This is a genomic window from Streptomyces sp. NPDC002324 (assembly GCF_053593335.1).
In genome coordinates this window covers 57,672-115,342 of the sequence record NZ_JBSFCF010000005.1, presented here as the reverse complement: position 1 = coordinate 115,342, position 57,671 = coordinate 57,672, and the positions used below count along the sequence as shown (strand labels likewise).

At 67.1% G+C, this 57,671-nt stretch carries 42 protein-coding genes and 1 tRNA gene (1 of these 43 only partly in view); 18 read left to right on the top strand and 25 right to left on the bottom strand.

From position 1 onward, the window contains the following. The first annotated feature begins 392 nt into the window (after positions 1 to 392). Genes ACWCRJ_RS09590 through dbpB (ACWCRJ_RS09575) form a run of 4 tightly spaced genes read left to right on the top strand, consistent with a single transcriptional unit; the run spans position 393 to position 4,408 of the window. Complete coding sequence (locus tag ACWCRJ_RS09590; protein WP_450938746.1) at positions 393 to 884, top strand: hypothetical protein; 492 nt, start codon at positions 393 to 395, stop codon at positions 882 to 884. Then, on the top strand, positions 881 to 2,023 hold the full coding sequence (gene dbpB, locus ACWCRJ_RS09585; protein WP_450938745.1) for a DGQHR domain-containing protein DpdB: 1,143 nt from the start codon (positions 881 to 883) through the stop codon (positions 2,021 to 2,023). Before ACWCRJ_RS09590 ends, dbpB (ACWCRJ_RS09585) begins: the two co-directional genes overlap by 4 nt. Beyond that, positions 2,020 to 3,261: a tRNA-guanine transglycosylase DpdA gene (gene dpdA / locus ACWCRJ_RS09580; protein ID WP_450938744.1), complete on the top strand. Its 1,242-nt coding sequence runs from the start codon at positions 2,020 to 2,022 to the stop codon at positions 3,259 to 3,261. The genes dbpB (ACWCRJ_RS09585) and dpdA overlap by 4 nt, the downstream gene beginning before the upstream one ends. Positions 3,262 to 3,310: 49 nt before the next feature. Next, complete coding sequence (dbpB, locus tag ACWCRJ_RS09575) at positions 3,311 to 4,408, top strand: DGQHR domain-containing protein DpdB (RefSeq protein WP_450938743.1); 1,098 nt, start codon at positions 3,311 to 3,313, stop codon at positions 4,406 to 4,408. Between the two features lie 58 nt (positions 4,409 to 4,466). Here dbpB (ACWCRJ_RS09575) and dpdD read toward each other — a convergent pair whose 3' ends face one another. The 8 genes from dpdD to dpdE are packed head-to-tail and all read right to left on the bottom strand — an operon-like array spanning position 4,467 to position 22,178. Further along, positions 4,467 to 6,503 (bottom strand): protein DpdD, encoded by a 2,037-nt coding sequence (gene dpdD, locus ACWCRJ_RS09570; protein ID WP_450938742.1) that lies wholly within the window; start codon positions 6,501 to 6,503, stop codon positions 4,467 to 4,469. Further along, complete coding sequence (gene dpdK / locus ACWCRJ_RS09565) at positions 6,500 to 7,021, bottom strand: phospholipase D-like domain-containing protein DpdK (protein ID WP_450938741.1); 522 nt, start codon at positions 7,019 to 7,021, stop codon at positions 6,500 to 6,502. The genes dpdD and dpdK overlap by 4 nt, the downstream gene beginning before the upstream one ends. Further along, a complete protein-coding gene (gene dpdJ, locus ACWCRJ_RS09560) occupies positions 7,018 to 11,520 on the bottom strand; it encodes a protein DpdJ (RefSeq protein ID WP_450938740.1) in 4,503 nt (1,500 codons plus the stop codon). Before dpdJ ends, dpdK begins: the two co-directional genes overlap by 4 nt. Next, positions 11,517 to 12,203, bottom strand: a complete 687-nt coding sequence (locus tag ACWCRJ_RS09555) for a hypothetical protein (protein ID WP_450938739.1) — start codon at positions 12,201 to 12,203, stop codon at positions 11,517 to 11,519. Before ACWCRJ_RS09555 ends, dpdJ begins: the two co-directional genes overlap by 4 nt. Beyond that, positions 12,200 to 15,337, bottom strand: coding sequence for a protein DpdH (gene dpdH, locus ACWCRJ_RS09550; protein WP_450938738.1), 3,138 nt, complete (start codon positions 15,335 to 15,337; stop codon positions 12,200 to 12,202). The genes ACWCRJ_RS09555 and dpdH overlap by 4 nt, the downstream gene beginning before the upstream one ends. Continuing rightward, positions 15,330 to 16,238, bottom strand: a complete 909-nt coding sequence (gene dpdG / locus ACWCRJ_RS09545) for a protein DpdG (protein WP_334560862.1) — start codon at positions 16,236 to 16,238, stop codon at positions 15,330 to 15,332. Before dpdG ends, dpdH begins: the two co-directional genes overlap by 8 nt. After that, entirely contained in the window at positions 16,238 to 18,877 is a 2,640-nt protein-coding gene (gene dpdF, locus ACWCRJ_RS09540) for a protein DpdF (protein ID WP_450938737.1), read from the bottom strand. Before dpdF ends, dpdG begins: the two co-directional genes overlap by 1 nt. Further along, on the bottom strand, positions 18,867 to 22,178 hold the full coding sequence (gene dpdE, locus ACWCRJ_RS09535) for a protein DpdE (RefSeq protein ID WP_450938736.1): 3,312 nt from the start codon (positions 22,176 to 22,178) through the stop codon (positions 18,867 to 18,869). Before dpdE ends, dpdF begins: the two co-directional genes overlap by 11 nt. Before the next feature lie 554 nt (positions 22,179 to 22,732). Between dpdE and ACWCRJ_RS09530 the strand changes: the two genes are divergently transcribed. The 6 genes from ACWCRJ_RS09530 (at position 22,733) to cas3 (ending at position 30,917) form a co-directional block, all read left to right on the top strand. Next, on the top strand, positions 22,733 to 23,248 hold the full coding sequence (locus ACWCRJ_RS09530; protein WP_362713103.1) for a VUT family protein: 516 nt from the start codon (positions 22,733 to 22,735) through the stop codon (positions 23,246 to 23,248). Between the two features lie 1,354 nt (positions 23,249 to 24,602). Next, the gene (locus ACWCRJ_RS09525) at positions 24,603 to 25,349 is read left to right on the top strand and encodes a CRISPR-associated endoribonuclease Cas6 (protein WP_450938735.1); all 747 of its coding nucleotides are present in this window, start codon (positions 24,603 to 24,605) and stop codon (positions 25,347 to 25,349) included. A gap of 80 nt (positions 25,350 to 25,429) precedes the next feature. Next, positions 25,430 to 26,815, top strand: coding sequence for a hypothetical protein (locus ACWCRJ_RS09520; protein ID WP_450938734.1), 1,386 nt, complete (start codon positions 25,430 to 25,432; stop codon positions 26,813 to 26,815). Next, positions 26,812 to 27,843: a type I-B CRISPR-associated protein Cas7/Cst2/DevR gene (gene cas7i / locus ACWCRJ_RS09515; protein ID WP_450938733.1), complete on the top strand. Its 1,032-nt coding sequence runs from the start codon at positions 26,812 to 26,814 to the stop codon at positions 27,841 to 27,843. Before ACWCRJ_RS09520 ends, cas7i begins: the two co-directional genes overlap by 4 nt. Then, entirely contained in the window at positions 27,840 to 28,499 is a 660-nt protein-coding gene (gene cas5 / locus ACWCRJ_RS09510; protein WP_450938732.1) for a CRISPR-associated protein Cas5, read from the top strand. The genes cas7i and cas5 overlap by 4 nt, the downstream gene beginning before the upstream one ends. Positions 28,500 to 28,607: 108 nt before the next feature. Next, on the top strand, positions 28,608 to 30,917 hold the full coding sequence (gene cas3, locus ACWCRJ_RS09505) for a CRISPR-associated helicase Cas3' (RefSeq protein WP_450938731.1): 2,310 nt from the start codon (positions 28,608 to 28,610) through the stop codon (positions 30,915 to 30,917). Positions 30,918 to 31,989: 1,072 nt separating this feature from the next. Here the strand turns inward: cas3 and ACWCRJ_RS09500 are convergent. After that, entirely contained in the window at positions 31,990 to 32,880 is an 891-nt protein-coding gene (locus tag ACWCRJ_RS09500) for a DUF5655 domain-containing protein (protein ID WP_450938730.1), read from the bottom strand. A gap of 208 nt (positions 32,881 to 33,088) precedes the next feature. On the opposite strand from ACWCRJ_RS09500, the gene ACWCRJ_RS09495 reads away from it, so the two are divergent. Then, positions 33,089 to 33,163: transfer RNA gene (locus ACWCRJ_RS09495), tRNA-Arg, on the top strand. Between the two features lie 509 nt (positions 33,164 to 33,672). Here the strand turns inward: ACWCRJ_RS09495 and ACWCRJ_RS09490 are convergent. Both ACWCRJ_RS09490 and ACWCRJ_RS09485 read right to left on the bottom strand, forming a co-directional pair. Continuing rightward, positions 33,673 to 35,001, bottom strand: a complete 1,329-nt coding sequence (locus ACWCRJ_RS09490; protein ID WP_450938729.1) for a class I SAM-dependent RNA methyltransferase — start codon at positions 34,999 to 35,001, stop codon at positions 33,673 to 33,675. 125 nt (positions 35,002 to 35,126) lie between these two features. Further along, entirely contained in the window at positions 35,127 to 37,226 is a 2,100-nt protein-coding gene (locus ACWCRJ_RS09485; RefSeq protein WP_450938728.1) for an APC family permease, read from the bottom strand. 495 nt (positions 37,227 to 37,721) lie between these two features. On the opposite strand from ACWCRJ_RS09485, the gene ACWCRJ_RS09480 reads away from it, so the two are divergent. Together ACWCRJ_RS09480 and ACWCRJ_RS09475 are read left to right on the top strand one after the other, a co-directional pair. After that, the gene (locus tag ACWCRJ_RS09480; RefSeq protein WP_046916039.1) at positions 37,722 to 38,393 is read left to right on the top strand and encodes a potassium channel family protein; all 672 of its coding nucleotides are present in this window, start codon (positions 37,722 to 37,724) and stop codon (positions 38,391 to 38,393) included. Continuing rightward, entirely contained in the window at positions 38,393 to 39,070 is a 678-nt protein-coding gene (locus tag ACWCRJ_RS09475; protein ID WP_028796566.1) for a potassium channel family protein, read from the top strand. Before ACWCRJ_RS09480 ends, ACWCRJ_RS09475 begins: the two co-directional genes overlap by 1 nt. A 569-nt stretch (positions 39,071 to 39,639) precedes the next feature. Here ACWCRJ_RS09475 and ACWCRJ_RS09470 read toward each other — a convergent pair. The 7 genes from ACWCRJ_RS09470 to ACWCRJ_RS09440 form a co-directional block, all read right to left on the bottom strand. Next, a complete protein-coding gene (locus ACWCRJ_RS09470) occupies positions 39,640 to 40,398 on the bottom strand; it encodes a DUF3159 domain-containing protein (RefSeq protein WP_450938727.1) in 759 nt (252 codons plus the stop codon). 3 nt (positions 40,399 to 40,401) lie between these two features. Beyond that, on the bottom strand, positions 40,402 to 40,800 hold the full coding sequence (locus tag ACWCRJ_RS09465) for an OB-fold nucleic acid binding domain-containing protein (protein ID WP_005481623.1): 399 nt from the start codon (positions 40,798 to 40,800) through the stop codon (positions 40,402 to 40,404). Positions 40,801 to 40,843: 43 nt separating this feature from the next. Beyond that, positions 40,844 to 41,527 carry a response regulator gene (locus ACWCRJ_RS09460; RefSeq protein ID WP_450938726.1) on the bottom strand — a complete coding sequence of 228 codons (684 nt, stop codon included), beginning with the start codon at positions 41,525 to 41,527 and terminating at the stop codon, positions 40,844 to 40,846. Beyond that, positions 41,524 to 44,199 (bottom strand): ATP-binding protein, encoded by a 2,676-nt coding sequence (locus ACWCRJ_RS09455; RefSeq protein ID WP_450938725.1) that lies wholly within the window; start codon positions 44,197 to 44,199, stop codon positions 41,524 to 41,526. Before ACWCRJ_RS09455 ends, ACWCRJ_RS09460 begins: the two co-directional genes overlap by 4 nt. A gap of 242 nt (positions 44,200 to 44,441) precedes the next feature. After that, positions 44,442 to 45,221 (bottom strand): DUF3710 domain-containing protein, encoded by a 780-nt coding sequence (locus ACWCRJ_RS09450; protein ID WP_020114140.1) that lies wholly within the window; start codon positions 45,219 to 45,221, stop codon positions 44,442 to 44,444. Position 45,222: 1 nt separating this feature from the next. Further along, positions 45,223 to 45,753: a dUTP diphosphatase gene (gene dut / locus ACWCRJ_RS09445; RefSeq protein WP_450938724.1), complete on the bottom strand. Its 531-nt coding sequence runs from the start codon at positions 45,751 to 45,753 to the stop codon at positions 45,223 to 45,225. Next, positions 45,750 to 46,334 (bottom strand): PaaI family thioesterase, encoded by a 585-nt coding sequence (locus ACWCRJ_RS09440; RefSeq protein ID WP_046917972.1) that lies wholly within the window; start codon positions 46,332 to 46,334, stop codon positions 45,750 to 45,752. The genes dut and ACWCRJ_RS09440 overlap by 4 nt, the downstream gene beginning before the upstream one ends. Positions 46,335 to 46,446: 112 nt before the next feature. Here ACWCRJ_RS09440 and ACWCRJ_RS09435 point away from each other — a divergent pair, with 112 nt between their 5' ends. After that, positions 46,447 to 46,908 (top strand): DUF3093 domain-containing protein, encoded by a 462-nt coding sequence (locus ACWCRJ_RS09435; RefSeq protein ID WP_005481604.1) that lies wholly within the window; start codon positions 46,447 to 46,449, stop codon positions 46,906 to 46,908. A gap of 67 nt (positions 46,909 to 46,975) precedes the next feature. Here ACWCRJ_RS09435 and ACWCRJ_RS09430 read toward each other — a convergent pair whose 3' ends face one another. The 4 genes from ACWCRJ_RS09430 to ACWCRJ_RS09415 all read right to left on the bottom strand — a co-directional run bounded on the left by ACWCRJ_RS09430 (position 46,976) and on the right by ACWCRJ_RS09415 (position 50,564). After that, entirely contained in the window at positions 46,976 to 47,926 is a 951-nt protein-coding gene (locus ACWCRJ_RS09430; RefSeq protein ID WP_450938723.1) for a hypothetical protein, read from the bottom strand. Between the two features lie 13 nt (positions 47,927 to 47,939). Then, entirely contained in the window at positions 47,940 to 48,236 is a 297-nt protein-coding gene (locus ACWCRJ_RS09425) for a DUF4193 domain-containing protein (protein ID WP_005481602.1), read from the bottom strand. Between the two features lie 405 nt (positions 48,237 to 48,641). Then, the gene (locus ACWCRJ_RS09420; RefSeq protein ID WP_450938722.1) at positions 48,642 to 49,904 is read right to left on the bottom strand and encodes a sensor histidine kinase; all 1,263 of its coding nucleotides are present in this window, start codon (positions 49,902 to 49,904) and stop codon (positions 48,642 to 48,644) included. A gap of 6 nt (positions 49,905 to 49,910) precedes the next feature. After that, positions 49,911 to 50,564: a response regulator transcription factor gene (locus tag ACWCRJ_RS09415; RefSeq protein ID WP_005481597.1), complete on the bottom strand. Its 654-nt coding sequence runs from the start codon at positions 50,562 to 50,564 to the stop codon at positions 49,911 to 49,913. A gap of 416 nt (positions 50,565 to 50,980) precedes the next feature. Here ACWCRJ_RS09415 and ACWCRJ_RS09410 point away from each other — a divergent pair, with 416 nt between their 5' ends. Beyond that, positions 50,981 to 51,145: a hypothetical protein gene (locus tag ACWCRJ_RS09410; protein WP_005481595.1), complete on the top strand. Its 165-nt coding sequence runs from the start codon at positions 50,981 to 50,983 to the stop codon at positions 51,143 to 51,145. Between the two features lie 95 nt (positions 51,146 to 51,240). Here ACWCRJ_RS09410 and ACWCRJ_RS09405 read toward each other — a convergent pair whose 3' ends face one another. Beyond that, entirely contained in the window at positions 51,241 to 52,059 is an 819-nt protein-coding gene (locus ACWCRJ_RS09405; protein ID WP_450938721.1) for an inositol monophosphatase family protein, read from the bottom strand. Between the two features lie 8 nt (positions 52,060 to 52,067). Beyond that, positions 52,068 to 53,195, bottom strand: a complete 1,128-nt coding sequence (locus ACWCRJ_RS09400; protein WP_450938720.1) for a ferrochelatase — start codon at positions 53,193 to 53,195, stop codon at positions 52,068 to 52,070. Positions 53,196 to 53,345: 150 nt separating this feature from the next. Between ACWCRJ_RS09400 and ACWCRJ_RS09395 the strand changes: the two genes are divergently transcribed. From ACWCRJ_RS09395 to sepH, 3 genes are all read left to right on the top strand, one after another. Next, positions 53,346 to 54,587 carry an MFS transporter gene (locus ACWCRJ_RS09395; RefSeq protein ID WP_450938719.1) on the top strand — a complete coding sequence of 414 codons (1,242 nt, stop codon included), beginning with the start codon at positions 53,346 to 53,348 and terminating at the stop codon, positions 54,585 to 54,587. After that, positions 54,547 to 55,866 (top strand): D-arabinono-1,4-lactone oxidase, encoded by a 1,320-nt coding sequence (locus tag ACWCRJ_RS09390; RefSeq protein ID WP_450938718.1) that lies wholly within the window; start codon positions 54,547 to 54,549, stop codon positions 55,864 to 55,866. The genes ACWCRJ_RS09395 and ACWCRJ_RS09390 overlap by 41 nt, the downstream gene beginning before the upstream one ends. 402 nt (positions 55,867 to 56,268) lie before the next feature. Further along, on the top strand, positions 56,269 to 57,309 hold the full coding sequence (gene sepH / locus ACWCRJ_RS09385; protein ID WP_450938717.1) for a septation protein SepH: 1,041 nt from the start codon (positions 56,269 to 56,271) through the stop codon (positions 57,307 to 57,309). Positions 57,310 to 57,532: 223 nt separating this feature from the next. Here the strand turns inward: sepH and ACWCRJ_RS09380 are convergent, their stop codons facing one another. Beyond that, positions 57,533 to 57,671: the end of a sulfurtransferase gene (locus tag ACWCRJ_RS09380; protein ID WP_450938716.1), read on the bottom strand. The gene runs 689 nt beyond the window's last position; the window shows 139 of its 828 coding nt (coding positions 690-828); its start codon lies beyond the right edge, outside the window — the gene reads right to left on this strand; the stop codon is at positions 57,533 to 57,535.

Here is a 57,671-nt window from a genome sequence, read left to right as displayed (position 1 = left end):
AACTTTCACTGGTCGTCACGTGCACGGACCGCAAGGCAGCTGCACCAGAGGCCTCACTGCACGCAAGGTCGCTCCCGGCCGGGACAGTGAAAGAACGCTCGGCCCTCTGGAAGGAGCGTGTCGAGAACGCCGCCCGCACGCACTCCCTCACCGAGCTCTACCGCGGCGATCACTGGACACAGTCGCGTCGGCTAACTGCAGCAGCTGCAAAGGCGGGATTCGACGCGCAACTGTGGGTGGCGTCCGCCGGCCTCGGCCTGCAGCCGGTATCTGCAATGGCGCCTTCCTACGCGGCGACCTTCAGCACCCGACACGCCGACTCGGTCGCTTCCTCAGCGGCAGACAGTGGTCAGTGGTGGCGGCACCTCCAAGAAGGAGCTGGGCGCGCAACCTTGCAGGGACTCGGCCAGGGCGGCCCGGTGCTGCTGGTGCTGTCCGAGGTCTACGCGAAGGCGATGGAAGCAGAGCTGCGAGCCCTCGGTGAAGTTGCGAGCGAGGCTCTGATGGTCGGCGGCGTCGAGGAGATCCCCGGCATCCAACGAGTCCCCTCCGATGCAGGGTTGCGCCACGCGCTCGGCGGAACCCTGACGAGTCTGAACGTGCGCATGGCCGCGTCCTGGCTCCAGTACTGCGAACACAGACGACTGACCTCTCCGACGACCAACGACTCCTGGCGCAAGTGGGCGGCGAGCACGTCTAAGCCGGAGCAGCACAACCGCGAGCCCATGTCGGATGAAGAGGTCATCACCTTCATCAAGGAGCAGATCACCTGCTCACCCGGCATCTCACGGACGCGACTCCTGCGTGCACTGCGAGACAGCGGCCGAGCATGCGAGCAGAGCAGATTTGCCGGGTTGTTCATCCGCACCATGGGGGAACAGTGACAGAGAACCTGATCAGACGCAGGGCCCTGCGCATCGAGCAGAACCCCAAGATCCCCCTGTACCTGTTTGCACTCGAAGCAGGGGAAGTCGACCTCGTCGCCGATGTCGCGCGGATCTCGCGTGACGAGGCCGGCAAGCTGTTTGGCTATCAGCGCCCCGAGAAGAAGCACCACGTCAAGCAGATCTTGGAATACCTAGATGGTGACGACGTGCTCTTTCCGAACGGCCTCATTCTCGCGCTGCCCCCCGCAGTGCGCTTCAAGGGAAGTCGCGGCCCTAACCCAAGCGACGGGCTCGCAACCATTGGCACCCTGGAAATTCCCCTCCCGGAATCACGGGAAGCGCCACGCCCAGCCCTCATTGTCGACGGTCAGCAGCGGAGTCTGGCGCTTGCTCGCACCCGGAACTCCAAGATGCCAATCACCATCGCGGGATTTGTAGCCGAGGATCTGGACATTCAACGCGACCAGTTCCTGCGCGTCAATACAGTGTCACCTCTTCCCGGGAACTTGGTCTCAGAACTCCTGCCAGAGGTGAACACCCAACTGCCTACGCGGCTCTCGGCCCGCAAGCTTCCAGCAACTCTAGTAAATGCACTAAACCAGGATGGCGACTCACCCTTTAAAGGTCTGATCAAGCAGGCGTCAACCGTCGCCAGCAAGAAGCCAGAGACCGTCGTTAAAGACAATAGCCTTCTTCAGGCAATCACGGAATCCTTGTCGGCTTCCGGGGTTCTCTTCCCTTACAAAAACTTGTCCAGTGGAACGACCGACACGGCAACTATCCGCAACATTCTCGTTGTTTACTGGACTGCAGTGAGGGACACGTTTCCTGACGCATGGGGAATCTCCCCGACCAAGAGTCGACTGATGCATGGCGTCGGTATTCGCTCCATGGGGCGCCTCATGGATCGCGTCATGGAGCGGGTGTTGTTTGAAGCAGACATCAACTCTAACGACGTCTACGACAGGGTTATGGCGGAACTGGCGCTTGTTGGGCCCCACTGCCACTGGACCAAGGGGCGCTGGTCCGAGATCAACTTCTCCTGGAATGAGCTAGAGAACGTCACGAAGCACATCAACATCCTTTCAAACTATCTGATCCGTGTTTACCGTGAGTCAAGGATGAGCGCATCGTGAAGTTCTACTTTCCAGACAGTCAGGACCAGGTGAGCCCGACATACGACTTCCTCAATGACGAATACTCTCCGTACCGGGTTCGACAGAGAGATGACCTCTACGCTCACCAAGCGGTAAATCCTGCCCCATACGACGGCATCCTAGTCAGCAAGGCCATCGTCGACGGATCCGTAAAGGGCGCAGGGAAATACAGCGCACCTCAGCGCGAGCGACTCTACAGACTTGGAGTGCGAGAATTCTTCAGACTCCCCAAGGAAATGAGGAGCCTCGGGGATTGCGGGGCGTTCAACTACATCGACGAAGAACGCCCTCCCTATTCTGTTGAACAGGTCCTCGACTTCTACCTTGGCTGCCAATTCAATTCCGGGATCAGCATCGACCATGTGATCTTCGGCTACGATCCCGACATCTCCGACACGGATGTAAACCCTGGATGGGCCAAGCGTCGCGAGATTTCACTTGAATTGGCCGAGGAGTTCATTACTGGCGTCAGGGCCAGAAATGCCAAAATTGTCAACGAGGATGACAAGCTCGAACCAGTCGGCGCCGCTCAGGGGTGGAGTCCAGATAGCTACGCGGACAGCGTCGTTCGACTCCAGAAGATGGGCTACAAGCGGATTGCCCTGGGCGGCATGGTGCCATTGAAGACACCCGAAATCATTGCCTGCCTTAAGAATATCGCTAAAGTCCGCGCAGATGAAGTTTACTTCCATTTGCTCGGAATCACCCGCGTGGACAGCATGGAGCGTTTTTCCAAGTACTATGTCGGAAGTTTCGACAGCACCTCAGCATTTCGCCAGGCCTTTATGGACGAGCGGAACAACTACCACACCGCTAACGGTTCCTACACGGCGATCAGGGTCCCGCAGGTCGATGGGAACCTGACCCTCAAGAGACTGATTCTCGCCGGCGTCGTCTCTCAGTCGGAGGCCATCAAGGCGGAGCGGGAATGCCTCCAGTTGTTGCGCAAGTACGATGAGCGCGACGCGGAATCCGAAGAGGTTATGGAGGCGCTGCGCGGCTATCAGGCGCTCCTTGGCGACGAAAAGAAGCTGAAGCACGTCGAGCGGTACAAGCCCACCCTTGACGATCGCCCCTGGGAGGACTGCCCATGCGATCTATGCAAGGAACACAAGATCGAGATGGTCATCTTCCGCGGAACGGAGCGAAACAAGCGCCGCGGATTCCATAACATGACTGTCCTGGAAGCCAAGATGCGCAAGCTGTCGTTCACATAATTACCCAGACCGCGCATAAGACTCTTAAGTATCTCAAACAGGAGATGATGTGGCCGACCGCTACGAGCTCAAGCTACCCGCCCTCAAGGTGCGCCAAGGCAGCAAGGAGATCTACTGCTTCGCAGTCGACGGCAAGAAGCTGCACGACTTCGCCGCCGTCTCGCGCATCCGCCGAGACGACGAGAAGCGGTTGCAGGGGTACCAGCGGCCGGAGGTCCTCAGCCACATCCGCTCGATCCGCCGTTACCTCGAATCCGATGGAGCGATGCTCCCCAACGCGGTGGTCCTCGCTTTCGACGAGCGAGTGAAGTTCGTTCCCGCGGGTCGTGGCGGCGCCGTGGAGTACTCTGTGCCCGGTGAACTGGTCATCCCCGTCGACGAGTCACTAGCCGACGAAGACAAGCCGGCATGGCTGGTCGACGGACAGCAGCGAAGCGCCGCGATTAGGGATGCGGACCTCGCTGAATTCCCAGTCGCCGCGGTGGGCTTCATCGCTTCCGGGCAGGCGGAGCAGCGATCGCAGTTCATCTTGGTCAACTCGACCAAGCCGCTCCCCAAGGGGCTTGTATACGAGCTGCTGCCTGAGACGACTGGTCAATTGCCGCGTTCTCACGAGCGTCGCAGGCTCGCTGCACGAATCATGTCCCTCCTGAATACCCAAGATGGGCCCTTCTACGGGAGGATCAACAGCCCTACGTCTCCCAAGGGCAACATCAAGGACAACAGTGTGCTGAAGATGCTGGAGCACAGCATCTATGAGGGCGCGCTGTTCCAGTACCGCAATGCCGCCGACGGCACCGGGGACGAGGGGCGCATGCTCGCGCACCTCCAGGCATTCTGGAAGCCCGTCTCGAAAATCTTCGAGGACGCGTGGGGCAAGCCCCCGAGGGAGTCGAGGCTGACACACGGTGTGGGCATCCAGGCCATGGGCTTCGTCATGGACCGGCTCACCACCGATATCCCGGTCGACAAGGTCAACTGGGACGAGGTCCGCTCCGTTCTGCGAGGCCTCGAAGAGCATGTGGCGTGGACGTCCGGCTCCTGGACGTTCCCAGACGGCCAGGAGCGCCGCTGGAACAGTCTGCAGAACACGTCCCACGACGTACGGCTGCTCAGCACTTACCTGCAGGCCCGAGTCCGGAAGTAGTACCTGACGATGTGCCCTACCAAGGTGGCCGCCCAGGTCCTGGGCGGCCACCTTGCTGTCAGGACGCTGCCGCTGCGGCGCGAAGCTCGTCTACCGCCGCACGCAGAAGAGACGCCGAGCCGCTACCGTTCGCGTACCCAATGTGCTCGGTTACCGCGTGCTGATCGATGAAGCCAGTCGCCGCGTGCTTCGCGCAGCGCGTGGCCAGAACAATCGCGTCAGCCGTGCGGGCCTTCTGGCGCAGTTGCGGCGTGCCGACACGGTCGGAGGCAGTCGTTACCTTCACGGCCGGCGCAAGTCGCTCAACCTCTTCCCGACAGCGGGCGAGTACGGCTTCGTCCAGCGAGTACAGCAGCAATGTCAGCGGCGGGATTACAGACGACGAATCGTCCTCACTGCCTTCCCCGGAGGGAGACTCCCACTCGAAGTCGATGCCGAGTTCTTGGGAAAGGCGCTGCGCGAAGGCAAAGTCCGCCTGGTTGAGGCGCTGTTGATGCAGCCAGAGGGGTTCCAGGAGTGCGTACGCCAGATTGCTGCGAGCCTCGTTGCTGGGACACGCGGCAAGGAACAGGCGATCGACGAAGTCGAGCGCGACCGCAGCCCGTTCAGCAGCGACCCACCGGCTCCGCTCCGACCCGATCTCCTCAAGGAGTTCCCTGTACTCAGTCTCCGCCGGGGCTGCCCGGAGGGCAATCTCCGTCAGCGCCTGCAGGACAGCAAGATCGCCTGGACCGAATCGGTCGAAGGTCAGCGCGTTCCGGATGAACGCGTGAGCCGTCTGACCCGCTGGCGCGTCGTATCCCACGGCGTCGATGAAGGCTCCGACTGCGCTCCATACCCTGTCCGCCTCGTGATCCTGCAAGCCATCCAGGAACTCGGCAAGCGCCGCATCGTCGGTGGCCGGGCTCTGCCAGACCATCCATGTACGGTCCTCCAACGCCGCCTTGCCGTCAGCGTGGCCTGCGGCAATCGAACTCAGCAGACTGCTCCAGGACGTAACTGGCGTCGATGCCTCTGCTGGAGGTTCAGCCAGGATTTCCTGTGGCTCGGGAACCGGAGCGGTTGTTACTTCCGCCGGCTGGACAGTCGGCAGCAACTCCGTGACGTGGTCCCATACGAGAGACGGGATCTCATCCACCCGACCGCTTGCCTCGACTGATGTCGCGAGGCGTTGCAGGGTAGTCAGGTCCTGACGGATTCCAACCGCCAGCAGCAGTACGGTCATTGCCTGCGGCCCGTACGCACTGGCGTCGCTGGGGATCAGATCAGGGACAACCCTCCCTGATTCGACCAGCTTGCTCTTTGCAGCGGTGAGGTCGTTTTCCGTGAGCGGCCGCTCCAGCGCCACTGAATAGACGGCATTGAGGATCGCTTCCTGTACTGGCGCCGGAGGGTTCTGGCGAACGATGTCCAGCAGTCCGGGGAAGGCCAGGACATCCGCGCTCCGCCCCAACCGGTCCAGCCTCTTGATATGCAGGTTAGCCAGGTTGGTTGCCGTGATGCCGCCACCTGCGGCCAACTGCTCAAGCGCATCGAGCGAAGCGGAGTCTCCGCCGGCCGACAGGGAGGCATCGAACTCGGCCAGGAGCCGTCCCATTGGCTTGGCGAGTCGCCACAATCTGGGGGGCCGGCTTGCGACGGTCCGCTGCATGAGTTGCAGCGCCTCAGCGAGGTTCGTGCGGTGCTGGCGTGTCTTGCCGGTGTCGAGTCGAAACGTGACGCGAGGACCGAAGAAGTCCAGGATCGCCTTCTCGACCGGATCATCAGGAGCGAGTGGAGCCGGGCGGAGTCCCCGTAGCGGGTCGAACGCGATGTACGTCGGGCCCGCGAACGAACGGATCAAGTCGGCCGTCTTCGCTGCGTCCGCAGTATCTCTCGCGATGACGTACATCACGAACCAGTCCCGGTCGGGGTAGGTACGAGGCAGCACGATAGGAGCGTCGTCCCCACGGCGGAAGGCTTCCACGAACGGAAGGGTCCGGCCAGCGTGCTGGTAGGCAGGATCGAGGTTCGGCCAGACACGGTTTCCTGTTCCGAAGAATCGTTGCAAGAACTCCTCGGTCTGCTCCCGCGTGCGCTGTTGGCTCTGATTCACGCGCCAGCCCCCCACCGCTGCCTGAGGTCCAGCCGCGCCTGGCCCGCGTCCGGGCCGCCGACCTTGTACGTGACTGATTCGTCGTTCACCGCCATGCCGCGGATCGTGTAGTTCATCGACCCGGTCAGAATCCAGTCCTCCCCGCAGAGCGTCTTCTCATGGACATCTGGACTCTGCACGATGCGGATGTAGTCCCGTTCCGGGGCCGATTCCAGATGCTGCAGAAAGGCCGCATTATGCGGGGCAGGGCGTGTGACCACGTGTACACGTGCCTCAGGGCTCGCGATACGGGTCAGGGCCTCCGAAAGCCGCCAGCCCAGTGGCGGGACATCTCCGAAGAACGAGTCGTAGGCGCCGTGGCTGTTGTCCAGTACTTGGACGTCGGTAATCCACGGTGAGACCAACCAGAGTTCACTGCTCGGGTTCACCGTCTCAGCGATCAAGGCAGCCGACAGCATCGAATCGACACGAAGACCAGTGCGCGCTCCGATGCGGACGGTGCGTTCCAGGACGCTCACTGTGCTGCCTCCCGTAGTTCCACTCGCACTTGCAGTTGATCTCTGTGGCGCGCGAACCCGCGAACTTCGCCGAACACCTTCAGGAAGTCCCGGTCGATGGGCAGCGCCGGCACGCGTACGAGGGCCTGCGCCATTGCCGTGCTTTCCCTGGCTGGGCATACAAGCTGTACAGCAGCGCCTTCCGACATTGCCTTCTGGTAGGTCAGCGTCCAGTCGGTGCCTGTGACGTCGATCTGCGCGATGTTGTCGTCGTGTGCAGCCTGTACGAGGAGCCGGTCCAGCACAGGGGGCCCGACATAGGGCTGGTAGTGCTGGAGATCTTGGGTTCTGGCCTGTCGCCCGCGCGGCCAGAGCAGACTGAACGCCTGGTCCGCGGTCACTTCCCGCGAGCTGCTCACCGTGAGGCGTCCGGCGCCGGCGGCGTAAGCCAGGACGCGTGCGTCTATTTCGATGCCGAGGCGCTGTTCCAACTCGCTCCATGCATCGACAAGTCCCAGCGCTACCGCGTCTGTGTCGGGGCTGGAACCGGGGCGGAGGAGTCGAGTCGACATGGCGGACACTGCAGTACGCCGAGGAGGGCCATCCAGACGCTCCCAGGCCGCCCGAAGCCCCCGGAGGGCGGTGCCCGCCGCCGTGGAGTCCTCTGCGCTGCGCAGAGCACTCATCATCTGCGCGGCCTCACCGCCGGGCTCCTGAATGAGGTGTCGAAGGAGACGGGTCAGCGTCGCATCGACATACTCGTAGTCGCTGGGGGCAAGTGCACTGGCTACGAGTCCCCAGAACCGGCGCGGGTCTTCGCTGTAGTACTGCACAAGACGCTCGATGACCCCCAATCCTCCGATGGACGTCTCGCTCAACCACACGGTGGCCGGGTCGCCCAGGCCGTCTCCGGGCAGCACGTCGACGATTAGGTCGCCGTCCTGCGCATCGCGACAGGCCCGCTGAGCCGCCGTGGATATCGCAGCGGCCAGGGTGTCGCGATATGCGCGTTGCGCCAACTCTTCGGTGTGCGCGGCGACGTCGGGCGCGACCAGGAGTTCCGCTGCTCCGTCGAGTGCTGAGATGACGCGGCTGTCGTGGGACAACTCCAGGAGTGCGGCCACCAGGCGGTCCCCGTCTACGGGCTGCTCGGACTCACTGTTGTCCCGGTAGAGAACCTTGAAGATTTCAGCGAGGTTTTGGCTCCACGATCCGTCGGCGAGTGAGGCCCTCACCTGCTCACCGGTGCGCGTGCCGTCCAGGCCGGCCAGGGCGAATGCAGTCAGATACACCTGAGTCAGCCACTCGCGCTGGAACTTGTTGGTGATCTCGGCAAGCGTCGGATCCTCGGCGACGGCGTGGGAGAACGCGAGAGAGCGCCATTGTGGAGAATCCAGATAGTCCCGTACGGCGGGATCGGTGAGATCCAGCGGCATGAGCCTGACGCGGAAGGCGTCAACCTCAAGCCGGAAGCCGAGGGCAGCCGGTTGACCCTGCACTTCGTATCGGACAGTTCGCTTCTCACTGTCCCCGCGCTTACGAGCGATCTCGCAGTCTGCCCCCATCGTCATGCGCCGTACCTCGATGGGGTTGCCAGCGGCGTGGGTTGCAAAGTTGACCGAGGCGATGCGCTGCGACCACAACGAAGGCTCTGGAACGTCCGCCGAGCTCAGGGACGCATCCTCTGGAACGACGATCTGCGTGCCCCAGCGAGGGATGCCCTGCGACCGGGTGTCGATCTCCTGAGGGGGCTGATCGAGGATGAGCTGCTGCGGGCGGAACACCTGAAATCCGGAAGGGCCGTGCCCGTGGGGAAACCACGTTCCTTCAGGATCGCCACTCCGGACGATGTCAGTGAGCGGCAGCGCGTCCGTGTCGACGGGAGGCATCGGAAGCCAGGTGCGGTGCTCGTCGCGGCGGTGTCCGTAGCGGCGGCTGACCCGCCCCGGTACCGCTTCGCGCAGAGCCCGGGCGATGGGAAGTTGCTCGATGCTGTCCCCCTCAGAGAAGGGCAGCAGCAGGTCAACCTCCGGCAGGTTCAATGGTGCGAACAACGACTGGGTGACGAACTCGGGAAGCATCGCGCCGTCCCGGGCCCCCGAGTCGTCGCGCAGCGGCCGCCACTGGCTGCGCAGCCGGCGGAGGGCTGTCGGCACTACGGCCAGGAGGAGCGAGCGGGGCTGCTCCCAGAGCAATGCTTGAGCCTCGTCGGCGCTGATACGGAGTGCCCGCACCAGATGGTTGGCGAGTTCATCCTGGAGACCGGAATTGTCCAGGAGCGCCTGGAGCAGCTCGGCGAGCATCTCGCTTGCCGCCTGATCCTCCTGGCGCACGACGCCGCCGCGGGGCGCCTTGAGCAGCTTGCGCGGGTCCGCCCACTGACGTCTGCTCCGGAGCTTGCGGCCAGTCCAGTCCAGGAGGGCCTGCGTGCCTTGAATTTTCAGCACAAACCGGTTGCCGATGGGCAACGTTCGGGCAGGTACCTCCGGGGCGAACAGCGTCTCGTACGCCTGGTAGGCAAGACGGTCTCGACCATAGTCCGAAAGTGTGACCACGGTGATCGGACGGGTTCCGCGCTGACGCCCGGCGCGACCGCGGCGCTGGATGAAGGCGGCGGCGTCGCGGGGTGCTTTGTGCTGCAGGACCAACCCGACCCGAGGATCGTTGAAGCCGACTTCAAGAGAGGCCGTGGCCACCGTGAGATCCGCGTTGTGGTCGACGCCCACATCCTGTGACGAGGTCCGGCCGATCCGTAGGTGGTGGAGGCGAAGGCCAGGATCGAGATCGTGCCCGATCTTCTCGACCATGTCCCAGGACTGACCATCCCGGTAGCGGGCATCGTGCTCGTCCCGATCTGGGGAGCGAAGGCCAGCGAGCACAGGCTTCCAGCCACTGCGACCGCCGGACCGGTACTGACCTCCCTCCGCATCACGGAGATCGTCGTAGAAACGGTTGGTTACGTCGAGATCGTCGGTGAACAGAAAACCCGTTGAGCCGTAAAGGAAGCGGTCACTTTCTTGGTCCAGCGTGCGTCCGAAGAGCATCGCGGTCTGGATCGATGTGGACAGCAGGCTGGCGCCGGCGACGGGGTCGCCACGTAGTGCGAGCGCGTACTCGCGGCCTTCGGTCTCCATGGCGTCCTCAGCCGGTTCGATCGGCTCGACGTCGCCCGGATGCAGCCCGATCAGTTGGGCGAAGAAGTGTCTGGCGTCTCGCAGCGTGGCGCTCAGACCGACGAACGTGACGGGCCGGCCAACCGCTTCACGCCAACGACGGAGAAGGAGGGCGACCTGTGCCCCGTGTACGCCGGTGTACGTGTGAACCTCGTCAAGGAGGACAAGGGCGGGGCCAGGGTTGCCTCCGCGCCACCCGAGCAGGCGCTCGAGGTAGCTGTCAGCACTGGCGCGGTTGAGGGTCTCGGTGGTGGTGAAGAGTAGATCTGGCTCGTTGGCTTTGAGCGACTCGCGCGTGAGTGCGAGGCGCCCATCCTTGATGGTGTGGCCGCACTTCACGCAGGTCAACTGCTCGCGCCCCTGGAGCCGATCGCTGTCGGACCACACCAAGTCACCGGTCCCACATTCGGGATTTGGGCACGGGAGGTATGGGCAAATGGCCCCCTCAGGGGTCCGCGCCCACGCTCCGGCCACCCTGCCACCCGGTTCCAATTTCAGGTCCCGCGCGTTCCAAGGGGTGTTGCCATAGAGCGCGCCGATACGCAGAGCACGACGTCCCTGCGCACGCAGGGCTCCCTCGATGCCGTCGGCCCCACGAATTGCTTCCCGGAGTTGATCTCGTAGGAGCTCCAGGCGGGGATAGAGGGCAAGGGTGTGTACCCGGGACGTTGTACCAGGGCGAGCGTGCTCCGCCATCGCCGCGAATGCCGGCAGATAGAACGCGAGGGTCTTACCGCTACCCGTACCCGCGCCGACAATGATTCCCGTTGATCGCGGACCACCGAGCGCCTTGAACACGGTGCGCGTGGCGTCCAACTGGAAGCGAGCCAGTTTGTAGTCCCGCACGTGGGCTGCCGCGACGTGCTGTTGCAGGTCACGCCACTGGTCAACGCGGGCCAGCTCCGCCAGGGCATCCTCTGCGGGGATGTCACGGCGGGGGTAGCGGCGCGGCGCGACGTGGAGTCGGTAGTCGGCGACCAGACGCTTCTGCTGCCGCCACCAGCCCCGGTCGGGTTGGCTGGCCCATCCGCCTCGCGCAAAGAGTTGTCGTAGCCCGGTAGTCAGCCTCAGGGTCTCGGCCAGCCGGGTGCGGTACCGCGGAGGCGAGACAACGGGGACGGGCACTTCGAACAGCAGGGTGCGATCGAGGCACTCCTCTAGCACCTCGTCGGTCGAGGCCCCGGGCGGTGCGTCCTGTCGGGTGACAAGGAGTTCGTCGATGGTCTCCAAAACCTCAGCTTCAGAGAGGGCGCTCTCCGTCACTCCCCAGGAAAGCAGGGGGAGTTCGCGGTCTTCCAGCCGGTTGAGAAGCGCATTGGCGAACCCTTGCTTGATAAGCTGTGTCACGCGCCCTTCCTTGTCAGTGCGACTTGGCCGTCCATTGCAAATTCACGCAAGAGGGCAATTTCCTGGTTCGTGATGTCGAATAGAGTTGGAGCCGGGCGACGGTCGAGTCGTTCAAGAAGCGCGAGGAGTTCCGCTGGCGGCTCCTTCGCATCACGCAGTGATTCTGCGAGTGCTTCGCATTTGGTCACGAATAGGGTGATGTCCCCGGCGGTAACGGTCTTGGCTGACGCGGTACGTTCAAGATCAGTACGACGCGATCGAGCCAATACTTGCTCCTGCGGAGGCAACATCGGAATCCGTGCCAGAGGAAGCGAAGCCAACTGGCGACCTGACCACTCGGTCCATGCTGCGAGGTTCTCTTCTCGGATGGCGTCGGCTGCCGCCTGGACCTTCCGCCTGGCCGTGTTGAAAGCCTGATCGCCAGGCCACCCGTTCTGAGCCCTCCGCGCGAACGCCTCAAGCCCGTCGCTGGCCGCCAAGAGGCCGGGGCCCGTTGCTGCACCCTGGTTCTTCAAGGCGAGTGCCACTGTGACTTCCTTCCGGAGCTCCGCCAGGCGTGCACTCAGTTCGCTGATACGCGACGAAACCCGGGCTGCCTCCTTCACGCCCGCCTCGCCCTCAGCCAACTGCCGGGCTCGATCCTGCAGTTGCAGCGCCATCTCATACACAGGTCTCTGTGTCACTCGGCGTCTCCTTCCAGCGTGGCGGAGGCTCGGGCTGACCTCGATGCATCAGAGGCCAATCGTGCTACCCCATTCCATTCATCGAGCACGGTCTGCATAGCGAGAGAGACGCTGTCGACTGCAGTGCTGCCCGTTCGCGCGTCAGCCCTCCTGAGTGCAGCTTCCAGCCACGATTCGCTCTCGGAGAGCAAGAAATGGATGTCCTGGATGGCTGTTCCGCGGTCCTGCGCTGCAGCAGCAATGCGAGCGGCCTGTCGGGCTCGGTCAGTCCGGTTTTCATCCGATGCTCGGGCGAGGTCGTCTTCCAGTTCGGACACCGCGGTCCATTCGACCTGCTTGCCCCGCTCAAGGAGTGACTCGAAGCGGAGTGTTTGGTCCGTTCCGAGTGGCATCAGCCCGCCGACCTCCTGGGCCGTGGTGAGGGCGCCCTCGATCGCGGTGAGCGTGTGTGCGCTGTTGGTGCCGCGAGGGTGCCACTGCCGGATCTCCGCCAACTGGTTCTCAAGCAGGTTCAGTTGCTCGTCCACCAGGACAGACAGTGCGGAGAAGCCGGTGACCCCCTTCTGCACCCACGATGGGACCTGTGTCCTGTCGAGCGTCCATTCCCACTGAGATGTCGTCCGCTTGAGTAGCGGCAACATGCGGGCAGCGTCAATCATCCGCACGGCCCCGGTCACGCCCTGCGCGACACCTACGGCTTCCCTGAGCCGCTCAACGAGAACAGGACGCGCATCCAGGTGACGCTTCAAGATGTCGTTCCACTGCTTTGTCCTCAACGCAACGTCCGCCCGCTCCCATCCCTGACCTTCGTCCAGGACAGCGGTGAGTAGCGCGGCGGCTTCCATCCCCGGGTACGCCTGGCCGGCGAGCATCGCGCCGAGTAGAGAAGCACGTAGGCCAAGTACCAACTGCTCGTCGGAGATCTCCAGGTGACGTTGAACGCGTGACGTGAGGGCTGGCGCGTACTGTTCGGCGTAGGTTGCGAGACGCCGTATGTCCTGGCTTCTGACCTGTCCCTTGCCCGACTCGGCGCACAGCAGACTTTCGAAGAAGTAGCTGTCCTTGGCTGTGCGTCCGAAGCGGATGGGCGCGTCAGCAGCGCCGGCCAGGCGCTCGTCCGCCCCAGCTACTGAAACCACTGTTGCGTTATTGGGCCAAGCCCCTCCTACTCCTACCATCACTCGCTTGCCTTGCTCGTGCATCAGCGGTGATTCCCAGCGGTATCGCTGCAGCACGGCCGTCGCGATGATAGTGCGGACGTTAAGTGCGGTGGAATTGTCTAGGACTTCTTCGTCGGTAAGCCAAACATTGACCGTTTCCAGCTTCTTCTTGAGAGATCGAGGAATGCTGTCCGTGTCGGAAGCAGGCTCGGTTTCCCTGTCGAGGGATTCGTCGAGATGCCTCTGCGTCGAAGGTGGACGTGCCCCTGTCGGGATCCGCCGCGATTGGCCGTCCAAGGGAGGCAGAGAGAATGCTTCCAGGATCGTGCCATCGATCGTATTGGCGTCCGCGGGAGCGTCTCCCCAAAACAAGAGAAGGGACTTTCGTCGCTCCGGGTCGACGCGATCGTTCTCGTCAATGAAGGCATGCGCCTCTCGGCTCAACACTTTATCGATGTCAGCCCTCGAGAACCGGCGTCGAAATTCAGAGTCTGGGAATTCACCTCGCCGGATGGATTCGGCGTGATCGATCAGCAACGGTCGTACGACACTGCCGAGAACGGTTCGAGGAACGAAAGACCATGGCTTCTTCGGGTCTGCGGTTGAGTGGACGGTTCTGACGAGAGCAGACGAGTTGAAGGGATACAGGCCGTACCCTTCTGGCGTGACACCGAAGGCGTCGTGGCATCGTTCCTGGAGAGGACAACCTTCACACGCGTTGGGTGTTTCGCCGTCGCGAGCGCGCTCCAGCGCGTCCCGGCCCACGCGAGCTGCGTTGAGATAGCGTCCGACGAACGAAGAGATTTCCTGGCTTCCGGTGTCGGTCGCACTGAAGGGGACATCGAGGTTGTAGACGTACCCAGCGGTGGCCCGGATTCGGGTGAGCGCCGTCTCCGGAATCTGTTCCAGGTAGCCCGGCGTGACAGCCATGAGCGTGCGGATGGGGGCGAGCGACGTGCTTCCGTCCCGATTTGCTGCCTCGATCACAGCGTCCAAGAGATCTTGCTGGACTCCCTGAATGAGAGCAAAGTCCTCGATGAGGAGGATGATTTCCTTTCCGCGTCGCTGATACTCCTCGCGGACTTGCATCATCGCGTCCAAGAGGCGCCCCGCGCCGAGGTTGGCCGCATTCTTAACCGCAGATTCCAAGTGCTTGTTGAGTAGGTCCACGGCGGTGGCCTGGAGGTCGTCTCGCGTGGCGATCTGGTTAAGCAGGCGAGCGACCATATCTGAAGCGGCGTTGTCGTAGTCGACATCCAGAGGCAAGTCTTCAAAAGTGAAGGTCTCAGGACGCTCGTCCTGCCCACTGCGGCGATCCCTGAGAAGCTGAGCCGCAAGCCGCGGAACAAATTTTCCTTCCGACAACATGTGCTGTCGAATGAACGGGTCGTGCAGCATCGCTGCCAGCCTCCCTGGGCCGGCAAGTACCCGTCCTGGTCCCGGGATATCCTTCGGCACTGTCGCGGATAGAAGCTCACTCAATTCATTGAGGATGCGACGGCCGAGCGACTCTTGATCGATGTCGGCAGTGAACCTGTCGACATCTTCCTTGAGTTGCGCTAGCTCACTGCTGTCCGCCTTGGCGATGAGAGCCTTGACCACGGCCTTGAGGCTGGTCATGGAGCGTTCGAGGTAGATGACCTCGTGGGTGTCCGAATCTGGAACGAAGGTTGGGATATTCTCGCGCGCCCATCGGATTAGATGGGACTTACCGGATCCTGAGTCTCCCAGGACCAGCATGAGGAGGGCGCCTGAATCGGACTTCTTGGTGAGGAAGTCGTTGACTACAGACCGTTCATTGATCAGATCGCCGATCGGCTGCACCTGCTTGTCCTCTGAGACCAAGGCACGCTTGATGCGCAAAGGTGCATGCGTGGCAAGGAAGACGGACCGGTGGGGGCTGATGGCCTCGGTGTTGATCGTTGCAGATGCGGTCGGCGGGTCCCAGCAGAGCATGCCGCGGAAGTCAGCCATTGATGGCCTCCAGGATGGTGATGGCACTGACCGGTCGCGCAGATGACCTGTCCGGGTCGTGAACCTGGAGCACGTGCTGTGCGTCATCGTCGTGCTCAAGACGCAACCACTTCTCGTCTTCGCCACGCAGCAGCGCGAAGGAGAGAGCCGCGCCGGCCGTAGTGTCACCTGGAGAACGGAGTCCCACAGCCCGTGAGTGTGCGCCGCCCGGCAGCACGGGAAGCCTCTCACGAAGGATTCGCAGCACTTCTACAGCGTTCATCCTCACCTCGGTCTGCTGTAGTTCGGCCGCCGTCTGTCGGACCGCAGTCGTGCAATCGGGTACAAGTCTGTTTGCGCTTCCTTCGACTTGGAAGAGCGGGGGTGCGGCCAACCCCAAAGCGGGGGCCCAGTAGTTGAAGTGGTTCCACCGAGTTTCGTTGGAGAATACGGGACCTGCCTCCGGCCGCAACGCTTCTCGCTGGTCGTTCTGCACCCTGTACCAGTCCATCGGATCTGTCGGATCCAGCGAGAGCAGCCAGGCCAGTGCGCGGGTAAGGTCGCGAGGTCCGGTCTGGTCGGCAGAATCGCCGAGCGAAGTGTTCTTGGCCTGATCGAGAACCGCCTGGCGGAGTACGGAGTTGAACGCGGATACGTCCTGCCCGTCAAGTGTCGTAGCGGCACCAGCCAGAGAGAGCTGCTGATCTTCGCCCTCGATCCGAATCAGGCCCAACTCGTCGAGAGTGCTGATTGCCTTGTCGAAGGGCGGCTTGTCCTTCGTCTTCTCACCGCGAATTGACGGCGGGGACAGCAGAGAACGTGCCTCCTCCAACGATACTGCCTTCTCCAAATAGGCGAGCAACCGCACGACTGCCCATGCTTGAGTGGGCAAGGCTGCGCCGCGGGGATTTAGGAGCGTCATCAGATTTCCTCCAAGGCGCGGAAGACCGGAAGCTTGGCGCGGTGGATATCGATCAGCGGATCGTTGGTCCGATCCGGGTGTCGAGTGTGGCGTGGGTGAAGGAGGTACGTGATGTCCTCTGAACTGAACCGTGCTGCGGTGTCATAGTCCAGTGAGGGCGAGTCGTCCAGGATCCACACCACAGGGCCAGCCCATGACTTCAGCAACTCGGCATCCTCATCGAACACAACAGGGTATGTACGGGCTGCCTTACGGAGTACATCCCGGCACCGTGTCGTAACACCAGGGCCGCCTACGACGGCGATCCCGCGGCGCACCAGTCGCTCCAGGAGGCGGGGTACATGGAGACGTTGCTCCTGCTCGCCCTCCCACCACAGGCTCAAGCAGGACAGACCGTCACGGTAGCGGGCCAGTGGATCGTTGGGAGGAGGTACCGGGAAGCGCAACCACGGACGAGGCTCCCCGGCGAGCCTGTAGAAGCCGGACTTGTCTGGGCGCCCGGTCGCCCTACAGTTCGGGCAACCACGGCAGGTGACACGGGTAGGCAGGGAAGTTCGGCCTCGTCGCAGGCGGTAGTACTCCCCGAGTACGTCACCGATGCACTGACTTCCACCGAGTGCCTCTTCCAGACCCGTGAGGGATTTCTTCTGGTGATCCAGAAGCTTCTGCCGCTCTGCCTCGAAGCGAGATATGAATCGCTCCGCAGTGTTGACTTGAGGGTCTTTGATGGTGACTTCAGCCCGTGTCCCCACATTTTTTCTGAACTCGTCTACACGCTCTGCCCATACGGATTCGAGCTCTCCCTCTTCGCGTTGGGGCGGTTGAGGTACGTGGAGTTCGATCAGCTTGGCGCGAACCATAAGGTTGAGGACGCGAACGTTCCAGGACTTGTTGGTTTCGGAGTCCTCACTGACGTGGCTGGGGCGGGAATCCAGGTCGAGACGATAACGGCTGCCGCCGAGTTGCTGTTCGCGCCGGAACATGGCGTCCCAACGCTTCAGCGCCTTTTCAGAGGTGATGACTGGTTCGCTGCCGAGAGTCTCGGCAATGTCTCGGTCTCCGGGCGCCGTCACCATGTAGGCGACAGACGGGTTTCCGTCTCGCCCACCACGGCCGATCTCTTGGTAGTACCGGTCGACTGTCTCGGGTAGGCATGCGTGCAACACTGTTCGAACGTCCGACAGGTCTACGCCCAGACCGAATGCTGAAGTGCCTACGACGACGTCAAAGCGGGTAGAGAATATGCTGTCGTCTTCGGTAGATTTTCCTCCCCAGCCCTCAACGGCATCGCGGCGGTCCTGGTCACTTGAGTCACCGGTCACTTGAGTTACGCGGCAAAACCCAGAGGCCCGAAGGCGCTCCCCCCATTCCTTTGCGTCTCTCACTGTGGAGACGTACAAGGCCAGGGGTTTGGGCAGGAGCGACGCGGCCTCAAGGACCGAATCCTGTCGGCTTTGAAGCGTTTCGGATGCGCTGATGTAGTAGGTAGGCTCGTGGCGGAGTTGTGAAGCCCAGACGATCTGAGCTTCGTCTGGTCCGGCGAAGAGCTCCTCGAGCGTACCGACCTGTTGAGTGGTGAGGGTGGCACTCATGGCCACAGTGACGGGGGCCAGGCCGTCGGGAGCCTTGCTAAGCCAGGTGCGGCGGTGGCTGGACATCGTCTGGAACTCGGGTCGGAAGCCGTTGCCCCACTGCTCGACGAGATGAGCTTCGTCGATAACGAAGTACTTGAGCAGACCGGCTTCCGCGGCGTCTTCGAGTGGCTTGCGCAGTCCCCTGACGAGTGCCTCGGGCGAAGCGAATACTAGGCGCTGCTGGCCGGTGCGGATATCCTCACGGAGCTGCCGCTTGACGTCTTCGGGCAAGCCACCGACGTATGCATAGCGTCCTGTGGGGCTTGGGCGTCCCTGCGCTTCCATCAGCGGCCGGGTACGGCGTTCCATGTCGAGGGCAAGAACGACGGTGGGAACAACGACGACGGAGACGCCGGCGCTCCGGCTCGCCAGGATGGCCGGGGCCTGGATGACATCGGTCTTCCCATGGCCCGTGGGCAAGCAAATGATCACGGTACTGCCCGGCTGCGCGAGCGCAACCGCGCGCGCGGCCTGCCGCTGCCCGATCGACAAGTACTGGTCACGCGTGGGGCCGAGGGCTTCCCTCCAGAATGGGTCACCAGGGTAGGGCTCAAGGTGGCGGCGGTGCTCTGCGTCTCGCCCAAGATGTACCTGTCGAAGATCCACCCGAGCCACCGCTGCAGCGTCGCTCTCAGGCACAGGCGGATGCCACGGCTTTGCGGTGATGTACAAGCCGCGTTCGTTCGGCATCGCATCGCAGTGGATCTCGGACCACTGCTCGTGAGAGGGAAGCAGAGGGTGGCTGGGCACGACGAGGCCTGTGTTGTTTCCGCGTGCCTGCGCTTCAAGCAGGACCTGGCGCAGGAGGGCCGCCACATCCCTCCATCCCGATGTTCCGCTCTCCAGGCCGGCGAGGGCGTCGCGGAGCCGCCGAAGTGTGCCCCGGCTGTCGTCGTTCAGCGGCGGGACCGAAGGCCAGGCACGAAGCAGTTCGCGGGCTCCTGTCCAACTGTCGACGTTCAGGTCACCTTGCCGGAGGAAGGCGTTGCGTGCGTCACGAGTCATGCCGGACTCTCCTGTAGCCGCTCTTCACGATGCACGTGGCCGCGACGAGTCGCACGTTCGGCCGAGTTAGCCCTTCCACGAGGGCATCCGCGACGGACACGTCCGACAGGTAGCTCTCGGTGTCTCCCAGGAGGTGTCCGGCCGCCTGACGAGACTGGGCTTGGGCCTTGGCCACGGCGAGACGACGACGAGCCGACTGCTGCGCGCGGGCGCAGTGGGCTGCAAGGTCCGTCACTCGCTCAAGTTCATCAAGGGCGACTCCGTTGGCCGACCTTGCTGCTTTCTCGTAGTAGTTCCAGCCACCAAAGAGATCGATCAGTTCACGGATCAGCTTGGAGTTGTAGTTGTGGTCCTTGCTGTTGTCGTACGGCTTTTCAAGCCACCTGAGCGTCTGTTCGTCGGTGACCGCTTTCGTGCTGCCTGCGGGAACCCACACCTTGAGCGTGAAGGGTGGGAGGATCCGATCTGCCTGCCGCTGCAGCGCGGGGCGTGCCTTCTGCTCGTTGTCGACCAGCGCCAGGGCGCTTGTGATGTCGGCTTCCACCACGAGGTCGAAGCCGAAGTACGGCTCCAGTTCTCCCCGGTGGAGTGGATCAAGTCGCCAGAAGGCAGTGGCCTGACCGCGGTCGTCGGTGTAGATCACCGACGCCAGCATGTCGACCAGAGGATTGCCGATGCGGTACAAGCGCGTGCCTGGGGCGCGGAGCGCAGCGGCCCTAATGAACGCTGCTTCGGCGGCTTCAGAGGGCACCTTGGCTTTCAACGCCTGGTAGAGGTGTGGCGAGACCAGGGGCTGCGAAGCGAGGTTGAACTTGTGGCGCTCGCAGCCGCGTTCGATGCGGGTCCAGTGGCGCAGCTTGATGCCGGAGGATTCGTCGCCCGCATACATCAGGAGAGCGTCTTGCGTCTTGCGCCACGGTTGCTCGAACTTACCGAGGGTAGCGGCGATATCCGTCTCGTAAGCAGAGGACTCGTGGACGGATTCGAGCCTGTCGAATTTCGCGATGGCGGCCCGAGCAGCTCCGAGTTGGGCCGAGATCTCCTGTGTGGAGTTCGCCAGCCCTTCTGGTCCCTGCACGAGTGCTTTGGACCACACACCAGAGAGGTTCACTGCGATGGGGTCCTGCAAGGTGGACACAGACTCGGTGAAAATTTGATAGCCGTCCTGCAGCAGGGTCAGCCAGGCGCCGTTGAACTCCTCGGTGTCGGCAAGGACGAACTGGTCGGCAGGATCGTGTCCGGTCGCCTCGAAGTCGGGGTATCGGTCGATGCGGCCGAGACGCTGCTCAAGACGATTCGGCGACCAGGGAAGGCGCAAGTGCACTGCCGTGTCCGCGCTCTGCAGGTTCAGACCGTCGTCGGCTGAGTCGTCCACGACGAGAATGCGGGGCGGATTCTCCGTGCTCCTCGTGGCCCGAGTGTTCTTCCTACGTTGCGCCCGCCACGCGTCTACGGCCTGGTTCGATGCCTCAGAGCCGGCACGCCGAGTGTGCTCGGCGATAGAGGTGCCGGGAAGGCGACGGCTCAATTCTGCCGTGAGCTCCGACGCGAGTGAGCCGGGTCCCGCGAAGATCACGGTTCTGGCGGCCTTCGAGATCAGAGGCAGCAGCGCGTGAACGAGTTCGTCCATCTCGTCCTTCAGACCACCCTGGTCAAGCATTGCTTCGAGCCGCTCCACGAGCGCGACCTCGTGCGCGAACTGAGGCGGGCCTACAAGCAGTTCACGCTCCTGATCCGTGAGGCCAGCGCGAGTTGCCGCCTGTGTGTCTCGGCGTACACGCCACCGCATCGCGTCAAGGAAGTCCGTTGAAGGGCCACCGAGTCGCGAGGTGAGGACGCCGAGGAGGAGACCGTACTCGGTCTGCCGGTCATCGAGGCTCTCATCGAGGAGGTGATCCCACGTGTACCGCCGCCAGGTGCGGAGGGTCTCCGAGGCCAAGGAGTGCAGCGATCCCTCGCCGAGGACTTGGGGGCGAACCCGACCGCGGACTACGTAGGGGAGCAGGTCGGATTCTTCGTCGTCGCGAAGAATGCGAGCTCGGCGATGCCGAATTACCCGGCGGTCCAGTCGATATGTCTCGCTGATGTGAGCGCGGAGCGCTTCCACGCGCAGGGCGAGCTCAGGAGCGTCCGCGTCGTCGGCGAGTTCGTCGTATTCGTCGAGGAGATCGAGCACTTGGGGCGCCAGGGCCTCGAAGAGCGGGTCCTCGGGGATGACGTCCCTGATGCGGTCGATCGTGGATGGCAGGAGAGGAGGCAGCTTGTCATCAAGCCCGGAGACGCGGTCCGCGAGTATCTCGCGCAGCGCGTGACGGCGCTCGAACGCGTCCCGGTTCTCCCAGCCGTACAGGGCAGGGTCGAGCAGATGCAGAAGCGCGAGATGGGCTGTCGGGCCTGCCGTGACTGGAGTGGCGGACAGGAGTAGGAGCTTGGGCGCGGTGTGGGCCAGCGCGCACAGTTCGCGGTATCTCGGGTCGTCGTTGTCCACGTCATGAACCAAGTCGTGGGCCTCGTCTACCACGACGAGTTCACTGTCGTGGTACTGGGCCCACTTTTCCGGCGTCTCGTGGGATGTGAACCGTACGCGGGCGTCTACGAAGTCGTCGATGAAGAACTTCTCGCACATTTCGCTTCGCCACTGGCGCCGCAAGACCTCGGGAGTAAGTACGGTCACCCGGGCGCGCGGGTTGTCGATCAAGGTCTGCCGGATGACGTAGCCAGCTTGGATGGTCTTGCCAAGTCCGACCTCATCGGCGAGAAGGTACCGCTGAACAGGGTCGGACAACACGGTCAGTGCGGCATGGATCTGGTGGGGGTAGATCTCCACCGCGGACGACAGTAGGGCGGGGGTGCTGGCGCTGGCCGCGCGTTGGCCGACGAGGTTGTGAAGCAAGGGGAGCCGTGTGTTGTGGAAGTAGCCGGACTCGTTGCCACCGGAGACCAGCACCTGGAGAGGGTCGCGCACGGGCTTGTCCCACCGGACTCGAAGCTCGGCCTCCGGCACTGGAAGATCAGCTTCCGTGTTGGGGAAGTGCACGAAGTACACGGGGCGTTGAGCCATCTGGACGCGTCCGGCCAGCCAGGCGCCCGTGTTCGGATTACGCCAGAAGACGCGAGTCTCCCGCTGGAGTACGGCGTGCCGGCATGCAGTTGCTGGCATCGTGCGTGACTCGACTTCCGGCTCGGCGACAGACTCGAAGAAGTCGATGCGGAGAGTGTCACCGTTGACCGCTCCTACACGGCCGATTCCAGGCGCCCCTTTGAACTCGACAAGGTGCCCGACTGCGAAGCCCGAAGGCATCTTTCTACTCGCCCCCCACCTGCTGGTTTAACGACTGACATGAGCTTAGGGGCAGCCACTGACAACGCGATTGACGGAGTAATGCGAAAATTCGCATGCACATTCGAAGATGTAGTGTCATTGCGCCGCCGGTGACGCAGAGTCGATGCGACATGAAGCGCTAATCGTCAGAAAATGGTTATCTCGGTCACGGTTGCCAGGCATGACGAGCCACAAAATACGACCGAAACGGAGCCCTGCCCGGAGGTTGCACGGCCGGGCATGAGGTGCGCGCGTCAACATTGGCGTGCGCAGTCGCGGGAAGTTGATCCGCCGCATGACCTGCGCCAGTTCACGCGAGGTGACTCCCCTCGCTGCCTCTTGGCGCACAGACCTTCACGACCCTGGAATACGCATATGCCTCCGGCAGTGCACTCAATCCCGGCCAGAGTCTCGACGTCTGGACTCGGCACTGATGTCAGTGGCGTGGGTTGTACTGTCTGCGCGCTCACCCCGCCGTCCGTCCCGGCGTGGCATCGGCGCATCGACCACTTCACCGAGAGAGAAAGAAGACTGTGAACGTCCCCGCACCTGCCGGTACTGCGACCCTCGTCGCCTACGTCGCCACGATCCCCGCGGCCAACCTCGCCGTCACCCACTTCGGAGCCGTCCCCGCCGGCTTCGGCTACGCCGCCCCAGCCGGGGTGTACATGGTCGGCCTCGCGCTAGTCCTTCGCGACCTCGCCCGAGAATCAGCTGGCCGTGGGGCTGTCCTCGCGGCCATAGCCGTCGGCACCATCCTGTCGTACTTCCTCGCCGACCCCGCTCTCGCCGTTGCTTCGGCAGCCGCCTTCGGGGTCGCTGAGACCATGGACTTCGCCGTCTACGAACCTCTACGGCAACGTGGCCTGTTGATCGCGATGCTCGCCTCCAACGCGATCGGTCTGCTCTCGGACAGCCTCCTGTTCCTCAAGCTGGCCTTCGGCTCGTTCGAGTACCTACCGGGACAGATCCTCGGCAAAGCGTGGATGACCCTTGCAGCGGTCACTGTTCTGGCCCTACTTCGCCGACGAAAGCAAGCGACCGCCTGAGCCCGCCTTCCGCGTCCGGTGCACCAGCACCGAAGAGTGGTGCACCTTCGCCGGCTCGCTTGTCGACACCGGCCGCATGCACGCAGAGGCGGGATACGTCTATCTGGAGATCCGCGCTTGGAGGCCCCGTGAACACTGAGCGAGTAGTCCGGCACGAGGCGGGCGGATAGCCAACGGGTTCGCCGCCCGGGCGGAGGGAAGCACGCTGCACCTGGGCTGGCCCCCGTTCCGAACCCTCCTGGGCTGATGACGACAAAGGCGATCGTCGTCTGGCACGAGGAATGAGGCGTGTTTCGAACCCTCCTGGGCTGATGAAGACGGGGCACGGCCGCGGACCTCTCCAGGGACGGTCTGTTTCGAACCCTCCAGGGTTGATGAGGACGCGGACCCCGTGGGTTCGGAAGCCCGGGATTTCCGCGCTTCCCCCTCCAAGACCGATGAAAACCCACAGCGCCACCGTCCAGGTCGCGCACGACGTCTAGTTCCGCGCCTCCAGCGCTGAAGGAGACAGACCAGCGTGCTCCTCGGGGTCGTCGAGGTCAAGCTCGCGTTTCGAACCCTTACGGACTGACGAAGACACGAGCCTGTTCGCCACCTACCACTGGGCGTTCACATTTCGAACCGACTTGGGCTGGTGAAGACCAGGCTCGGAGTCGAAGCGAACCAGACCGTCACTCTGTTTCGAACCCTCTAAGGCTGATGAAGACCGAGCACGCGTTGGCGGTACTGCGGGTCGATGTCCCGTTTCGAGCCCTCCTGGGCTGATGACGTCCAGCGTCGGACCGGAGCTCGACTGGGGCCTGGTCCTGTTTCGAACCCTCCAGAGCTGATGAAGACCCGCCGCCACAACACCGCTGAAGCCCTGCGCATCATGTTTCGAACCGTCCTGGGCTGATGACGACCGGCATCAAGGAAAAATCTCTCAGCGACCTGTTCGTGTTTCGATCCCTTCCGGGCTGATGAAGCCCCGGGCCCTGTGGGGTCGAGGGCTCGGCGTTACCGCGTTTCGAACCCCCAAGGGCTGGCCGCGCCGTAGTCGGCCGCGTCCGCGCGCCGCCAGTTTCGATGCGCTCCAAGGCTGATGAAGACGTCGTAGTGATCGACGTGTCGAAGCGCAAGCTCGTGTTTCGAACCCTCCTGGGCTGATGAAGACGAGCGTCCCGCAGATCGGCACGTACGGCCTCATTGCGCTCGGACCCTCTGGTGCCAAGGACGACAACGCGCTCCAACGCACGACAGAACTACCACAGTACGCCTGGATGTTCTCGCTCGATGAGCGTTGTCAGTGCCTCACTGTACTTTCCCGTGTTGTCAACACCCCTGACCCCGACCGGGGAGAACTACGAGGGAGATCGTGCGACTTCGCTTAGAGATCAGCACCCGGGCCCGGGAGATCGCGTGGGGAGACGTCCTTGCCCCGGGCCGCGGCATCGTCTATGAGTCCCTGTATCGGACTGCTCCCGAGCTGGCCGGGAAGATCCACGAGAATGGGTGGGGACCGTACGGCATCGCCCCGTTCGGGCACAGTGCGCCCACGTTCCCGAACGCACGCCGTGTCCGCGGAACGTACGCGGTACGCGGCAGCGGCCACCTGGAGTTCGGCAGCCCGCTGCCCGAGTTGGTGCAGGCCCTGGCCCTGGATTTCATGAACCCGGCGCGCACTCTGCTGGACTGGGGCGGGGTCGCCCTGCGAGTCGGCAGCGTCACCGTCCGGCAACCACCCGGCTTCGCCGGTGGCCGGGCCCGGTTCCGAACTGCGAATCCGCTGCACCTCTCCGAGTACGAGCGGCCCGAGCCCGGCGGGGAGCACACGCCCGTGCGGGCGCTGTTGCCTCAGGATCCGGGGTATCCGGTGGCGCTGGAACGCAATCTCAACCGGCGAGCGGAGACCTTCGGCCATGCGCCGGACATCCGGATTGAGTCGATCATGGGGGTTGGGCCGCGCCGTTCGTTCCGGGTGACCGGCCAGGGCCGTTCCGGGCAGCGGACCGGTGCGCCAGTGGAGGTCGAGGTCAGTGGCGGTGCCGGCGCGCTGGCCGCGCTGTGGTCGGCGGGGCTCGGCCAGCAGACTGGTGCCGGGTTCGGTTGGGTGGCGGCGTGAGCGAACTACCCGCCGAGCAAACTGCGTTACGGACCACGCCTCATCCCCTGCAGCGGGTCGGGGCCTTCACTCTCGCCGCGATGGCCGGCGTGCAGCGTGCGGACGAGGTGATCGGCGCTGTGTTTGCCGAGGTCACCGGCAAGCTGACGGCGGCCGCTGTGACTGCTGCCCGGGCGCGGGACAAGGGGTCTGAGGACGGGTTCCTCCTCGCGTGCTCGTACAGCCTGTGGCCCAACAGCCCGATCCACAACAACACGGCGCAGGTCTACAAGAAGAAGCCAGCAAGTGAGCTGTCCGAGGCGTTCAAGGTGAAGAACGGCTCCACGCTGGGCGAGTTCATCCAGCGGTGGCGCACCATCCCCGCTTCGGAGACCTGGCCGCAGGCGGACTGTGTGCTGTGCGGCACCGCGGCGGTCGGTTTCTACGGCAAGAAGGACGTCGTCCTCGCCGGGGCGATCATTCACCGCAACACGACTCCGCGTGGTCACGCCGGGCTGGCGCTGTGCTGGCCCTGTCTGTGCTCCTTTTACGCCCTGCCGTTCGGATGCCACCTGACCGGCGGGTCGTTCACCGCGCTGCACACGTGGGACGAGCGTCTCGCCTTGCACGTCACGCGCCGGCAGGTCAGGCGCAACGAGTTGCTGCTCACGGCCGGGAAGAAGCCGGCCTCCCCGAAGCCGGAGGTCGTGGCGCTGGCGGCGCTGCGCGGCTTCGAGCACCGTGTCACGTCCGGGGTCGAGCTTTTGGTCTTCAAGAACAACAACCAGGATCAGTCGCTTGCCTCTCATGCGGTGGACCAGCCGCTCGCCGAGTGGCTGCGCACCACGACGCGTCTGCCCGCCCGGCGCACCGGTTTCCGATGCCTGCTGCGTGCCTGCCGCACCGACAAGGGCAGCGGCGCCCAGAGCCTCGCCTGGCGGGTGTTCAACCGCCCCGAGACCATCCCTGCCGTTCTCGCCGCCTACCTGACCGCCCGCACCCAGACCCGCAGCCTGCCAGCGCCCGAATCCCCAGCCGTCGCCGAACTGATCAGCTCCTACCTGCACGAGGTGATGCACATGGACGAAAAGGATCTCTCCGAGATTCGCCAGACGGCGCAGCGCGTTGCCGCGCTGTTCAAGCCCGATGACACCGCGGGCAAGCTCACCGGCTTCCACGCCCTGTTCCGTGCCGGTCGCGGCACGGACCTGCGCAACTGGCTGCAGCGTCACTCCGTGGAATGGGTGCTGACCCGGCCTGACAACGGCGCGCCGCTGATCACCGAGAACGGGTTCGAGCTGCTGTTCTCGCCCAGCCAAGACGGCAACGCCTGGTTCTTCCGCCAGTACCTGCTGACCTCCGTCCTCGCCGAGCTGCACCGCCGCGGCTGGCAGCCCAAGGACGCCAAGACCGTCGTCGAGGACTTCGACCCCGACGCTATCGACCCCACCGACACCGAAGCTCTTGAGGAAGGAATCACCCAGTGACGCACCTCGCCGGAAAGCTCGCCCTCGATATCCAGGCTGGCGCTCCGAACAACGGCCGAGGCCAGGACAACGTCGGCATGGTCAAGAAGATGCAGGTTGGCCGCGATACCTACCCCTACATCTCGCCCCAGGCCGTGCGCCGCTGGCTGCGCGACAGCCTCCCGGCCGCCGAGCCCCTCTCACCCGTCATCCGCGAGGGCAAGGGCAAGAAGCAGCAGGCATACACCAAGGGTCGGCCCGACCTGTTTGTTGACGACGACCTGTTCGGCTACATGGTCGCCATCAGCGGCTCGGACAGCTCGTGCCAGCGCGACACCGTCCTCGCCACCGGCACCTTCGTCAGCGTCACCCCCCAGCGGATCGCCTCCGACTACGGCACCATGACCCGCGGCTTCGCCGCCGGCGACAACCCGGTCATCCACGAGCACGAGTTCTATACCGCTGTGTGCGCCGGCGACATCAACTTCGACCTCCCCCGTGTCGGCACCTTCGAGACCGACGGCCAGGGCATCCGTATCGCCCTGCCCCCGCAGGCCGCCAAGGAAGCCGCCGCATCGGGCGCCACCGAGGCCACGTTCCGCGGGGTGTCGGCACTCGTCCTCGACATCGCCGAGCGCCGCCGTCGCGCCGCCCTCGTACTGCGCGCCCTCGCCGCGCTGCGCGGAGGAGCCAAGCCCGCCGCGCACTACGGCGACCGTACCCCGGCGTTCCTCCTCCTCGCCCCGATGAAGGGCGGCGTCAACCCCTTCACCCGCGTGCTCGCCAACAAGGACGGCAAGCCCGTCTTCGCCGCCGACACCCTCACCGAGGAGATTGCTGCCTGGCACGACGAACTCGACGGCCCGGTACGCATCGGATGGGCGCCCGGATTCCTCGGTGACCAGCGTGATCGCGCCCGCCGTGACCTCGCCGACCTCATCACCGCAGGCACCGTGGTGATCGACCACCCGCGCACCATCCTCATCAACCTGGCCAAGGAGATCGAGGACAGCACCCACGACGCCTGGTTCGAGGACGCCAAGGCATGACCACCGCACCCATCACGGCGCTGGAGGCGACGTTCACCACCCCGGTAGCCAGCTTCCGCAATCCGCTGCACTCCGGGGTCCAGGTCGGTCTGCCCTGCCCGCCTCCCTCCACGGTCGGCGGCATGCTCGCCGCCGCGGCCGGCGGCTGGCAGCACATCTCCGAGACCTTCCAGTTCGCCATGGCCTTCCACGCCCGGGGCCAGGGCGTCGACCTGGAGACCTACCACCCCCTCGACGCCGGAGGCCGTCCCACCAAGTCCAACCCCAAGGACCGCGAGTTCCTGGCCTTCACCACCCTGACGGTCTGGATCACCGACCAACCCGAGCGGTGGCGCAGCATCCTGCGCCGCCCGCTCTGGCCGCTGCGCCTGGGCCGCAGCCAAGACCTCGTCGGTCTCCACCTCAACACCATCGAATTGGCGCGACATCCGGGGGAGCAGCGCGGCGCCTTGGTCGAGGACCTGCCCGGCACCGCCGGAACAGCGTTGCGTCTGCCCACGGCGATCCGCCTGGACAGGGCACGCACCGTGTGGGGCACCTACCGCTACGACGCCACCGGCACCACCACCGCCACCGTTCCCGACAGCTACAGCACCCCCACCGGGCAGGCCGTCACCCTGCTTCCACCCGCCCACCCCGCAACCGCAGAGGCATAAAGGCTCGTGCAGTCATCAACCCCACCAGAATCACAAGGACTTGAGCGGACCACGATGCTGTCTCAGGTGCTGGCCAAGAGCACCAGAGGCCACTGGCCGGCTGAATTGTTGACGGTTCACCTGAGCGCGGCCCTGGACGCGGCCCGGCTCGTCGCCCGGCGCACGGGCCAGATCGCCGTCGTCGCTGAAGTGCTGCCCGGCTTCTGGGACGCGGTCGCCCTGGCCGATCTGCTGCACGATGCGGGGAAGATCCCCGACGGCTGCCAGGCCATGCTCGCTGGGGGGCCGGTCTGGGGAGAGCGCCACGAGGTGCTCTCCCTGGGATTCGTCGAACTGGTCGCGGACGACGAGCTGCGGGCATGGGTGTCGGCCGCCGTCGCCACCCACCACCGGCCGTTGACGAACTCCCCCCGGTCGCTCGCCGCGCTGTACGGGGCATCCCCGGTCGGCGAGTGGCGGGCACGGTTTTCTCCCCTCGACCAGGCCAACGCGGACGAGCTGGCCACATGGCTGTACGAAACCGCGACCGCAGCGGGACTGCCGGTCAAGCCGCTGTCCGCCGACGCGGACTGGGTCGCTGAGGCCCACACAGAGCTCAATGGGCTTCTGGACCGCTGGGAGTACGGGGCCGCCCCGGAGGAGGGTCTGGTAGCGGTCCTGCTCCAGGGTTCTGTGACCATGGCCGATCACCTCTCCTCCGCCCACGGCAGGCTGCACCTAACCCAGCCCATGGGCCCGGCCTTCGCTGCCCGCCTGGAGGAGGCCATCACAGCCAAGGGCTACAGCCTGCGACCCCACCAGCGGCGCGCAGCGGCGGTTGAAAACCACCTGCTGCTTAGGTCTCGGACCGGCAGCGGTAAGACGGAGGCCGCCTGGCTGTGGGCCTGCCGCCAGACCGCCACCATGCACGCCGCGGGACAGGGTGCGCCACGCGTCTTCTACACGCTGCCCTACCTCGCGTCGATCAACGCCAATGCGGACCGCACCACACGGGAACTGGGCTCAGCCGACCAGGTCGGTGTGTCGCACGGGCGAGCAGCCGCCTACCACTTGGCCAACGCGGTGTGTCCGGAGGACGGGGACGCGGAACGGGTGACGGCCGCGCGCAAAGCAGTGGCCCGGCAGGCAGCCACCCGACTGTTCAAAGAGACAGTCAGGATCACCACCCCCTACCAGCTGCTGCGCGCCGCGCTGGTAGGAGCGGCCCAGTCCTCCCTGCTCGTGGACGCGGCGAACTCGGTGTTCATCATGGACGAGTTGCACGCCTACGACACCAAACGGCTCGGCTACATCCTGGCCATGATGCGACTGCTGGAACGGCTCGGCGGACGCTTCGCCGTCCTGTCCGCCACCCTGCCCGACGCCCTCGCCAAACTCATCGAAGACACCCTCGCCGGGACCGTGACCCGCACCGACGACGCCGACAGCCACCAACCAGCCCGGCACTGCATCCGCACCCGCCCCCACCACCTCACCGACCCGTCCTCGATCGCCGAGATCACCGAACGCCTGCACAACGGTGAATCCGTCCTCGTCGTCGCCAACAACATCCGCCAGGCCCAGCAGCTCTACGACCGGCTCGGCCCCATCGCACGCCAGCTGTCCGGACCAGAGGCCGCGGCCATGCTGCACTCCCGCTTCAAGCGCCACGACCGCAGCCGCCTGGAACAGCACATCACCGAACGCCACAGCGTCGACCGCACCCGGAGGGATGAGCGGCTGCCCGGACTCGTCGTCTCCACACAGGTCCTCGAAGTCTCCATGGACGTCGACTTCGACGTCCTGTTCACCTCCGCCGCCGACCTCGAAGCCCTCGCCCAGCGATTCGGCCGGGCCAACCGGATCGCCGCCCGTCCCCCGGCCGACGTCATCGTGCACGCCGCCCGCTACACCCCGCGTCAGAATGCACCAGGCGAATGGTTCGCCGACGGCATCTACCCGCAGGCCCCCACCCAGGCGGCCTGGCACATCCTCACCGCACACGACGGACAGCCCGTCGACGAAAACGACATCACCGGATGGCTCAACCAGATCTACGCCACCGACTGGGGCACAGCATGGCGAAAGAACGTCCTCTTCCACCGAAACCAATTCGCCGCCACATTCCTGGACTTCACGTACCCCTTCGACAGCCGCGACGACCTCGCCGAGCGGTTCGACGAACTCTTCGACGGCACCGAAGCCATCCTCACCGAAGACCGCAACAACTACACCGCCGCACTCGACCAGGCACGAGGCCGCGCCGGCCGGCTACTCGCCGACGACTACCTCATCCCACTGCCCGCCAGCGCCGTTCCCCGAGCGCGCTACGACACGGAACTGAAGGTGTACGTCATCGACGGCACCTACAGCAGCGAACACGGGCTCACCGCCGTACGAGCCCCGGGTGCCACGTATCGGAAGGAAGAGCTTGCCTGATCGGCACGACACACCCTCACGGTCAACGAGCACCCGCCGTGAAGGCTCCACGGTCTCAGGAGGTATCCCAACCTGACCAGCGCAGCCAAACGCAACGGCACTCACGCCGTAGTCATCAGCCCAGGAGGGTTCGAAACGGGATCAGGTCCGGCGTGAACGGCTGGGGGCGGTACGCCATCATCAGCCCAGGAGGGTTCGAAACGTGAGCATCGTCCGGATCTGAAAGACCGTCGAGGCCAGCCCATGAGGGTTCGAAACATGGCGAACCAGTACCACACCACCACCCGGAACTCCGCCTTCATCAGCCCAGGAGGGTTCGAAACCCCCGCGTCAGCGCGAACCAGCACCGCATCTCGTGTCGTCATCAGCCCAGGAGGGTTCGCAAGCACCAAACCTCGACGCGGCGGCTCTGCGAGCCCCACGTCATCATCAGCCCAAGAGGGTTCGCAACTCGATCAGGTAGGCCATGTAGTGCCCGCCGTATGCGGTCGTCATCAGCCCAAGAGGGTTCGAAACAGCCACATCTCGCGCTGTTCGTCCTCGGCGACGGGCCATCATCAGCCCAAGAGGGTTCGCAACTGGGGCGGAGCCCGCGGCCTGACCAAGGCAGTCGCGCCGTCATCAGCCCAGGAGGGATCAGAACCTCTGCACGCCCGAGGAAGTAGTGGACGACCTGCAGGTCAGTCATCCGTCCAAGAGGGTTCGAAATCCAAGCGGGACCGGGCCCATGCAGTTGTCGTCCACGTCGCCATCAGCCCAGGAGGGCTCGAAATGCGATCCCCGACCCGAACTTCTCTTGGAAGGATGACGTTGTCATTAGCCCAGGAGGGCTCGAAACCTGGGGAAGGCGTGAGTCACCGGGTGCCCGCTTCGTCTCTCGTTCAGCCTAAGAGATTCCGCAACGGCACCATGGGCAGGGCGATATATAGCACGGGATCCCCGGTTAGCGAAACCGGGGATCCTCCGCACTATTGGTGGTCCACCGCCATCCCTGCACGTCGCGTCGAAAGGCACCATCACAACGACTCACAACTCCACACTCCGCTCGGGCCAACGCGCCAGCGAGCGATCCCTACGCCGCTGCATAACTGAGGCGGAACAGGTCCTGGGCCCGCTCCAGGTCCCGCTCCGTACGCAGCTGCACCTCCAGGTCACCTGTGCCGTGGTGGCCGAGCCCCGTCACGTCCCGGGTGAACCCGGGAACGGTGTCGACCGTCTTCGGGTCGGCCTTGAGATAGACGAGAAGCTTGGTCTGCTGCGGCGGGCAGACGCAGGCGAAGTTCTGCAGCCGCTGGTAGGCCGCGTACTGCTTGCGCTGGACCCTGGTGATGCCGTCCCCGAGGCCGAGCAGCACCTCGTCGACCGCCTCGGCCAGCTCCGCCAGGGCTCCGCCCTGCACACAGGCGGACTTCGGGCCGGCCGCGCGCCGACGTACCCGCCTGGCCGTCGCCGAATGCCCAGTGACGGAAGCCACCGTCTCAAAGCCGATGAGGTCCTTGCCGAAGTACCGGTAGCGGACCAGGTCGATCGAGCGTCGGTGCTCACGCACGGCGTGCGCGTCGTAGCGGGTGAAGTCGCCGGCGACACAGATCAGCCTGGGTGCGCTCCACAGGATCTGGGACGCGGCCGATGCCCCGAATCGGTCGCGGACCAGGTTCCGGAAGGCGTCCTTGTGGGCCATGAGCCACGCCATGTAGTAGAGACCCTGGTGAATCACCCCCGGATCAGTACCGCGCTTGTACTCGACGACCACTGGTGCGAAATTCTCGTCGACTCCCAGAGAGTCGATCCGCCCGCCGTCAACGCAGTCGATGACGTACTCGCTCGCCAGGAACCGCACCCCCAGCATTGTCTCCATGTGCGCCTCGATGAGGTCCTGTACATCCGCCTCGACTTCGGCAAGACGCGGCATGACCTCAGTCACGCCGCTGTTCGTAGTGTGGAACAGCTTCAGGCCCGACACCTTCCCCTCCTCGGCTCGGTGATCACCAACGCCGATCAGGTGCAGGGTTGTTTCCGCGAGGAGCTTCGGAGGCGTGAAGGTAGTGTGAGAACCTACGTACGGCCCGGCCGGAGAACGTACGCGTCCCCCGGACACCAGGAATCTACGATTCCCCCATGTGTCCCCCGCGCCCTGGGAGACAGCGCAAGGAAGCTGCGTTTTCGTAGGTCAGCCCCGTAGCTCAGTGGATAGAGCAGGTGCCTTCTAAGCGCTTGGCCGCAGGTTCGAGTCCTGCCGGGATGCCTACGGCGGGTTAAAGCAGGTCGAGCCACGGATACAGGATCATTTCCCAGGCGCCCTTCCAGCACTCCGCCCAAATTGCTCCCGTGAAGGGTCCGCCTCGCACCGTTCCGATCAACAAACAGGCCGCATTCTTGCTCGGAGAGGCTAATCACGACGGCAAGGAAACCCGCTGCTCGCCTTCCCCCCACGGGCTAGCGGACCGGGCCCTGAGGCTGCCGCCGCCCGTCTATGGCTGTACTCCCAGTACGGCCTACACCCGATCCGGCTCCGCGCTATCCGCAACCGGTAGACATGAGGCAGGACCGGCCGGCGATCTCTCACTGCGGTGACCGAGAAGCGGCGCCGCCAGCTCGCTCAGAGCCGGATTAGCAGCACACCTTCCGTACCTGACAACCAATCAGAACATGCGTCAAACGTGCGTCAAACATGCGCCGCGTGCGTCAAACATGCGTCAAGATATCGCCCGTAACGCCCACAGCGCACATAACGCACACCACCCGAACCTGCAGGTCAGGCGCCCTTTGCCGCAGGCTCAAGGATCGCGACACACTCAACATGGTGCGTCATCGGAAACAGATCGAACGCCCGCAGCATCCGCACCCGATACCCGCCCTCCTTGAAGTACCCGAGATCCCGCGCCAGCGCCGCCGGGTCGCAGGCCACGTAGGCGATGCGGCGGGCGCCGAGCGAGGCCATGTGCTGGACGGTCTTCTTGCCCGCCCCGGCGCGCGGGGGGTCCAGGACGATGAGGTCGACCTTGTCGATACCCGTGCGCGGCAGCACCGCGTCGACCTTGCCCTGTTCGATCCGCACCCGGTCGAAGTCGGCGAGGTTGTGTCGCGCGTCCTCGACCGCGCGCTTGCCGGACTCGATGCCGAGCACGGCGCCCTTGTCGCCGACGCGGTCGGCGAGGGCGCCCGCGAAGAGGCCCACCCCGCAGTAGAGGTCCAGCGCCATGTCGCCCTTGCGCGGCAGCAGGCCCTGCATGACGGCCTTGACGAGGGTGTCGGCGGCCTTGGGGTGGACCTGCCAGAAGCCACCGCTGCCGACCCGGTACGTACGGTCGTCCGCGCGCTCGCGCACGAAGGGGCGGCCGTGCACGCGGTGCACGCCCCCGTCCTTCTCCTCGACCCGCATCACCGACACCGGCCGGTCCAGCTCGACGATCGGCAGGCGCGCGCCCGGCCGGGGTTCGAGGATCACCTGGCGGTCCTGCGAACCGGTGGCGGCGATCGCGTCGATGGAGGCCATGCCCGCCCAGTCACGCTTCTCGATGCCCAGTTCGGAGACACCCGGCGCGGCGATCATGCAGTGGTCGATCGGCTCGACCTCGTGCGAGCGGTGCTTGCGCAGCCCGGCCCGGCCCTCGGCGTCCACCGCGTACTGCACGCGCGTGCGCCACGCCGGCACCTCGCCCGCCGGAACCTTGTCGCCCTCGGCCGGCATGACCGTGCCGTCCCAGCCCGCCTCCTCGGGCGTGAGGCCCGCGAGCCGCTGCAGCTGCTCGGCGATGACCTCGCCCTTGAAGCGCCGCTGGGCGCCCGGCTTGGCATGCTGCCAGTCGCAGCCGCCGCAGCGGCCGGGGCCGGCGTAGGGGCAGGGGGCCTCGACGCGGTCCTTGGAGGCCGTGAGGACCGAGACCGCGTCCGCCCGCAGGAAACGCGCCCCCTCCTCGCCGTCGGTCACCCGCGCCACGACCCGCTCGCCGGGCAGCGTGTGCCGGACGAAGAGGACCTGGCCCTCGGACGTACGCGCGATGCAGTGGCCGCCGTGGGCGACGGGGCCGACCTCGACCTCGTACTCCTCTCCCACCAGCGATTTCTTCGGTTCTGCCTGCATGGTGGGGTGACTCCAGAAGATGGGGAACGCGACAACGGCCGGACAACAGCCCACCAGTCTACGTGGGTGCCGTCCGGCCGTTGACCACGAACGTCGGCCCGGTCGTGCGTGGCCGCGAGCGCGCGTCAGCTCTTGTCGGCCGACGACGCGCCCGACGGCTTGTTCGATGCCTTGGACGACGCCTTGCCCGACGGCTCCTTCGGCCGCTCGTGCGCCGGTCCACGCCGTACCGAGCCCGGCGCGCTCCACTCCTGCCGCTTGCGCGCCCGCCGCTTGGCGACCTCGGAGGACTCCAGCTGGTACGGCACGGAGGTGACCATGACACCGGGCGTGAACAGCAGCCGGCCCTTGAGCCGGAGCGCGCTCTGGTTGTGCAGCAGGTGCTCGTACCAGTGACCGACCACGTACTCGGGGATGATCACCGACACCGCGTCGCGCGGCGACTCCTTGCGCAGCCCCTTGACGTACTCGATGACCGGCCGGGTGACCTCGCGGTACGGCGAGTCGAGGACCTTCAGCGGTACGTCGATGCCGCGCCGCGTCCACTCCTCCTGGAGGGCCTTGGTCTCGGCCGGGTCGACGTTGACGCTGAGCGCCTCCAGGGTGTGCGAGCGCATCAGCTTGGCGTAGGCGAGGGCCCGCAGGGTGGGGCGGTGGATCCGGGAGATCAGCACCACGGAGTGGACCCTCGACGGCCGGACGACGTCGTCGCTCGGGCCCTCCGGCGCGGCGATCTCCGCGGCGACCCGGTCGTAGTGCTTACGGATGGCCGTCATCGTCGCGTAGAAGATCACCATGCCGAGCAGGGCGACCCAGGCCCCGTGCGTGAACTTGGTGCCGAGGACGACGATCAGGACCAGGCCGGTGAAGAAGGCGCCGAAGGTGTTGATCGCGCGGGAGCGGACCATGTGGCGCCGCTTGGCCGGATCCTTCTCGGTGCGCAGATGGCGGTTCCAGTGCCGGACCATGCCGGTCTGGCTGAGCGTGAAGGAGACGAACACTCCGACGATGTACAGCTGGATCAGACGCGTGGAGTCGGCGCCGTAGATCCACACCAGGAGCACGGCGGCGCCGGCCAGCAGCACGATGCCGTTGGAGAAGGCGAGGCGGTCGCCGCGGGTGTGCAGCTGGCGCGGGAGGTAGCGGTCCTGGGCGAGGATCGAGCCGAGCAGCGGGAAGCCGTTGTAGGCGGTGTTGGCGGCCAGGAACAGCACGAGGGCGGTGGCGGCGGCCAGCACGACGAAGAGGAACGTGCCGTCCCCGAAGACGGCGGCGGCCACCTGGGAGATCACCGGGTTCTGGACGTAGGAGTCGCCGACCGGGGTGCCGTCGCGGAACAGGTCGTTCGCCGGGTTCTCCGCCATCCGCACCTTGGTGACCATGGCGAGGCCGATGATGCCGCAGAACATGGTGACCGCGAGCAGGCCCATCGCGGCCAGCGTGGTGGCCGCGTTCTTCGACTTCGGCTTGCGGAAGGCGGGGACGCCGTTGGAGATGGCCTCGACGCCGGTGAGCGCGGCACAGCCGGAGGAGAACGCGCGCAGCAGCAGGAAGACGAGCGCGAAGCCGGCGAGACCCTGGTGTTCGGGCTTGATCGCCAGGTCGGCGGTCGGCGCCCGCATGGTCTCGTCGAGGACCAGCCCGCGGAACGCGCCCCACGCGATCATCAGGAAGACACCGACGACGAACACGTAGGTCGGGATCGCGAAGAGCTTGCCCGACTCCTTCACCCCGCGCAGGTTCATCAGCGTGAGCAGCACGATGATGCCGATCGCGCACAGCACCTTGTGCTCGACGAAGAAGGGGATGGCCGAACCGAGGTTCTCCACGCCCGAGGAGATCGACACGGCGACGGTGAGGACGTAGTCGACGAGGAGCGCGCTGGCGACGGTGAGACCGGCCTTGGGGCCGAGGTTGGTGTTCGCCACCTCGTAGTCGCCGCCGCCGCTCGGGTAGGCGTGCACGTTCTGGCGGTAGGACGCCACGACGGTGAACATCAGCACGACGACCGCGACGGCGATCCAGGGGCTGAAGTGGTAGGCCGACACGCCCGCGATGGAGAGGACCAGCAGCACCTCTCCGGGTGCGTACGCCACGGACGAGAGCGGGTCGGAGGCGAAGACGGGGAGTGCGATGCGCTTCGGCAGGAGCGTTTCGCCCAGCCGGTCGCTGCGCAGGGCCCGCCCGATCAGGATCCGTTTGGGCACGTCGGTCAGTTTGGACACGCAGAGGATCGTAAGCGCCCCGACTGGTTCTGGGCACATCCGGGTGAAATCCCGGCGGGCCCCGGGGTGAAATCCTTCCCGGGACGGCTGCGAAGTGCGTCACGTCACGCATCCTCCGGTCTCATGGACGGCGTCCTCACGTCTATATGACGAATCCCGTGCAGACGCACGGCCCTGCGAGAGGCGCTCGCCGACCGCCGGGTGTGTGTTCCGCGTCCACGACGAACGCCGTGACGTACTCGTCCACCTCACCCTCTGGAGACCCCATGCAGGCCGCGACCGCGGAGTTGATCGGCGCTCTCGCCTCCCTACTGGGGCTGGGCGTCCTGACGGGGATCAGCGTCCGCCGGATCAGCCGACGTCGTCCCACGATGTGACCCGAGTCTGCACGGGGGTGCCCCCGGTGGACCGCACGTGTGTAGCTTGGGCGACGGTCTGAGACCCTGTTTTCGACGTTTCGGCTGAACAGTAGCTATTGACACCGGAAGGACGGTCGTGCACATCGTCATCATGGGCTGCGGGCGAGTGGGTTCCACCCTCGCCCAGACCCTGGAGCAACAGGGGCACACGGTCGCCGTGATCGACCGGGACCCCACGGCCTTCCGTCGTCTGGGCTCGGGTTTCGGCGGCCGGCGCGTCACCGGGATCGGCTTCGACCGCGACACCCTGCGCGAGGCGGGCATCGAGGAGGCGGGCGCGTTCGCCGCCGTCTCCAGCGGCGACAACTCGAACATCATCGCCGCCCGCGTCGCCCGCGAGATGTTCGGCATCGACAACGTGGCGGCGCGGATCTACGACCCCCGCCGCGCGGAGGTCTACCAGCGCCTCGGCATCCCGACGGTCGCCACGGTCCGCTGGACCGCCGACCAGATGCTCCGCCGGCTGCTGCCCTCCGGGGCCGAGCCGCTGTGGCGCGATCCCACCGGCGGTGTCCAACTCGCCGAGGTGCACGCCTCGTCCGCCTGGGTGGGCCACAAGATCAGCAAGATGCAGGAGGAGACCGGGGTCCGCGTCGCCTTCCTCACTCGCCTGGGCGAGGCGGTTCTGCCGACCTCCCAGACGGTGCTGCAGGAGGGCGACCTCGTGCACGTGATGATGCGGACGGACGACGTGGAGAAGGTCGAGGCGACCTTCGCCGAGGGCCCCGACGAGGAGGGCGGTCACTGATGAGGGTCGCCATTGCCGGAGCCGGAGCGGTGGGCCGCTCGATCGCGGGCGAACTGCTGGAGAACGGCCACGAGATCCTGCTCATCGACAAGGCGCCGACCGCGATCTCGGTCGAGCGGGTCCCCCAGGCGGAGTGGCTGCTGGCCGACGCCTGCGAGATCACCTCGCTGGACGAGGCCGCGCTCCAGCGCTGCAACGTCGTCATCGCCGCGACCGGCGACGACAAGGTCAACCTGGTCGTCTCGCTGCTGGCGAAGACGGAGTACGGCGTTCCGCGCGTCGTCGCCCGGGTCAACAACCCCAAGAACGAGTGGCTGTTCAACGAGTCCTGGGGCGTGGACGTGGCCGTGTCGACCCCGCGGCTGATGTCGGCCCTGGTAGAGGAGGCGGTCAGCGTCGGTGACCTGGTCCGGCTCCTCCGATTCAGCCACGGCGACGCGAACCTGGTCGAACTGACCCTGCCGCCCGAGTCGGCCCTGGCCGGCACGCAGGTGGGCGACGTCGAGTGGCCGGAGGACACCTCCCTGGTCACGATCATCCGCGGCACCCGGGTCCTCACCCCCACCGCGGACGACTCCCTGGAGGCGGGTGACGAACTGCTGTTCGTGGCCGCCCAGGCCCGCGAGGAGCAGCTGGAGGACCTCCTCTCGGTCCGCCGCGAGGACGCGACGAGCTGAGCGACCGCCTCGCGGCGACGACAGCAAAGGGCGCCCGGAGAGTTCCGGGCGCCCCTTCGTTTTCCGTATGCCGGGTCGGCTTCGCTTCCGATACCGCGGGTCGGCGCGACTGTCCGGCGCTGCTGCTCAGTGCTTACGCCCGGTGCGAGTCCGCGCCGCCTCCGACCGGTCCCGCCGGGCAGCGCCCCCGCCCGGTACGGCTGCGCGGCGCCTCTGCCCGGAACCGCTCCCCGATGCTTCCGGTCAGTGCTTCTGGTCAGTGCGGCTGCTCAGCGTCCCGCCCTGTGCGGCACCGCAGCGCCTCCGGGATCGGTGTGTCTCTGCCAGGTGCCCTCGCTCCGGACCGCCGCTCGGTGCCTTCGCCGTGCCGCCCCACTTCGCCGCCCCCGCATCGCAGCAGTGGCGCGTACACCACCGAGGCCCCTCCAGTCCGTCCCCGCCTCCTCCAGCCCGTCCGGCGCTTGAGGACGAGGACGTGCAGACCGAAGCGAGGGTCCGGGGGCGCGGCCCCCGGTGGGCCCGCGCCGGTAGCCGACGCCCGCACCCGGCGTCTGCCCGGCAGACCGCGGCTACTCGGCAGACCGCGCCGCGGCCTTCCGCTCCTCCGCCGCGCGCTCCTCCGCCTCCATCTCCGCGAACACGTCGATGGGGGCCGGGGCCTTCGCGAGGAAGATCCAGGTCAGCCACACCGCGAGCAGGAACGGCGGGATCTTCAGGGCGATGAGGACCCAGCCCAGCTGGGTGGTGTCGGCCCACCAGTAGAGCGGGAAGAGGATCGCGCACTTGGCGAGCAGGATCGCACCCCAGGCGTAACTGGCCTTCGCGTACGCCTTCTTGCGGCCGGGGTTCCGCGTCCGCCAGGACAGGTTCTCCTTGAAGACCGGGCCGAGCATCAGGCCGATCAGCGGCACACCGGCCAGCGTCGTGATGATGTACGCGAGCCCGAGGCCCAGCGTGTACAGCATGCCCGGCAGATAGAAGTCCTTGGCGTTGCCGGTCATCATCGCGAAGACCACGCCGAAGGCGACCCCGAAGACACCGCTGAAGGCGTGCTTGACGGTGTCCTTCATGACGAGCCGCACCACGACCAGCAGGACGGAGACACCGAGGGCCGCGAGGGCCGCGGAGTGCAGGTCCTTTTTGATCGTGAAGATGGAGACGAAGAGCAGGCCCGGGAGCACGGTCTCGACCATGCCGCGCACGCCACCGAACGCCTCGAACAGCGCGGCCTCCGTCACCGCCCTGGAGTCCTGCGAGCCGTCCTGTCCGCCCTGTGCGTCCTGGACGCCGCGCTGGGCGTCTTCCGTCGGCTTGTCGAGCGACGTCACCGGCTACTCCCGTCCGAGGGGTCTGAGTTCGTACTTCGGGTTGAACAGCACCCTACGGCCCCGGCTCATCGAGACCCGGCCGGATGCGATCAGCTTGCGCCCCGGCTCTATCCCGACGATGGAGCGCCTGCCCAGCCACACCACGTCCAGCGCGGCGGAACCGTCGAACAGCTCGGCCTCCAGGGCCGGGACACCGGCCCGGGGGCGCAGCGTGACCGTGCGCAAGGTACCAGTAACCGTCACGATCTGTCGGTCGTGGCAGTCACATATGCGCGTGCAGCCCGCGGTGTCCGCGTCCTCGCGCAGCTCCTCGGACTCCAGGTCCGTCTGGGACGAGGAGAGCCGGTCGAGCATGCGCCGGAACCGGCCCGCCGGCTTCTCGGAACGAGGAACAGCACTCATGCCAAAAGCGTACCGGGGCGCGCCGAGAGAGCCGTACCCCCGGCTACTTCTCGAAGCGGTACCCCATCCCCGCCTCGGTGATGAAGTGCCTCGGCCGGGACGGGTCGCCCTCCAGCTTGCGCCGCAGCTGGGCCATGTAGACGCGGAGGTAGTTGGTCTCCGTCCCGTACGACGGCCCCCAGACCTCCTGGAGCAGCTGCTTCTGGCCGACCAGGCGCCCGGCGTTGCGGACCAGCACCTCCAGGAGGTGCCATTCGGTGGGTGTCAGCCGGACGTCCCTGCCGTCCCGGTTCACCTTCTTCGCGGCCAGGTCCACGGTGAAGTCGTCGGTCTCCACTATCACGTCGCCCTCTTCACCCCCGACGGGCTCGGCACGCCGGACGGCGGCGCGCAGCCGGGCGAGCAGTTCGTCCATGCCGAAGGGTTTGGTGACGTAGTCGTCGGCGCCGGCGTCCAGGGCCTCGACCTTCTCGTCGGAGGTGTGGCGGGCGGAGAGCACGATGATCGGCACCCGGGTCCAGCCACGCAGCCCGTTGATCACCTCGACGCCGTCCATGTCGGGCAGCCCGAGGTCGAGGACCACGACGTCGGGGTGCCGGGCGGCGGCGAGTTCGAGGGCCGTCGCACCGTCGTGGGCCGCGTCGACCTCGTACTTGCGTGCCTTGAGGTTGATCACGAGCGCCCGCACGATCTGCGGCTCGTCCTCGACCACGAGCACCCGGGTCATATGCCCCGCCTCTCCACCGATACGGCCCCATGACCGGATCCACCCGTGCCGGCTGACGGGGCCACGTCGGCCCGCCCACCCGCACCTGCCGGAGTGCCCCCGCTCGGTGACGAGGCCGAGGGTGAGGCCGAGGGCGCCCCGTCCGGCGCCCCTGCCGCCACCGCCGCGGAGCCCTTCTCCACCGCCCGCACCGTGAGGACCATCGTGAGCCCCCCGCCAGGTGTGTCCTCGGCGTCCAGCGTGCCGCCCATCGCCTCGGCGAAGCCGCGGGCGACCGCGAGGCCCAGCCCCACGCCGGTCCCGCGCGGAGCGTCCCCGTGGCGCTGGAAGGGGGCGAAGATGCGGTCCTTGGCCTCGTCCGGGACACCGGGGCCGCGATCGGTGACCCGGACCTCGACGCGGCCGCCGAGGGCGCTGGCGGAGACCTGGGCGGGTGTGCCGGACGGGCTGTACTTGACGGCGTTCTCGACGATGTTGGCGACCGCTCGCTCCAGCAGCCCGGGGTCGACGGCGACCATGGGCAGGCTCTCGGGGATCTCCAGTGCGACGCTGCCCTCGGGAACGCCGCCGAGGGCCATCGGCACCACCTCGTCGAGGTCGATCTCGCGGATGAGCGTGGTGACCGTGCCGGTCTGGAGGCGGGACATGTCGAGGAGGTTGCCCACGAGGTGGTCGAGGCGGTCGGCGCCCTCCTCGATCCCGGCGAGCAGCTCGGCCTCGTCCTCCGGCGACCAGGCCACGTCGTCGGAGCGCAGGGAGGAGACCGCGGCCTTGATGCCGGCCAGCGGGGTGCGCAGATCGTGGCTGACGGCGGCGAGCAGCGCGGTACGGATGCGGTTGCCCTCGGCCAGCTCCTTGGCCTGGTCGGCCTCCTGCTGCAGGCGCCGCCGGTCCAGTACGACGGCGGCCTGGGCGGCGAACGCGGCGAGCACCCGGCGGTCCTCGGCGGGCAGGACGCGTCCGGACAGGGCGAGCGCCATGTGGTCGCCGACCGGCATGTCCACGTCCGCGGCCTCCGGACGGTCCACCCGGCCGGGTCCCACGCTGCCCGCGCAGGTCCACGGCTCCACGTCGCTCCCGCGCTCCAGCAGGGCCACCGACTCCATCCCGAAGGTCTCCCGGACCCGCTCCAGCAGCGCCTCCAGGCTGGTCTCACCGCGCAGCACGCTGCCCGCGAGGAAGGACAGGATCTCCGACTCGGCGCGCAGCCGGGCCGCCTGGTGGGTGCGCCGGGCCGCGAGGTCCACCACCGACGCGACCGCCACCGCGACCCCTATGAAGACCACGATGGCGACGATGTTCGTCGGGTCGTCGACGGTCAGGGTGTGCACGGGAGGTGTGAAGAACCAGTTGAGCAGCAGCGACCCCAGCACGGCGGCGGCCAGGGCGGGCAGCAGACCGCCCAGCAGGGCCGCGGCCACCGTCAGCGACAGAAACAGCAGCATGTCGTTGGTGAGGCCCAGGTCCCTCGCGGCGTTGGCGAGCAGCAGGGCCAGCAGCAACGGGCCGGCCGTCCCGGCCAGCCAGCCCCAGATCATCCGGGCCCGGCCGAGCCGCGCGCCCCGCGCGACGGGCAGCCCGCGCCCCTTGCCCGCCTCGTCGTGCGTGATGAGGTGGACGTCCAGGTCGGGTCCCGAGTTCCGGGCGACCGTCGCGCCGACGCCCGGTCCGAGCACGTACTGCCAGCTCCTGCGGCGCGAGACGCCGAGCACGATCTGGGTGGCGTTGACCCCGCGCGCGAAGGCCAGCAGCGCCGCCGGGATGTCGTCGCCGACGACGTGGTGGAAGGTGCCGCCGAGGTCCTCGACGAGGGTGCGCTGGACGGCGAGTTCCTTGGGCGAGGCCGAGGTCAGCCCGTCGCTGCGGGCGATGTAGACGGCCATGACCTCGCCGCCCGCTCCCTTCTCGGCGAGCCGGGCGGCCCGCCGGATCAGGGTCCGCCCCTCGGGACCGCCGGTGAGCCCGACCACGATCCGCTCGCGCGATCCCCAGATCCGCGACACCTGGTGCTCGCTGCGGTAGGCGTTCAGGTACTCGTCGACCCGGTCCGCCACCCACAGCAGCGCCAGCTCGCGCAGCGCGGTCAGGTTCCCGGGCCGGAAGTAGTTCGACAGGGCCGCGTCGACCTTGTCCGACTGGTAGACGTTGCCGTGCGCCATCCGTCGCCGCAGCGCCTGCGGCGACATGTCGACCAGCTCTATCTCGTCGGCCCGCCGTACCACCTCGTCGGGCACGGTCTCGCGCTGGCGTACGCCCGTTATCGACTCGACGACATCGCCGAGGGACTCCAGGTGCTGGATGTTGACGGTCGATATGACGTCGATGCCGGCCGCGAGCAGTTCCTGGACGTCCTGCCAGCGCCGGTCGTTGCGGGAGCCGGGCACGTTGGTGTGGGCCAGTTCGTCCACGAGTGCCACGCGCGGCCGCCGGGCGATGACGGCGTCCACGTCCATCTCGGTGAAGACCGCGTCCCGGTACTCCAGCTCACGGCGCGGGATCTGTTCGAGACCGTGCAGCATCACCTCGGTGCGCGGGCGGCCGTGGTGCTCCACGACGGCCACCACGCAGTCGGTGCCGCGTTCGGTCCGGCGGTGCGCTTCGGACAGCATCGCGTACGTCTTGCCGACGCCCGGTGCCGCGCCGAGATAGATCCGAAGCTTTCCGCGTGCCATGTCCCCAGTGTCTTCCCGTGACCGTGGTCGCTCGTGACCGCTGCCTACGCAGCGTCGACCCTACGGCCAATAATCATGGCAAAGGGGACGGGAGACCCGCCGGAGCGGCTCTTTGACGCAACCCTGACGCGCACCGGACGGCGCACAGCGGGCGACAGGCAGGAGCGCAGGCAGCAGGCAGCAGGCAGCATGGCAAAGGGCCGCACCCCACCAGGGATACGGCCCCACCGCGCGACGAACGCTCAGCGCACCTCGGTGATCTCCGGTCCGCGCTGCAGCTGCCCCATGCCTCCGGAGAAGCGGGAGCCGGCCTGCTCGTCCTGCTGGACACCCTCCGGGACCATCTGCGCGTCGTTCGGCAGCTTCAGGACGATCGGGTCGCGCGGGGCCATGGGGCCCTCGCCGCGGACGACGACCGTGTCCCGGAAGATCTGCTCCAGCAGCCCGGCGGTCTGCGGCTCCACCGCGCCCCGGCCGGAGATCACTCCGCGCAGGAACCAGCGGGGCCCGTCCACGCCGACGAACCGGACGACCTGGAAGCCGCCCGTGCCGTCCGGCAGCTGCACCGGCACCTGGGCACGCAGCTCCCAGCCGAGGGGGCCCTCGACCTCGTCGATGACACCTCCCTGCTGGGTGATGCCGGAGGCGATCTCCTCACGGACCTCGCCCCAGATGCCCTCGCGCTTGGGCGCGGCGAAGGCCTGCAGCTGGACCGCGCTGTCGCGGAGCACGACGGTCGCGGCGACGATCGCGTCGCCCGCGACCTCGACCCGCAGCTCCATGCCGTCGACTCCGGGCACGAAGATGCCGCCGAGGTCCACCCGGCCCTCGCCGGGCTCGCGCACCTCGGTGCTGTCCCACGGACCGTCGGGGCGGGGCTCCGGTTCGAGCCGTACGCGCTCCCGGCCGCCCTCGTCCGCCTCGGTGTCGACGTCCCCAGCGACGCCGTCGACCTGCTCGGCCTCGCTCGCCGCGTCCGCCGCGTCCTCGGCGGAACCCTTCTTCTTGCGACGTCCGAACACGTCACTGTCCTTCCCGGTCGGATACGACCGAAGCGTATCGATTCCCACCCGTTGCCACCCATGGTCCGCCCACGGCGGTATGACCGCCCGTGGACCCGAAGCCCCCCTCGGCCCGCGCCGAGTCGGGAAGCTCCGCCACCTCCTGGAAGCGCACCTTCTCGACCTGCTGGACGACCAGTTGGGCAATCCGGTCGAAGCGCTCGAACCGCACGGCTTCATGCGGGTCGAGATTCACCACGATCACCTTGATCTCCCCACGGTACCCGGCATCAACCGTCCCCGGGGCATTCACCAGGGCGACGCCGCAGCGGGCGGCGAGGCCGGACCGTGGGTGCACGAAGGCCGCGTACCCCTCCGGGAGCGCGATGGACACTCCCGTGGGCAGTACGGCCCGTTCGCCGGGCTTCAGCTCCCGGCTCTCGGTGGTGCGCAGATCGGCTCCCGCGTCACCGGGGCGCGCGTAGTCCGGCAACGGCACGTCGGGGTCGACGCGCCGGATCAGGACGTCGAGAGGGGCACGGCCGTCGCTCACGGGTTCACCTCGAAGGCGCGGGCCCGCCGGACCTGGTCGGGGTCGTCCATGGCCGCCCGGATCTCCTCGTCGCGCCCGTGGTCGATGAAGTGGTCGACCTTGACCTCGACGAACAGCGCGTCGGCGCGGACGGCCAGGGGGCCGTCGGGAGCGCCGATGCGCCCCTCGGCCGTCGCGAAGATCTTGCGTCCGGCCACCGCCGTCGCCTCGGCCCGCAGATGCAGCACGGTGCCGACGGGGACGGGCCGCAGGAAGTCCGTCTCCAGCCGCCCGGTCACCGCGATGGTGCGCAGCAGCCAGGTGAGGGAGCCGAGGGTCTCGTCCAGGGCGCTGGCGAGTACTCCGCCGTGCGCGAGGCCCGGGGCCCCCTGGTGCGCGGGCCGCACCGTGAACTCGGCGGTGAGAGTGACGCCCTCACCGGCCGTCGCCTCCAGATGCAGCCCGTGCGGCTGCTCACCACCACAGCCGAAACACTGCCCGTAGTGCGCGCCGAGCGGCTCACCGGGGGCGGGCGCCTCGGGATGCCGTACGGGCGCCGTGGCGTCAGCCGGGGGGCGCAGGGCCGCGGAAGTACCTCTCACAGGCGCAGACCTTACCCGCCCGTCAGCGTCCGGCCACCGTCCCTACGGACAGGGTTTCCCCTCGGACGCCCCTATTCCGGGGCGGGAGGGTCCGCATGCCAAGCTTGACGCCATGCAGCTCCCCGCCTCGCCGTACGAAGAACGTCTCACCGCGCCCCGCACCTGGTGGCTCGTCTGCTTCCTGGTCGGCGTCTCGATGGCCCTCATCCTGCTGCCGTTCGGCACCCTCCCCCTGCTGGGCGGGCTCGTCGGCGGCACGGCGGTCGCGGCGGTCGTCGCCAGCTCGTACGGCTCGGTCCGCATCCGTGTCGTCGGCGGTTCCCTCGTCGCGGGCGAGGCGAAGATCCCGGTGAGCGCCCTGGGCGAGCCGGAGATCCTGGACCGTGAGGAGGCCCAGGCCTGGCGCACCTACAAGGCCAATCCCCACGCGTTCATGCTCCTGCGCGCCTACATCCCGACCGCCCTGCGCATCCCGGTCACCGACCCTGCCGACCCCACCCCGTACGTGTACCTGTCGACGAGGGAGCCGGAGCGCCTGGTGGCCGCCCTGGAAGCGGCGAGGACGACGGCGTAGCGCGGCAGGGCCCCGGCGCGCACCTCCCGGTGGGCGGCGCGGTTTCTCGCCGAACTCTTACCGGCGCTCAGCCCCCGCCGAGTTCCTCGGGCAGCTCACCCACCGTCAGGGGATCGGCCGGCTTCTCCAGGCGCGGGAGTTCCGGCAGCGCCTCCCACGGCACCTGTGTGCGCCGCAGGTCCTTGCGGATCCGCTCCGCGACGCGCTTGGTGTCCCGATGGTTCATGACCGCCCCGACCGCCGCGCCGACCAGGAACGGCATCAGGTTCGGCAGGTCCCGCACCATGCGCTTCATGATCTGCTGGCGCAGCTGCCGCTTCATCTGGCCGCCGAGCGCGGAGTTGACCGTGGAGGGTCTGGTCACGTCGATGCCGCGCTCGCCGGACCAGGAGTTCAGGTAGGCGGTACTGCGCTGCCGCAGGTTCCCCGGCGGCCGCGCGCCGTACACCTCGTGCAGCTCGGCGATGAGCTTGAGCTCGATGGCGGCGACCCCGGTGATCTCGGCGGCCAGCTCCGCGGGCATGGCGGGCGGCGCCGGCAGCATCGCGGCGGCCCCGACGCCCGCGCCCACCGTGGAGGTCGCATGGGCGGCCCCCGCGACGAGCTTGTCGGCGATCTGCTCGGGCCCCAGCCCCGGGAACTGGGCACGCAGGGTCGCGAGATCGCGTACGGGAATCCGCGGGGCGATGTCGATGATCCGGTCGGTGATGTAGGCGAGCCCCGCCCGGGCCCGGTCACCGCTCTTGCGGGCCCCGACCTTGAGGCCCTGTTTCAGTCCCGCGCGGACGACGGCCGCGCGCCGGGTGGCGACCGGCGCCGGAGCGTCCACCGGTACGGGCAGGTGTCCCTGCTCATCCGTGGCGCCCCCCGACGCCATGGCGGACGCACGTTCGAGCGAGGCCGCTCCCTTGTCGGAGGAGCCCCGCTCGTCGTCACGCACGCCGTCGGAACCCGCTTCGGGCCCCGGGTCCGCCCCCTTGCGGGAGCGGCGCTTCCAAGGAGGGGTCGAGCCAGTCACGGCCGACCCTGCCTCAGTCGCAGTCGCGGCAGATCGGCTGACCGTTCTTCTCGCGGGCCAGCTGGCTGCGGTGGTGCACCAGGAAGCAGCTCATGCAGGTGAACTCGTCCTGCTGCTTGGGCAGCACCCGGACGGCCAGCTCCTCGTTCGAGAGGTCGGCCCCGGGCAGTTCCAGGCCTTCTGCCGCCTCGAACTCGTCTACATCCACGGCGGACGTCGACTTGTCGTTCCGGCGAGCCTTGAGCTCTTCCAGGCTGTCCGAGTCGACGTCGTCGTCGGTCTTGCGTGGGGTGTCGTAATCCGTTGCCATGTCGCGCTCTCCCCCTCTGGGTGTCTGCGGTGTCTCCAGCGCACGTAACGCGTGAGAGGCCGGACTTGTGCCCGACCTGAGGCGGAGATTTTGCCTCACATCAAGGTCTGTTACTCAATCGACACCCAACCGGACTCCTCAAGAGTGATCGGCTTGGATGGCGAACGGGACCGTACACGGTCCTGAGGCTGCTTATCAAAGCGCTTCAGCATGTACTTCCCGTGATCTCAACCCCCGAAAACCCGGATTTTCCCGGCTTTCCGAAGGTCACATGATCACGCTCGGTAGATGGCTGGAAATTCGCCCATGTGATCGATCACACATCGGTCGTGCACGACCGTTTCGATCAAGTACCCAGGAAATTCCGCGCAAAGCGAACACGCCCTGGAAACCGGGGTCATTTTCTCAGACGGGCAGGGTCACGCGCATCACGAGTCCGCCTCCCTCACGTGGCCGGGCGGCGATGTGGCCGCCGTGCGCGCGGGCCACGGACCGGACGATCGACAGGCCGAGGCCCACGCCCTTGTCACTGCCCGTGCGCTCCGTACGCAGCCGCCGGAACGGCTCGAAAAGATTGTCGATCTCGTACGCCGGGACCACGGGCCCGGTGTTCGTGACCACCAGGACCGCCTGTCCGTGCTGCAGCTCCGTCGTGACCTCCACCCAGCCGCCCGGCCCCGGCACGTTGTACCGGACGGCGTTCTGGACCAGGTTCAGGGCGATCCGCTCCAGCAGGACGCCGTTGCCCTGGACGACCGCGGGGGCCCACTCGCCGCGGATCTCCACCTTCTTGGCGTCCGCCTCCGAGCGCACCTGGTCGATGGCCTGGGAGGCGACCTCGGCGAGGTCCACGGGCTTGCGTTCGACGATCTGGTTGTCGCTGCGTGCGAGCAGCAGCAGACCCTCGACGAGCTGCTCACTGCGCTCGTTGGTGGCCAGCAGCGTCTTGCCCAGCTGCTGCAGCTCGGCCGGCGCGCCCGGATCGGAGAGATGCACCTCCAGCAGGGTGCGGTTGATCGCGAGCGGCGTCCGCAGCTCGTGCGAGGCGTTCCCGACGAACCGCTGCTGGGCCGTGAAGGCCCGCTGGAGCCGCTCCAGCATGTCGTCGAAGGTGTCCGCCAGCTCCTTCAGCTCGTCGTCCGGGCCGTCCAGCTCGATACGGCGGGACAGGTCCGAGCCGGCCACCGCGCGCGCCGTACGGGTGATCCGGCCGAGCGGCGCGAGCACCCGGCCCGCCATCGCGTACCCGAAGGCGAACGCGATCACCGCGAGCCCTAGCAGGGCCAGCAGGGAGCGGCTGAGCAGGGTGTCCAGGGCGACCTGGCGCTCGTGGTCGATGCAGGCCGAGATGGCCCGGTTGAAGTCGTCGAGCTCGAGGGTGGTCGGGGCGGTGTTGGCGTCGACGGCGGGACATATGTTGCTGGACACGCTGATGTCCCTGCCGGCCTCGATCTTGAACACCGGGGTGTTGCCGGTGCTCACGGCCTGGGCGGCCAGCAGGTAGATGATCGACAGCAGCAGGATCCCGGCGATCAGGAACATGCCGCCGTACAGCAGCGTGAGCCGTATCCGGATGGTCGGGCGCAGCCACGGGAGCGGGTTCTGCGCCCGCCGGGGGTCCCAGGTGGGCTTGGGGGGCGCCTGGGGCGGCGCGGGGGTGGGGGCCACGGCGGATCAGATCCGGTAGCCGGAGCCGGGCACGGTGACGATGACCGGCGGTTCGCCGAGCTTGCGGCGCAGTGTCATGACCGTCACCCGCACGACGTTGGTGAACGGATCGGTGTTCTCGTCCCAGGCCTTCTCCAGGAGCTGCTCCGCCGAGACGACGGCGCCCTCGCTGCGCATCAGCACCTCCAGGACCGCGAACTCCTTCGGCGCGAGCTGGACCTCCTTGCCGTCGCGGAAGACCTCGCGGCGGTTGGGGTCGAGCTTGATCCCGGCGCGCTCCAGGACGGGCGGCAGCGGCAGGCTCGTCCGCCGGCCGAGGGCCCGTACGCGCGCGATGAGCTCGCTGAAGGCGAACGGCTTGGGCAGGTAGTCGTCGGCGCCGATCTCCAGGCCCTCGACGCGGTCACTGACGTCGCCGGACGCGGTCAGCATCAGCACGCGCGTGGGCAGCCCCAGCTCGACGACCTTGCGGCAGACGTCGTCGCCGTGGACGAGGGGGAGGTCGCGGTCGAGGACGACCACGTCGTAGTCGTTGACGCCGATGCGTTCCAGGGCCGCCGCACCGTCGTACACGACGTCGACGGCCATGGCCTCCCGGCGCAGTCCGGTGGCCACCGCATCGGCGAGCAGCTGCTCGTCCTCGACGACGAGTACGCGCACGTCGCTTGTCCTTCCTGTGTCCACCCGCGTAGCGCGCCGAAGGCGCACACGGGCAGGGTGTTCGTGGGTGTGTGACCTCCATCCTGCCTTTTTCGGCCGTAAGTCGGCGGTAAGGCGACCACCGGACAGGAAGGCCGCTGGGGCACGGCGGGGAATACCGGATTTTTTCGTTCGGTTGAGGTTTCCGTCGAAGGGGCCGGGGGGAGGACGGCTTTACACCCCGCGATCACGCTCCGCTTGTGCCGCACCACCATGCGGTACGCGGCAATCCGCTTTTCCGCAGAGCGGGCGTGGGTGTCCGGCACCGTCGCCGCCCGGCCAGGGCAGCGCTGGGCACCCGCAGGAGACGTGATCGCCCCTTCCGAACGGCACACCCCCGTGCCACCGACCCACGACCCAGGACGAGGGGGCGCAGCATGGACGCATTCACCGCAGGACTTCTGCAGCGCATAAGGACGACCGAGTCCGACCTGACCAGGGCACGCGACGAGGGCGACGACTTCCTCGCCGAGGTGGAGCAGGGCGAACTCGACGACCTGCGCCGCCTCGCCGCCGACCACGGTGTGGAGGTCGGCGCCTAGGCGTCCGCATTCCCGGCCCGTTCACCAGCCCTACGCACCACAGCGGGCCCCCGCCGGATCCAGGCCGGGGGCCCGCTGCTCTGCGCGGGTGCGGGTCAGTCGTGCCAGGCGCCGAGGTCCTCCAGGCGGGTCTGGAGGACCTCGAAGAGGGCGGGTGGGGCGGCGATGGTCAGCTCGGGTGAGAGGGGCTCCGAGGGGCGGCCACCGGTCAGGGCGCCCGCCTCCCGGGCGATGAGGTCGCCCGCCGCGTAGTCCCAGGGGTTGAGACCGCGCTCGTAGTAGGCGTCCAGGCGGCCCGCGGCCACGTCGCACAGGTCGATCGCGGCCGAGCCGCCTCGTCGGATGTCCCGCACGTGCGGGATCAGCTCGCGCAGCACGTCGGCCTGCCTGGCCCGCCGCTCGGCCCGGTAGCCGAAACCGGTGCCGACCAGGGCCAGCCCCAGTTCCGGGGCGGGGCGCACGCGCGCGCGGCGGTCGTTCAGGTACGCGCCCTCGCCGAGGACGGCCCGGAAGGTCTCGCCGCGCTCCGGGGCGTGGACCACGCCCACGACCGTCTCGCCGTCCACCCGGACCGCGATGGACACGGCCCAACTGGGCAGTCCGTAGAGGTAGTTGACGGTTCCGTCGAGGGGGTCGATCACCCACTGGACGCCGCTGGTCCCCTCGACGCTGGCACCCTCCTCGCCGAGCACGCCGTCGTGCGGCCTGCGCTCGGCCAGCAGGCCGGTGATCAGCTTCTCGGAGGCGATGTCCATCTCGGTGACGACGTCGACCGCGCTGGACTTGGTGGCGGCCACGCCGAGGTCGGCGGGGCGGCCGTCGCGCAGGAAGGCTCCCGCGCGGTGGGCCGCGTCCAGGGCGATCTCCAGCAGTTCGGCCCGCAGGCCGTCCGGGCGCTCTGTCTGGTCGTTCACGGTGCTCCTCACGCGTACGGGCTGTCGACGCCCGCGGCGGCGGGTCGGGGGGCGCGGGCCGGGCAGCAGCCGGCCGGGCACAGGTGGTGGCTCGCGCCGAGTGCGCCGAGGGCGCAGGGTGTGATGTCGTCGCCCCGCTCGACGGCGGCGCGCTCCAGGACGAGGTCGCGGACGGCGGCGGCGAACCGCGGATCGGCACCCACGGTGGCCGACCGGCGGACCGGCAGTCCCAGTTCCTCGCCCTTGGCCATGGCCTCGGTGTCGAGGTCGTACAGGACCTCCATGTGGTCCGAGACGAACCCGATGGGCGCCATCACGACGGCCGGAGCCCCGGACTCGTGCCGCTCCTGGAGGTGGTCGCAGATGTCGGGCTCCAGCCACGGGATGTGCGGGGCGCCGGAGCGGGACTGGTAGACGAGCTGCCAGGGGTGCTCGACCCCGGTCCGCTCGCGCACGGCGTCGACGACGAGCCGCGAGACCTCCAGGTGCTCGGCGACGTAGGCGCCGCCGTCCCCGTGGTCCTCGGCCGGACCGGAGGTGTCCGCCGAGGCGTTCGGGATGGAGTGCGTGCAGAAGGCGAGGTGCGCGCCGTCGCGGACGTCCTCGGGGAGGTCGGCGAGCGAGCGCAGGACGCCGTCGATCATGGGCTCCAGGAAGCCCGGGTGGTTGAAGTAGTGCCGGATCTTGTCGATCCTCGGCGGCCGAAGGCCCTCGGACTCCAGGGCGGCGAGCGAGTCGGCGAGGTTCTCGCGGTACTGGCGGCAGCCCGAGTACGAGGCGTACGCGCTGGTGGCGAGGACGAGGACGCGGCGGCGGCCGTCGGCCACCATCTCACGCAGCGTGTCGGTCAGATAGGGCGCCCAGTTGCGGTTGCCCCAGTAGACCGGCAGGTCCAGGCCGTGTTCGGCGAAGTCCTTGCGCAGGGCGTCGAGCAGGGCGCGGTTCTGGTCGTTGATGGGGCTGACCCCGCCGAACAGGAAGTAGTGCTGCCCGACTTCCTTGAGGCGTTCCTTGGGGATGCCGCGCCCCCGCGTCACGTTCTCCAGGAACGGGACCACGTCGTCCGGGCCCTCCGGGCCGCCGAACGAGAGCAGGAGCAGGGCGTCGTAGGGGGTGGCGTCGTGCGCGTGTGGCATGTCTTCGATCCTGCCACCCTGCGCCGGCGACCGGGATCCCGGCCCACGTCCGAGGATGACCGAGGGTCACCTCACCCGTAAGCTGTATCGACCACAGTCACGCCTTACGAGGAACCATCTCCTCCGCGTACCGGACCGACCGGAGAACCCGTGCCCAGCCCCTACACCGCCCTGTTCGCCGCCCCCGGCACCAGGGGTTTCACCGCCGCGGGTCTTCTCGGCCGGATGCCGCTGTCCATGATGGGCATCGGCGTGGTCACGATGATCTCGCAGCTCACCGGACGGTACGGCCTGGCCGGGGCGCTGTCGGCGACCATCGCGCTGTCCGCCGCCGTACTCGGCCCGCAGATCTCCCGGCTGGTGGACCAGTACGGACAGCGTCGGGTGCTGCGCCCGGCGACCCTCGTCGCGCTGACCGCGGCGGCCGCGCTGCTGTTCGCCGCGCACTACTCCTGGCCGGACTGGGTGCTCTACGTCTGCTCGGCCGGCATCGGCTGTGTGCCGAGCCTCGGGGCGATGACCCGGGCGCGCTGGGCGGCCCTGTACCGGGACACCCCGCAGCTGCACACCGCGTACTCCTTCGAGTCGGTCGTCGACGAGATCTGCTTCATCTTCGGGCCGATCATCTCCATCGGGCTCTCCACGGCGTGGTTCCCGGAGGCCGGCCCGCTGCTCGCCGCCTGCTTCCTGGCGGCCGGCGTCTTCTGGCTCACCGCCCAGCGCGCGACCGAGCCGGCGCCGCACCCGCGCGCGCGGCACGACAGGCGCCGTTCGGCGCTGCGCTCGCCAGGACTGCGGGTGCTGGTGGCCACCTTCGTGGCGACCGGGGCGATCTTCGGGGCCGTCGACGTGGTCACCGTGGCCTTCGCCGAGGAGCGGGGCCACAAGGCCGCCGCGAGCGTCGTCCTGGCCCTCTACGCGGCCGGTTCCTGCGCCGCGGGCATCGTCTTCGGGCTGGTGCGCTTCGCCGGGGCGGCAGAACGACGGTGGCTGCTGGGCGTGTGCGGCATGGCCGTGAGTATGATCCCCCTCCTACTGGTCGGAAACTTGCCGTTCCTGGCCGTGGCGCTCTTCGTCGCCGGACTGTCCATCGCACCCACGATGATCACGACGATGTCCCTGATCGAGGAGCACGTACCACGCACGCAACTGACCGAGGGCATGACCTGGGTGAGCACCGGGCTCGCGGTCGGGGTCGCGCTCGGCTCCTCGGTCTCCGGCTGGGTGATCGACGCTGCCGGGGCGAAGGCGGGGTACGTGGTTCCGGCGGCGTCCGGGGCCGTCGCGGTCGCGGTGGGTTTCCTCGGGTACCGCCGGCTGCGCAGGCCGGCTCCAAGGCGGGGAGGGCCCCATGAGCACCACAGTGATCGGCAAGAGCGGCACGTGGCGTAACTGGGCGGGGAACGTCACCGCCCGGCCCGTACGGGAGGTCACCCCGGCCACCGTCGAGGAGCTCGCCGCGGCCGTGCGGAAGGCCGCCGATGACGACCTCCGGGTGAAGGCGGTCGGCACGGGTCACTCCTTCACGGCGGCGGCCGCCACGGACGGTGTGCTGATCCGTCCCCAACTGCTGACGGGCATACGCAAGATCGACCGTGAGGCCATGACCGTCACGGTCGCCGCGGGCACCCCGCTCAAGCGGCTCAACGTGGCCCTCGCCCGCGAAGGGCTGTCGCTCACGAACATGGGCGACATCATGGAGCAGACGGTCTCCGGCGCCACCAGCACCGGAACGCACGGCACCGGCCGGGACTCGGCATCCATCGCCGCCCAGATCAGGGGCCTCGAACTGGTCACCGCGGACGGTTCGACCCTCACCTGCTCGCCGACGGAGAACGCGGACGTCTTCGCCGCCGCCCGTGTCGGCATCGGCGCCCTCGGCATCGTCACCGCGATCACCTTCGCCGTGGAGCCGATCTTCCTGCTCACGGCACGCGAGGAACCGATGCCGTTCGAGAAGGTGATGGCCGAGTTCGACGAACTGCACGCCGAGAACGAGCACTTCGAGTTCTACTGGTTCCCGCACACCGGCAACACCAACACCAAGCGCAACAACCGCAGCGCGGGCCCCGAGAAGCCCGTACCGCAGCTGAACAGCTGGTTCGAGGACGAGTTCCTCTCCAACGGCGTGTTCCAGGTGGCCAACTGGGTCGGCCAGGCGGTCCCCGCGACCATCCCCACCATCGCGCAGATCTCCAGCCGCGCCCTGTCCGCGCGGACCTACACGGACATCCCCTACAAGGTCTTCACCTCTCCGCGCCGAGTGCGGTTCGTGGAGATGGAGTTCGCCGTGCCGCGCGAGGCCCTGGTGGACACGCTGCGTGAACTCAAGGCGATGGTCGACCGTTCGAAGCTGCGCGTCAGCTTCCCGGTCGAGGTGCGCACCGCGCCGGCCGACGACATCACGCTCTCCACCGCCTCCGGCCGCGAGAGCGCCTACGTCGCCGTGCACATGTTCAAGGGCACGCCCTATCAGGCGTACTTCACCGCCGCCGAGCGGATCTTCACCGCGCACGAGGGGCGGCCGCACTGGGGCAAGGTGCACACCCGGGACACGGACTACTTCGCCAAGGTCTATCCGCGGTTCGGCGAGTTCACCGCGCTGCGTGACCGGCTCGACCCCGAACGGCGTTTCCAGAACGACTACTTGCGCCGGGTGCTCGGCGCCTAGCGAGTCGGGCGGTTGTCGTTGATCGTGTGAAGGGTGTCCCTCCCGAGGTCACGAAAAGGTCTGTTCCCACGGCGGATCGACGTCTGGCGTGAGAAGTTGGGCGGCGTGCCGATCCACGCAAGTGGCCCGAATGGAGTACTGTTGCGAGCCCTGGGTCCGGACTCCCGCCAGGGTGTCCGGGGCCTTCGAGGACCGCCGGGAGGGGGATCGTTGCACAGGGTGATGAGGTTCGTCACTTAGCGTTGCGAATTGATAACCGTGCCATAACGGCGGCCTCGGGCTCACGCCCGACACGCCGGGCAACTCGGCAAGGTTGTGGCAGGCTGCACCCGGGCAGGCCACACTCGACTAGCGGAAGCAGCGACGCACGTGACGTCGGCAGGCACCACCCGGGAGGTCCCCATGCCCGAACTGCGTGTCGTGGCCGTCTCCAATGACGGCACACGGCTGGTGCTGAAGGCTGCCGATTCCACGGAGTACACGCTGCCGATCGACGAACGGCTGCGTGCCGCCGTGCGCGGCGACCGTCCACGCCTCGGTCAGATCGAGATCGAGGTGGAGAGCCATCTCCGCCCCCGTGACATCCAGGCGCGGATACGCGCGGGTGCCACGGCCGAGGAGGTCGCGCAGCTCGCCGGCATCCCCGTCGACCGGGTCCGGCGATTCGAGGGTCCCGTCCTCGCCGAGCGTGCCTTCATGGCCGAGCGGGCCCGCAAGACCCCGGTCCGCCGCCCCGGCGAGAACGCCGCCGGCCCCCAGCTCGGTGAGGCCGTCCAGGAGCGACTGCTGCTGCGCGGCGCCGAGAAGGACACCGTCCAGTGGGACTCCTGGCGCCGCGACGACGGCACCTGGGAAGTCCTGTTGGTGTACTGCGTCGCGGGCGAACCGCACTCGGCGAGCTGGACCTACGACCCGCCCCGGCGGCTCGTCCAGGCCGTCGACGACGAGGCACGCTCGCTGATCGGCGAGTCCGACGACCTCGGGACTCCCGAGCCGAGCTTCCCGTTCGTGCCGAGGATCGCGCGGCTGCCCCGTGACCGCCCCCTGGACCGCCAGGCGGAACGTCCCGCCCTGCCCGCGCCCTCGGAGTCCGACGACGAGTTGGTGAGTGAGCGCGACTCGCTCACCAGCATCCTGGAGGCCGTCCCGAGCTACCGGGGCGACCTGGTGGTGCCCGAACTGCCCTCCGTGGAACCGCAGGAGGAGTCCTCGTCCGTTTCCGCCGAGGAGGTGGCGGAGGAGGAGTCCGCCGCCCCCGCGGCCTCGGCCGGTTCCGCCTACGCGGACGTCCTCATGCCGCGGTCGGTCAACGGTCACCGCGACCGGCTCATCGGCGCCACCGACCGTCAGGCCGAGGCGGACGGCGTCCGTCCGGGCCGTCGCGCGGCGGTGCCGAGCTGGGACGAGATCGTCTTCGGTACGCGGCGCAAGAAACAGGAGTAGCGGGCCCACGACGGTGGGGAGTCGGGCCGGTCGTTCTCGCGGGTGCGTTTCTTCGTCTGTGTCTCCGGCGGTGTCCTGTCTGCGTCTTCGCTGATGGTTTCGCTGGTGGTTTCGCTGGTGGTGTGTGCTGGTGCTTTTTGTTGGAGCAGGATCGGTCATTCATACGTGTGTGGGGCCCGCGTCGTTCAGACGCGGGCCCCACGGCGTTTTCGTCAGCGGTGACTCACCGGGGGTCGGGGCCGGTGGCGACCGGACGGCTCCCGTCCCGGGACCACTCCGACCACGAGCCCACGTACAGGGCCGCCGGGATGCCCGCGACGGCCAGCGCCAGCACCTGATGGGCGCCGGAGACACCGGAGCCG

Excerpts from the sequence above, each read along its gene's own strand:
- ACWCRJ_RS09425 (WP_005481602.1), bottom strand. The coding sequence starts at position 48,236 with ATGGCAACGGATTACGACACCCCACGCAAGACCGACGACGACGTCGAC.
- ACWCRJ_RS09410 (WP_005481595.1), top strand. The coding sequence starts at position 50,981 with ATGGACGCATTCACCGCAGGACTTCTGCAGCGCATAAGGACGACCGAG.
- cas5 (WP_450938732.1), top strand. The coding sequence starts at position 27,840 with ATGACCACCGCACCCATCACGGCGCTGGAGGCGACGTTCACCACCCCG.
- ACWCRJ_RS09455 (WP_450938725.1), bottom strand. The coding sequence starts at position 44,199 with ATGGCACGCGGAAAGCTTCGGATCTATCTCGGCGCGGCACCGGGCGTC.
- dpdF (WP_450938737.1), bottom strand. The coding sequence starts at position 18,877 with ATGACTCGTGACGCACGCAACGCCTTCCTCCGGCAAGGTGACCTGAAC.
- ACWCRJ_RS09435 (WP_005481604.1), top strand. The coding sequence starts at position 46,447 with ATGCAGCTCCCCGCCTCGCCGTACGAAGAACGTCTCACCGCGCCCCGC.
- ACWCRJ_RS09475 (WP_028796566.1), top strand. The coding sequence starts at position 38,393 with ATGAGGGTCGCCATTGCCGGAGCCGGAGCGGTGGGCCGCTCGATCGCG.
- dpdG (WP_334560862.1), bottom strand. The coding sequence starts at position 16,238 with ATGACGCTCCTAAATCCCCGCGGCGCAGCCTTGCCCACTCAAGCATGG.
- ACWCRJ_RS09465 (WP_005481623.1), bottom strand. The coding sequence starts at position 40,800 with ATGAGTGCTGTTCCTCGTTCCGAGAAGCCGGCGGGCCGGTTCCGGCGC.
- ACWCRJ_RS09390 (WP_450938718.1), top strand. The coding sequence starts at position 54,547 with ATGAGCACCACAGTGATCGGCAAGAGCGGCACGTGGCGTAACTGGGCG.
- dpdH (WP_450938738.1), bottom strand. The coding sequence starts at position 15,337 with ATGGCTGACTTCCGCGGCATGCTCTGCTGGGACCCGCCGACCGCATCT.
- dpdE (WP_450938736.1), bottom strand. The coding sequence starts at position 22,178 with ATGCCTTCGGGCTTCGCAGTCGGGCACCTTGTCGAGTTCAAAGGGGCG.
- sepH (WP_450938717.1), top strand. The coding sequence starts at position 56,269 with ATGCCCGAACTGCGTGTCGTGGCCGTCTCCAATGACGGCACACGGCTG.
- ACWCRJ_RS09400 (WP_450938720.1), bottom strand. The coding sequence starts at position 53,195 with ATGCCACACGCGCACGACGCCACCCCCTACGACGCCCTGCTCCTGCTC.
- ACWCRJ_RS09460 (WP_450938726.1), bottom strand. The coding sequence starts at position 41,527 with ATGACCCGGGTGCTCGTGGTCGAGGACGAGCCGCAGATCGTGCGGGCG.
- ACWCRJ_RS09490 (WP_450938729.1), bottom strand. The coding sequence starts at position 35,001 with ATGCAGGCAGAACCGAAGAAATCGCTGGTGGGAGAGGAGTACGAGGTC.
- ACWCRJ_RS09520 (WP_450938734.1), top strand. The coding sequence starts at position 25,430 with ATGGCCGGCGTGCAGCGTGCGGACGAGGTGATCGGCGCTGTGTTTGCC.